The sequence below is a fragment of the Shewanella sp. 1180_01 genome (assembly GCF_052850535.1).
Genome location: NZ_VXCT01000008.1, coordinates 1 through 57,671, shown reverse-complemented (window position 1 = coordinate 57,671; position 57,671 = coordinate 1). Strand labels below are relative to the sequence as shown.

At 47.1% G+C, this 57,671-nt stretch carries 47 protein-coding genes and 1 pseudogene (1 of these 48 running past the window's edge); 40 read left to right on the top strand and 8 right to left on the bottom strand.

Annotation, left to right across the window (positions count from 1 at the left end):
- The 28 genes from FW758_RS06820 to FW758_RS06685 form a co-directional block, all read left to right on the top strand.
- Positions 1–298 carry the 3' end of a fimbrial assembly protein gene (locus FW758_RS06820; RefSeq protein WP_446444985.1) on the top strand. The gene continues 305 nt to the left of window position 1, outside the view, so only the last 298 of its 603 coding nucleotides appear in the window; its start codon lies off the left edge, out of view; it ends in the stop codon at positions 296–298.
- Positions 295–945 carry an MSHA biogenesis protein MshJ gene (locus tag FW758_RS06815; RefSeq protein ID WP_259511413.1) on the top strand — a complete coding sequence of 217 codons (651 nt, stop codon included), beginning with the start codon at positions 295–297 and terminating at the stop codon, positions 943–945. The genes FW758_RS06820 and FW758_RS06815 overlap by 4 nt, the downstream gene beginning before the upstream one ends.
- A complete protein-coding gene (locus FW758_RS06810) occupies positions 932–1,252 on the top strand; it encodes an MSHA biogenesis protein MshK (RefSeq protein WP_446444984.1) in 321 nt (106 codons plus the stop codon). Before FW758_RS06815 ends, FW758_RS06810 begins: the two co-directional genes overlap by 14 nt.
- A 14-nt stretch (positions 1,253–1,266) precedes the next feature.
- Positions 1,267–2,946 carry a pilus (MSHA type) biogenesis protein MshL gene (gene mshL / locus FW758_RS06805; RefSeq protein ID WP_006083270.1) on the top strand — a complete coding sequence of 560 codons (1,680 nt, stop codon included), beginning with the start codon at positions 1,267–1,269 and terminating at the stop codon, positions 2,944–2,946.
- A gap of 6 nt (positions 2,947–2,952) precedes the next feature.
- A complete protein-coding gene (locus FW758_RS06800) occupies positions 2,953–3,861 on the top strand; it encodes an ExeA family protein (RefSeq protein WP_011847945.1) in 909 nt (302 codons plus the stop codon).
- Positions 3,858–5,204, top strand: coding sequence for a tetratricopeptide repeat protein (locus FW758_RS06795; protein WP_446444983.1), 1,347 nt, complete (start codon positions 3,858–3,860; stop codon positions 5,202–5,204). Before FW758_RS06800 ends, FW758_RS06795 begins: the two co-directional genes overlap by 4 nt.
- Positions 5,201–6,961 (top strand): GspE/PulE family protein, encoded by a 1,761-nt coding sequence (locus tag FW758_RS06790; RefSeq protein ID WP_220591875.1) that lies wholly within the window; start codon positions 5,201–5,203, stop codon positions 6,959–6,961. Before FW758_RS06795 ends, FW758_RS06790 begins: the two co-directional genes overlap by 4 nt.
- A gap of 2 nt (positions 6,962–6,963) precedes the next feature.
- Entirely contained in the window at positions 6,964–8,184 is a 1,221-nt protein-coding gene (locus FW758_RS06785; protein ID WP_012586663.1) for a type II secretion system F family protein, read from the top strand.
- A 50-nt stretch (positions 8,185–8,234) separates the two neighbouring features.
- Positions 8,235–8,729: an MSHA biogenesis protein MshF gene (locus tag FW758_RS06780; protein WP_446444982.1), complete on the top strand. Its 495-nt coding sequence runs from the start codon at positions 8,235–8,237 to the stop codon at positions 8,727–8,729.
- Positions 8,730–8,804: 75 nt separating this feature from the next.
- Complete coding sequence (locus FW758_RS06775) at positions 8,805–9,422, top strand: prepilin-type N-terminal cleavage/methylation domain-containing protein (protein ID WP_311989109.1); 618 nt, start codon at positions 8,805–8,807, stop codon at positions 9,420–9,422.
- Positions 9,423–9,533: 111 nt separating this feature from the next.
- Positions 9,534–10,052 carry a prepilin-type N-terminal cleavage/methylation domain-containing protein gene (locus FW758_RS06770; protein WP_011847939.1) on the top strand — a complete coding sequence of 173 codons (519 nt, stop codon included), beginning with the start codon at positions 9,534–9,536 and terminating at the stop codon, positions 10,050–10,052.
- Between the two features lie 170 nt (positions 10,053–10,222).
- Entirely contained in the window at positions 10,223–10,720 is a 498-nt protein-coding gene (locus FW758_RS06765) for a type II secretion system protein (protein ID WP_446444981.1), read from the top strand.
- Positions 10,710–11,264 (top strand): type IV pilus modification PilV family protein, encoded by a 555-nt coding sequence (locus FW758_RS06760; protein WP_427614749.1) that lies wholly within the window; start codon positions 10,710–10,712, stop codon positions 11,262–11,264. The genes FW758_RS06765 and FW758_RS06760 overlap by 11 nt, the downstream gene beginning before the upstream one ends.
- Complete coding sequence (locus FW758_RS06755; RefSeq protein WP_446444980.1) at positions 11,264–12,112, top strand: PilW family protein; 849 nt, start codon at positions 11,264–11,266, stop codon at positions 12,110–12,112. Before FW758_RS06760 ends, FW758_RS06755 begins: the two co-directional genes overlap by 1 nt.
- Positions 12,102–12,581 carry an MSHA biogenesis protein MshP gene (locus FW758_RS06750; protein ID WP_446444979.1) on the top strand — a complete coding sequence of 160 codons (480 nt, stop codon included), beginning with the start codon at positions 12,102–12,104 and terminating at the stop codon, positions 12,579–12,581. Before FW758_RS06755 ends, FW758_RS06750 begins: the two co-directional genes overlap by 11 nt.
- Positions 12,571–17,202: a DUF6701 domain-containing protein gene (locus tag FW758_RS06745; RefSeq protein WP_446444978.1), complete on the top strand. Its 4,632-nt coding sequence runs from the start codon at positions 12,571–12,573 to the stop codon at positions 17,200–17,202. The genes FW758_RS06750 and FW758_RS06745 overlap by 11 nt, the downstream gene beginning before the upstream one ends.
- A gap of 340 nt (positions 17,203–17,542) precedes the next feature.
- On the top strand, positions 17,543–18,592 hold the full coding sequence (locus FW758_RS06740) for a rod shape-determining protein (protein ID WP_006083256.1): 1,050 nt from the start codon (positions 17,543–17,545) through the stop codon (positions 18,590–18,592).
- Positions 18,593–18,636: 44 nt separating this feature from the next.
- On the top strand, positions 18,637–19,647 hold the full coding sequence (gene mreC, locus FW758_RS06735; protein WP_006087041.1) for a rod shape-determining protein MreC: 1,011 nt from the start codon (positions 18,637–18,639) through the stop codon (positions 19,645–19,647).
- Positions 19,644–20,132: a rod shape-determining protein MreD gene (gene mreD, locus FW758_RS06730; RefSeq protein WP_006083254.1), complete on the top strand. Its 489-nt coding sequence runs from the start codon at positions 19,644–19,646 to the stop codon at positions 20,130–20,132. The genes mreC and mreD overlap by 4 nt, the downstream gene beginning before the upstream one ends.
- Before the next feature lie 2 nt (positions 20,133–20,134).
- Entirely contained in the window at positions 20,135–20,737 is a 603-nt protein-coding gene (locus FW758_RS06725) for a Maf family protein (RefSeq protein WP_115335620.1), read from the top strand.
- 249 nt (positions 20,738–20,986) lie between these two features.
- Entirely contained in the window at positions 20,987–22,453 is a 1,467-nt protein-coding gene (gene rng, locus FW758_RS06720; RefSeq protein ID WP_006087039.1) for a ribonuclease G, read from the top strand.
- Positions 22,453–26,796 carry a YhdP family protein gene (locus tag FW758_RS06715; RefSeq protein WP_446444977.1) on the top strand — a complete coding sequence of 1,448 codons (4,344 nt, stop codon included), beginning with the start codon at positions 22,453–22,455 and terminating at the stop codon, positions 26,794–26,796. The genes rng and FW758_RS06715 overlap by 1 nt, the downstream gene beginning before the upstream one ends.
- Entirely contained in the window at positions 26,720–27,550 is an 831-nt protein-coding gene (locus tag FW758_RS06710) for a carbon-nitrogen hydrolase family protein (protein ID WP_268650170.1), read from the top strand. Before FW758_RS06715 ends, FW758_RS06710 begins: the two co-directional genes overlap by 77 nt.
- 113 nt (positions 27,551–27,663) lie before the next feature.
- Complete coding sequence (gene tldD / locus FW758_RS06705; protein ID WP_220591886.1) at positions 27,664–29,112, top strand: metalloprotease TldD; 1,449 nt, start codon at positions 27,664–27,666, stop codon at positions 29,110–29,112.
- Between the two features lie 271 nt (positions 29,113–29,383).
- Entirely contained in the window at positions 29,384–30,805 is a 1,422-nt protein-coding gene (locus FW758_RS06700) for a TolC family protein (RefSeq protein WP_107946452.1), read from the top strand.
- Positions 30,795–31,769, top strand: a complete 975-nt coding sequence (locus tag FW758_RS06695; RefSeq protein ID WP_006083247.1) for an HlyD family secretion protein — start codon at positions 30,795–30,797, stop codon at positions 31,767–31,769. The genes FW758_RS06700 and FW758_RS06695 overlap by 11 nt, the downstream gene beginning before the upstream one ends.
- A gap of 80 nt (positions 31,770–31,849) precedes the next feature.
- On the top strand, positions 31,850–33,067 hold the full coding sequence (locus tag FW758_RS06690) for an ABC transporter permease (protein WP_446445016.1): 1,218 nt from the start codon (positions 31,850–31,852) through the stop codon (positions 33,065–33,067).
- A 1-nt stretch (position 33,068) separates the two neighbouring features.
- Positions 33,069–34,220, top strand: coding sequence for an ABC transporter permease (locus tag FW758_RS06685; RefSeq protein WP_446444976.1), 1,152 nt, complete (start codon positions 33,069–33,071; stop codon positions 34,218–34,220).
- 85 nt (positions 34,221–34,305) lie between these two features.
- Here the strand turns inward: FW758_RS06685 and FW758_RS06680 are convergent, their stop codons facing one another.
- Complete coding sequence (locus FW758_RS06680; RefSeq protein ID WP_006083244.1) at positions 34,306–34,707, bottom strand: hypothetical protein; 402 nt, start codon at positions 34,705–34,707, stop codon at positions 34,306–34,308.
- 386 nt (positions 34,708–35,093) lie between these two features.
- Between FW758_RS06680 and FW758_RS06675 the strand changes: the two genes are divergently transcribed.
- The 3 genes and pseudogenes from FW758_RS06675 (at position 35,094) to FW758_RS06665 (ending at position 38,119) form a co-directional block, all read left to right on the top strand.
- Positions 35,094–35,249 carry a hypothetical protein gene (locus FW758_RS06675; RefSeq protein ID WP_446444975.1) on the top strand — a complete coding sequence of 52 codons (156 nt, stop codon included), beginning with the start codon at positions 35,094–35,096 and terminating at the stop codon, positions 35,247–35,249.
- Positions 35,246–36,602 (top strand): annotated as a pseudogene (locus FW758_RS06670) (APC family permease). Before FW758_RS06675 ends, FW758_RS06670 begins: the two are co-directional and overlap by 4 nt.
- 194 nt (positions 36,603–36,796) lie before the next feature.
- The gene (locus tag FW758_RS06665) at positions 36,797–38,119 is read left to right on the top strand and encodes an IS4-like element ISSba6 family transposase (protein ID WP_446444974.1); all 1,323 of its coding nucleotides are present in this window, start codon (positions 36,797–36,799) and stop codon (positions 38,117–38,119) included.
- A gap of 50 nt (positions 38,120–38,169) precedes the next feature.
- Here FW758_RS06665 and FW758_RS06660 read toward each other — a convergent pair whose 3' ends face one another.
- A complete protein-coding gene (locus tag FW758_RS06660; RefSeq protein ID WP_446444973.1) occupies positions 38,170–40,683 on the bottom strand; it encodes an Ig-like domain-containing protein in 2,514 nt (837 codons plus the stop codon).
- Positions 40,684–40,712: 29 nt separating this feature from the next.
- Positions 40,713–41,249 carry a ribosome biogenesis factor YjgA gene (gene yjgA, locus FW758_RS06655; RefSeq protein ID WP_006087030.1) on the bottom strand — a complete coding sequence of 179 codons (537 nt, stop codon included), beginning with the start codon at positions 41,247–41,249 and terminating at the stop codon, positions 40,713–40,715.
- A gap of 437 nt (positions 41,250–41,686) precedes the next feature.
- Between yjgA and pmbA the strand changes: the two genes are divergently transcribed.
- Complete coding sequence (gene pmbA, locus FW758_RS06650; protein WP_006083239.1) at positions 41,687–43,030, top strand: metalloprotease PmbA; 1,344 nt, start codon at positions 41,687–41,689, stop codon at positions 43,028–43,030.
- Positions 43,031–43,242: 212 nt separating this feature from the next.
- Here pmbA and FW758_RS06645 read toward each other — a convergent pair whose 3' ends face one another.
- Both FW758_RS06645 and FW758_RS06640 read right to left on the bottom strand, forming a co-directional pair.
- On the bottom strand, positions 43,243–45,369 hold the full coding sequence (locus FW758_RS06645) for a TonB-dependent receptor (RefSeq protein ID WP_446444972.1): 2,127 nt from the start codon (positions 45,367–45,369) through the stop codon (positions 43,243–43,245).
- Between the two features lie 269 nt (positions 45,370–45,638).
- Positions 45,639–46,487, bottom strand: a complete 849-nt coding sequence (locus tag FW758_RS06640) for a substrate-binding periplasmic protein (RefSeq protein WP_446444971.1) — start codon at positions 46,485–46,487, stop codon at positions 45,639–45,641.
- A 273-nt stretch (positions 46,488–46,760) separates the two neighbouring features.
- On the opposite strand from FW758_RS06640, the gene FW758_RS06635 reads away from it, so the two are divergent.
- Together FW758_RS06635 and fumC are read left to right on the top strand one after the other, a co-directional pair.
- On the top strand, positions 46,761–46,985 hold the full coding sequence (locus FW758_RS06635) for a ribosome alternative rescue factor ArfA (RefSeq protein ID WP_071938697.1): 225 nt from the start codon (positions 46,761–46,763) through the stop codon (positions 46,983–46,985).
- A gap of 216 nt (positions 46,986–47,201) precedes the next feature.
- Positions 47,202–48,605, top strand: a complete 1,404-nt coding sequence (gene fumC / locus FW758_RS06630) for a class II fumarate hydratase (protein ID WP_446444970.1) — start codon at positions 47,202–47,204, stop codon at positions 48,603–48,605.
- 279 nt (positions 48,606–48,884) lie between these two features.
- Here fumC and rimO read toward each other — a convergent pair whose 3' ends face one another.
- Positions 48,885–50,303, bottom strand: coding sequence for a 30S ribosomal protein S12 methylthiotransferase RimO (gene rimO / locus FW758_RS06625; RefSeq protein ID WP_198573078.1), 1,419 nt, complete (start codon positions 50,301–50,303; stop codon positions 48,885–48,887).
- Between the two features lie 417 nt (positions 50,304–50,720).
- On the opposite strand from rimO, the gene FW758_RS06620 reads away from it, so the two are divergent.
- The 6 genes from FW758_RS06620 to FW758_RS06595 all read left to right on the top strand — a co-directional run bounded on the left by FW758_RS06620 (position 50,721) and on the right by FW758_RS06595 (position 56,238).
- Positions 50,721–51,434, top strand: coding sequence for an oxidative stress defense protein (locus tag FW758_RS06620; protein WP_006083233.1), 714 nt, complete (start codon positions 50,721–50,723; stop codon positions 51,432–51,434).
- 203 nt (positions 51,435–51,637) lie between these two features.
- The gene (locus tag FW758_RS06615) at positions 51,638–52,411 is read left to right on the top strand and encodes an EAL domain-containing protein (RefSeq protein WP_446444969.1); all 774 of its coding nucleotides are present in this window, start codon (positions 51,638–51,640) and stop codon (positions 52,409–52,411) included.
- A gap of 278 nt (positions 52,412–52,689) precedes the next feature.
- Positions 52,690–53,151, top strand: a complete 462-nt coding sequence (locus FW758_RS06610) for a hypothetical protein (RefSeq protein ID WP_126491099.1) — start codon at positions 52,690–52,692, stop codon at positions 53,149–53,151.
- Positions 53,152–53,405: 254 nt separating this feature from the next.
- The gene (locus tag FW758_RS06605) at positions 53,406–54,263 is read left to right on the top strand and encodes a class I SAM-dependent DNA methyltransferase (protein ID WP_446444968.1); all 858 of its coding nucleotides are present in this window, start codon (positions 53,406–53,408) and stop codon (positions 54,261–54,263) included.
- 238 nt (positions 54,264–54,501) lie between these two features.
- Positions 54,502–55,194, top strand: a complete 693-nt coding sequence (locus FW758_RS06600; RefSeq protein WP_446444967.1) for a DUF4336 domain-containing protein — start codon at positions 54,502–54,504, stop codon at positions 55,192–55,194.
- Positions 55,195–55,659: 465 nt separating this feature from the next.
- Positions 55,660–56,238 (top strand): porin family protein, encoded by a 579-nt coding sequence (locus tag FW758_RS06595; RefSeq protein ID WP_012088141.1) that lies wholly within the window; start codon positions 55,660–55,662, stop codon positions 56,236–56,238.
- Between the two features lie 451 nt (positions 56,239–56,689).
- Here the strand turns inward: FW758_RS06595 and FW758_RS06590 are convergent, their stop codons facing one another.
- Both FW758_RS06590 and FW758_RS06585 read right to left on the bottom strand, forming a co-directional pair.
- Complete coding sequence (locus FW758_RS06590; protein WP_446444966.1) at positions 56,690–57,046, bottom strand: hypothetical protein; 357 nt, start codon at positions 57,044–57,046, stop codon at positions 56,690–56,692.
- Positions 57,043–57,390 carry a DUF6864 domain-containing function gene (locus tag FW758_RS06585; RefSeq protein WP_446444965.1) on the bottom strand — a complete coding sequence of 116 codons (348 nt, stop codon included), beginning with the start codon at positions 57,388–57,390 and terminating at the stop codon, positions 57,043–57,045. The genes FW758_RS06590 and FW758_RS06585 overlap by 4 nt, the downstream gene beginning before the upstream one ends.
- Between the last annotated feature and the right edge of the window lie 281 nt (positions 57,391–57,671).

Sequence of the window (57,671 nt, the reverse complement as noted above, 5' to 3'; positions counted from 1 at the left end):
GGGTGAATTGAGCCTTAGGGCCTCTCTAACCAGCCGAGGTTTTGCGCCTGTACTTAAAGATTTAGCGGTCGTGTCGGATGCGAGCGTGTGGCTTAGTCATATTGTCATTAATGAGCAAGATTTTATGTTCGAAGGTTTTGCCGACCATCCCCAAAGCATTCCGCAGTGGATTGGCAAACTTAAGACTACGCAGACTTTAAAGGGGCAAGCTTTCTCGTCGATGAGCATGGATCGCGGTGAAGATAAACCTTTGGCCTTTACCTTGAAGAGCGATAACAAGGAGGAGGCCGCGCAATGAAGCAAAAGTTAGCCCAACTAGGACAACAGTTTGATGCGTTAAGTCGCCGTGAGCGAGTGCTGATCTCAGTCGCCATTCTGGCCGTGGTCGGTATGCTGAGTTATTTACCCTTAGAGTCCCTGTGGAAAACCCATGTGGCCTTGTCACAACAGCTAAAAGCCTTAGAGCAAGAAAACGCGATTTCGGCCCAGCAGGTTGACTTGTATCAGCAACGTTTAGCCTTAGATCCCAATCAAGATTACCAACAGCGTTTAGTCTTGTTAGAGCAACAAAATCAAGCCTTAGATGCCCAGCTCAATGAGCAGATGGTGGATATGGTGCCGGCAGACTATATGCCACAGCTGCTGGGTAATTTACTGGGACAAGTGCAAGGGATTAAATTAATTAAGTTTATGTCGATAGCGCCCATTCCCCTGTTAGCTGTGGGTGAAGAGAAGAAACTCAATCTGTATAGCCATGGTATTCGTATGAGCTTAGAGGGCGATTATTTCTCTGTGCTGCGCTTTGTGGAAGCCGTTGAGGCCATGCCTGATAAACTTTATTGGAAGCGTCTCGACTATAAAGTCGCAGAATATCCCCAAGCGACAGTAGAGATTGAACTTTATACCTTGAGCATTAATAAGGACTTTATCAGTGTCTCTAAATAAGTCTTATATTATCAGTGTGTTGTTATTGGTCAGCAGCCCTATGGTGTCTGCTGAATCACTGCGCGACCCTACCTTGCCTGGTAAAGGTTTTGCGGTGGTCGGTCATGCGAGCCAAGCGCAGGCTCAGGCAATGGTACTTAATAGCATAGTGAGTTCAGGCAACACGGCTTATGCTGTGATAAATAACAAGATATTGTCTGTTGGCGACAACATTGAGGGGCTTAGTATCGTCAAGATTACCCCCACTTATGTGTCGCTGTCCGATGGACGGAAATTGACATTGTTTCAAGCAATAACAGAGAGATAGGGAATACACCTCAGATGAAAGCGATTAAATACTTTACACCTCTGCTCTCACTTTGCCTTGTGGCGTGTCAGACCACAAATAGGCCACAGCCGGAGGCGAGTAAGGCGGCACTAGCGGCCTCAATGGCGACGGCGACGGCATCAACGACGCCACCGCCTGCGACTATGCCGGATGCGGTTCAGCGAGAATTGAATTCGGGCGCTTTACTGTCAGGCTTAACCCCTGCGCTGGAGACTGAGCGTCGTTTCGATGTCTCTGCCCATGATGTGGATGCCAAAGTATTTTTTCCAAGCTTAGTCCAAGGTACGCCGCTGAGTGTTGCCGTGCATCCTGATGTGCAAGGTACGATTTCGTTATCCCTTAAAGGTGTAACTTTAAGCGAAGCAATTCAAGTGGTTGAAGATATCTACGGTTACGAAGTGAGCCGTGAAGGGCGTATTCTAAGAGTGTTCCCCGCTGGAATGCGTACTGAGACTTTCCCGCTGAATTATCTTTATATGGAGCGCGACGGCTTATCTGTGACCTCAGTGAGTTCTGGGCGCATTTCCGATAGCAATAATTCCAATAGTAATTCGAACAATAACAACTCAAATAACAGTGGTTCGAGTAATAATAATTCCAACAGCAGTAACGGCAACAACTCCAGCAGCAATGGCAGCAGCGATAGCAGTAACGGTACATTTATCCGCTCGCGCACTAAGACTGATTTTTGGGGCGAGCTGAAAGAAACGTTGACGGCGATTATTGGTGACACAGGAAATGGGCGGCAAGTGGTGGTTACGCCGCAGGCGGGTTTAGTGACCATTCGTGCTTTCCCAAGTGAATTACGCCAAGTTCGCACTTTCTTAAATTCCGCCGAGAGTCATCTGCAGCGCCAAGTAATCTTGGAGGCTAAGATCATCGAAGTCACATTATCTGATGGCTATCAGCAAGGTATCCAATGGGAGAATGTGCTGGGTCATGTCGGCAATACGAATGTGAATTTTGGGACTTCGAAAGGCCCTGGTTTAAGCGATAAAATCACTTCGGCGATTGGTGGTGTGACCTCGCTGAGTATTAAAGGCTCCGACTTTACGACCATGATCAATCTATTAGATACCCAAGGCGATGTGGATGTATTGTCTAGCCCAAGGGTGACTGCATCGAATAACCAAAAAGCTGTGATTAAAGTCGGTACCGATGAGTATTTTGTCACTGACGTTTCATCGACCACAGTAGCGGGCGCAACGCCTGTGACCACTCCACAAGTCGAGCTCACGCCGTTTTTCTCAGGCATTGCCTTAGATGTCACGCCGCAAATTGATAGTGACGGTAATGTGTTATTGCACGTGCATCCATCCGTTATCGATGTGAAAGAGCAGACTAAAGATATCAAAGTGAGTGATGCTTCGTTGGAGCTACCTTTAGCGCAGAGTGAAATTCGCGAGTCTGATACCGTTATCCGCGCCGCTTCCGGTGACGTAGTCATCATAGGTGGCTTGATGAAGAGCGAAAATACCGAAGTCGTCTCGCAAGTGCCTTTGTTGGGTGATATTCCTTTCCTCGGGGAATTGTTTAAAAACCGCAGCAAGCAAAAGAAGAAAACTGAGCTGATTATTCTGTTAAAACCTACGGTAGTTGGCGTCGATACCTGGAAAACTGAGCTACAACGTTCTAAGACCTTATTAGATCGTTGGTATCCGGAGACAAAGTAAGCTTCTATGTATCAGAAGCATTTTGGCTTAAACCAAGCCCCATTTTCATTGACACCCAATACCGGATTTTTTTTCGGCCTATCGCCACACGTAGAAGCCCTGCAAGTGTTGCAAACTGCGCTACAAACGGGTGAAGGTTTTATCAAGGTGACAGGGGAGGTGGGGACAGGTAAAACTCTGATTTGCCGCAAGCTTATCAATGAATTACCGACTAAGTTCCATTGCGCCTATCTACCCAATCCTTACCTTACGCCTGCAGAGTTACGCTGGGCGGTGGCGAGTGAGTTAGGCCTTAAATACGCCAGCAATATCGACCAGCAGCAGCTCACTGGGCTTATCCAGCAGCAGCTTTTAGCTTTGAGCGCCCATGGTCACGCCATCGTATTAGTGCTCGATGAAGCGCAGGCATTGCCGGACGACAGTTTAGAGGCGCTGCGGTTATTCACTAATCTCGAAACCGAGACGCGTAAGTTATTGCAGGTGGTGTTATTTGGGCAACCCGAACTTGATGAAAGACTTAAACGCCAAGAATTCAGGCAATTAAGACAACGTATTACTTTTAGCTACAACCTTCGCCCACTGACATGGGATGAAACCGATGCTTATATTCGTCACAGATTAGCCATAGCAGGGCGTGCGGGCGAACCACTCTTTACATCACGGGAAACACGTCAGATTGCCTATGCGTCCCGAGGGATCCCCAGATTGATCAATATTCTTGCCCACAAAGCCTTGTTACTGAGTTTCGGCGAGGGTGCTACGCGTGTGCAAACCTCCCACGTTAAAGCAGCGATTCAAGACACTGAAGATGCGAGCGTGCGCCGATTATTGTCGTGGAAATGGCTGCCTTTTTTCACTCTGATAACTGTGGTGTTCGGTTTGGGATTACAACACGTTTTGAGGAGTGTTGTATGAGCGTGATCAACAAGATGTTGCAGGATCTCGACAAACGTCAGCAGGGGCATGAACTCAGCAATGTGGCTCAGCCGCAGGTGCAATATTTAGCTCGCAGGCGTTCATCATCTCACTGGCTGCTGCTCTGTGGTTTGTCACTGCTATTCGGTGGCGGCACGGTTTATGGCTGGCAATTTTTCATGGCAGAGCCTGCAGAAGCGACAGCTTCAGCTCAAGCGCAGGAACAACATACATTAACCGCCCAAACTGAGTCTGTGCGGATGGAGAGTCTTGTCTCAAACGAATCTGCACCTAACGTCGATGCCGCTGCTGAACCATTGAAGCTTGCGACGACACAGAAGATTGCGGCAGCGATGACAGCGAATAGTGAAGAGTTTGAACCAAGTGCCAGCGAAGTGGCATCGAGTCAGGCACCAGAATTGGGAACCGCAAAAGAGGCTGAACCTGAGCAACAAGCTCAGTCTCAGTCTCAGTCGCAACCCCAACAAAAACCACAAGCAGACGTGAGCCTTGCACTCGCAGATGACAAGGTCGATACGGTAAGCGAGCCAAGCCATTCACAGCCAAATCGTGCGACATCGAGTGTGCGTAGCGCCGAGGTCACTGTAGCCGCGCCCTCTGCATTAATGATGTCGGAGCGGGCCAGTGTTGCCGCCGATAATGAAGGTAACGCGAGTAATGGGCTTAACGACGCTGATGCAGGCACTAATCAACTCGCGCCCAAAGAACAAGGGCAAATGGCGATTACTGAGGTGAAGTTAACCCCAAAGCAGCTAGCAAAGAAGCGGTTTACGTTAGCGAGTGAGGCCGAAAGGGATGGCAAGCTCAAAGAGGCCATTAGTTACTATGAGCAAACATTAGGCTTTGATCCCAGTATGCACGAAGCGCGCAAGCAATTGGCTGCGCTGCATTATGGTCAAGGTCAATTAGCCAAAGCCAGCGAAGTGTTGCAGCAAGGTATGCTGTTATTCCCGCAGCAATTAGACTTTGCCTTATTGCTCGCTCGGGTTCAGCAAGCCGCTGGTCAGGCTGATCTCGCATTAGCGACGTTAGCCAACATACCTGATACGCATCCGCTGGCGAGACAAAAGTGGATGGCACAATCGGATCTGGCGCAAAAGCTAGGGCAGTTTTCCGTGTCGGAACAAGCCTACAGGCAGTTATTACAACAAGAACCCCAACAGGCTAAATGGTGGATGGGACTAGCTTATGCGCTTGATTCGCAGCAGCAATTCTCCCAAGCACGCCAAGCCTATCGGACTGCATTAGGCCACAGAGGCTTATCGGCGCAGGCGAGTGCCTTTATCGAACAACGTTTGACTCAGCTAGGAGATAGCCAATGAAACCCAGATTAAAAATGCGTTTGGGCGATCTGTTAGTTCAAGAAGCCATTATTACCGAAGCGCAGTTGCAACAGGCGTTAGGCGAGCAGCGTAATACGGGCAAAAAACTGGGTCGTACCCTCATTGATCTGCAATCGATTACAGAGCATCAGTTGCTGCAGTTCTTGTCGCAACAATTGAATGTGCCTTTGCTCGATATCAGTAAAATGCCAATCCCAGCGGAAGTCGTGCATCTGATTCCTGAGGTGCAAGCCCGACGTTTCCGCGCTTTAGCGGTTGAAGACAGGGGCGATAGCGTACTGGTAGCTATGAGTGATCCTGCCGATTTGCAGGCGCTCGATCACCTCGAAATGCTTATCGCACCTAAGCGTTTGAAGTTAGCGGTAGCGCCCGAGCAGCAACTGCTGCAAGCGTTTGATAACTTATATCGCCGTACAGATCAAATTGCTCAGATCGCCGGTAAGCTCGAAGAAGAATACGCCGCCGATGAGATGTTCGATTTAGCCAGTCTGACTTCTGGCGACAGTGACAACGAAACCACTGTGGTTAAGTTGCTGCAGTCGATTTTTGAGGATGCGGTGCAAATGCGCGCCTCGGATATCCATATAGAACCCGGTGATAAAGCCCTACGTATTCGCCAGCGTATCGATGGTCAGTTACACGAAACGATTCTGAATGAAGTTAATATTGCCGCAGCTTTAGTATTGCGACTTAAGTTGATGGCAGGACTCGATATTTCTGAAAAACGTTTGCCGCAGGATGGCCGTTTCCACATGGAAATCAAAGGTCACCATATCGATGTGCGTATGTCGACTATGCCGATTTACCACGGCGAATCTGTGGTAATGCGGTTACTCGACCAATCGGCGGGTTTATTGACCCTAAACGAAACCGGTATGCCGCCTGCTATTTTGGCGCGTATTCGTAAACAGATTAAACGTCCCCACGGCATGTTGTTGGTTACTGGTCCCACGGGTAGCGGTAAAACCACCACTTTGTACGGTATTTTGAGCGAGCTCAATACCGCCGACCGTAAGATCATTACGGTGGAAGATCCGGTCGAGTATCAATTGCCGCGGATCAACCAAGTTCAAGTTAACCATAAGATTGGCTTAGACTTTTCCAACGTATTGCGCACCACCTTGCGTCAAGATCCCGATATTATCATGGTCGGGGAAATGCGTGACCAAGAAACCGTTGAGATTGGTTTAAGGGGCGCATTAACGGGTCACTTTGTGCTATCGACCTTGCATACCAACGATGCGGTCACCAGTGCACTGCGTTTGCTCGATATGGGCGCCGCCAGTTATTTGGTCGCCAGTGCCTTGAGGGTGATTATTGCCCAGCGTTTAGTGCGCCGCGTTTGCCATAACTGTGGCGTTGAGTATCAGCCGACACCGCAGGAAAAAGCCTGGCTGAGTAGTGTGAGCCATAAAGATTTTAGCCATGCGAACTTTAGAATTGGTACCGGCTGCCAGAGTTGTAACGGCAGCGGTTATCGTGGGCGTATCGGTATTTTTGAAATCCTCGAGTTGGATGAGAAGATGATCGATGCGATGCGTACCGGTAATCCGCAGGATTTTGCCAGAGCCGCGTTGCAGAGCCCTAACTTCACCCCACTCGCCGAGTCAGCGTTGCAATATTTGAGCGAAGGCATGACGACCATTGAAGAGGTAGCTAAGCTGGTAGAGGACGTGAGTGAATCTCAGATACCTTTGTCGAAGGATATTATTAGCCAACAAGGCGTTGAGGCGTAATTATGCCGATTTATCAATACCGTGGACGCAGTGGTCAAGGTCAATCCGTTACGGGGCAGTTGGATGCCGCGTCGGAAAGTGCTGCCGCTGACATGCTATTGGCGCGGGGTATTATTCCCCTCGAAGTCAAAGTCGCTAAAGTGGTTAAGTCATTCTCACTGACCCAGCTGTTTGGTGGAAAAGTTGCGTTAGAAGAATTACAGATCTTTACTCGGCAAATGTATTCTCTGACTCGTTCTGGCATCCCGATTTTACGGGCGATTGCGGGGTTGTCTGAAACGGCACATTCCCAGCGGATGAAAGATGCGCTCAACGATATTTCTGAGCAGCTCACCGCAGGACGGCCCTTGTCATCATCCATGAATCAACATCCCGATGTATTTGATTCCTTGTTTGTTTCTATGGTGCACGTGGGAGAAAACACCGGTAAGTTAGAGGATGCCTTTATTCAGCTTTCGGGTTATATCGAGCGTGAGCAGGAAACGCGGCGACGAATTAAATCGGCCATGCGTTATCCCATGTTTGTCTTGATTTCGATTGCACTCGCTATGGTGATCCTCAATATCATGGTGATCCCTAAGTTCGCCGAGATGTTTTCCCGCTTTGGCGCCGACTTGCCGTGGGCGACAAAAGTGCTGATAGGTACATCGAATCTGTTTGTGAATTATTGGGCGCTGATGTTGGTGGCGCTGATTGGCACTATCATTGGCATCCGTTATTGGCACCATACGGAAAAGGGCGAGAAACAGTGGGATAAGTGGAAGTTACACATCCCTGCCGTAGGATCGATTATCGAGCGCTCGACGTTAGCCCGTTATTGTCGCAGTTTCTCTATGATGCTGAGCGCTGGCGTGCCTATGACACAAGCCCTAAGTTTAGTGGCTGATGCGGTAGATAATGCCTATATGCACGACAAAATAGTCGGTATGCGCCGTGGGATTGAGTCTGGTGACTCTATGTTGAGGGTATCGAATCAGAGTAAGTTATTTACGCCATTAGTGCTGCAAATGGTGGCAGTGGGTGAAGAGACGGGGCAAATCGATCAATTACTCAATGATGCGGCAGACTTCTATGAGGGCGAAGTAGACTATGATTTAAAGAACCTCACCGCTAAATTGGAGCCTATTCTGATCGGTTTTGTGGCCGTGATTGTACTCGTGTTGGCCTTAGGGATATACCTGCCCATGTGGGATATGCTTAATGTGGTCAAGGGCGGTAAATAATCGATATGGATAATGTTTATCTTCTATCTTATGTGTGGGGCTGAGGTTAAATGCAGACTCAGCAAAAGGCAGAAAGCGATCTATTACGCATCTATGGGCGTATGATAACCATAGGGTTAGTGTTGGTTATCATGGCGGTGATTGGTGCTAAGTACTTTTTTACCTTACCGCAAATCGCTGCCCGTGGATTAGAAGTCGATCATGCACGTTTCTTAAATGTGCTGGTGATGGTGCGCTCCCAATGGCTATCTTTGGGCAAGCCGCCGCAGATGCAGTTGAATTGGGAGGCGTTTGACAACATATCCAAAGACACTGAGTTTAGTGTCGTTGATATCAATAGTTTAGGATGGCCACAACCTAAACAGTTAAACGGCCAAGGTTGCCAAGATTTGTGGCAGCAACTTATGGGTGCCGAAGTGGATAACGCAGGGCTGGTTGCTGATTATTTAGTTAAGGATAACAGCTGTCACTATCGGTCGCACAATGGCGATAGTTTAGGCTATCAACTGAACTCTGGCAGGGTCATTTTTTTGACTGCACCCTAAAATATTGTTAACTCAAAGGCTTTTTAAAATTGATTTAGCTGTTAGAATAAAATTTCTTAAGTATGGGGCATATATATGAAAACTAAGCAAACAGGTTTCTCATTAATAGAGCTTGTGATTGTGATTGTGATTTTAGGGCTACTCGCCGCAACCGCGATCCCACGATTCTTAAATGTCACCGATGATGCTGAAGACGCCAGTGTTGACGGCGTGGCCGGTGGTTTATCGACTGCCGTTAGCTTTGTACGTTCGCAGTGGGAAGTCGATGGGCGCCAAAATAGCAGTGTGATCTTAGATGGTACGTCAGTTTCGCTCGATCCTCGTTTTGGTTATCCAACGGGAACTTCAGTGACGGATGTGACTGCTATGACGGATGCGAGTTGCCAACAAGTATTTAATACCGTGCTGCAGAGCGCTCCTCGTAATGTACTCTACACTCAAGATGCGCGTAATCAACGTTATACCGTGCGCGTTATTGATGGCGCAGGTGGTAGCGCTAATTCGATTACAGGTACTGTCGTTGCTGGTTTAGATTTATGTGTTTATCACCAAGTGGCTTCACTGGTGCTAGATCAAACAACTGGCGTACCCACTCCTACACCGGATTTATCAACAGCTGGTGCGAAAGGAATAGTGTATAACCCAGGCACAGGTAAAGTGCTAAGCTTTACCCAAACGCCATTTGTGCCATAGGCTGTAATTAACAGTTTTATTTTGTTCATGTTTTAAGTAACTTAGTTCAGAAGTGACTTAACTTAATTAGTACTCACACGAGTACTCACTGATAAAGAAAGGTAGTTTGATATGAAAAGACAACAAGGTTTTACCTTAATTGAATTAGTCGTAGTGATCATTATCTTAGGTATTCTTGCTGTCACAGCGGCACCTAAGTTTATTAACCTGCAAGGTGATGCGCGTGTTTCTGCTTTGAATGGCCTAAAAGCCTCAATCCAAGGTGCTAATACTTTAGTTTATTCAAAGGCTGCACTGGCTGGAGTAGAAAAATCTACAACGGCTACATTGGTTGACATTGCTGGGACAACCGCTACCACTGATGATGTGTCAACTATTTTGGGTTATATGGATGATACTGCAACTAATTTTCCAAGAGCGTTGGATATTAGTATTGAAACTATAGCTGCGGATATTACTACTGGTAGCGCAGCCTCAACTAATAACTCTGATTGGGTTCTTTTCTCAGATAGCGGTACGGTTAAATTCTGGCAAAATGGTGCTCCATCTGCGTGTTTTATTCAATACACACCTGCTACATCGACCTCTGCACCAGCTTTTACAGCAACACCAAACGCTTCAGCTTGTTAATTTAATTTATGTGAATAGGCCTGCCTAGCAGGCCTTTTTTTTAGGTAAAATGCGGTTCTTACAGGATTTTAAAAATGAGTCCGCCAAGAATTTACCGACATTTATTTGCGTTAATCATACCGTTGGCAGAAACTGAACTTAGCACTTGAAATCAGCAATTAACCCGAGCGATGCTTAACTTATCTATGTCAAAACAGGCCGGATTTACCTTAGTCGAATTAGTGACGACCATCATCTTGATTTCAATTCTTGCTGTGGTTGTACTGCCTCGCCTGTTTACTAAGTCTTCCTACAGTGCCTATAGCTTGCGCAATGAGTTCATTAGCGAGCTGCGTCAAGTACAGCAAAAAGCGCTCAATAATACTGACAGGTGTTTTCGTGTAACTGTTTCTGGCACTGGTTATCAAGTGAGTCAATTCTCTGCCCGAAATGGGGCAGCTTGTTCTGGTACTGAATTATCGCCAAACCCGCTTTATACCCAAGCTTTTCAAGGTGGTGCTCAATTAGTGCTAGTAAGCCCTAACAGTACTAACAGCAGCAACTTCAGCCTAGATTTCGATATCAATGGTAGACCTTCGTTGGCTTGTAATGGGCCATGCATTAATGTGATTGCTAATGACACTGTGATGATTAATGTCTCCTCCGAGGGCTATATTTATGCGAATTAATCCTCGGCTGCTATTGGGCAAAGCATCAATAAAAGCATCCAAAAAAGCCAAACCACAGCAGGGTTTTACCCTTATCGAATTAGTGATTGGCATGCTGGTGATTGCCATTGCGATAGTGATGCTAACCAGTATGTTATTTCCCCAAGCTGATCGTGCGGCCAGCACCTTACATAGAGTACGCAGTGCTGAGCTTGCCCATTCGGTGATGAATGAAATCTGGGGCAAGCGTTACGATCAAAACACTAATGCCAATGGTGGAACGCCGGCCTGTGGTAGTCCGCTAGGAAGCAATTGTTCAACGTCCTTAGGCCCTGAGGTGGGTGAGAGTCGTAACGACTTTAACGATGTGGACGATTACAACGGCTTAAATGAAACAGCGACTATGCTCAACTCAACCCAAACCTATGCCGCTGCTTATCCTAACTATCAATTAAGTGTCACTGTCGCCTATGGGCCTGCGCCCAATACTAAGCTAGTGACCATTAATGTGACGACGCCGGACAATGAAGTGATCACTTACAATCTGGTAAGGAGCAATTACTAATGGGCTCTTTTTCAGCAAAGCGTATGCAAACATCCAAACGGGGTTTTACCTTAGTCGAGATGGTCACAGTTATCTTGATTCTGGGGATTCTTGTGGTCGGGGTGAGTAGTTTTATTATTTTTGGTACGCGGATTTTTGTTGAGTCGAGTTCAGTCGATCAAGTACTAAGCCAGAGTCGTTTTGCCGTTGAGCGAATGACCCGTGAGCTGCGTAATGCTTTGCCTAATAGTGTGCGAGTTAATACCGATTCGCTGACCTATCAATGTATCGAGTTTGTGCCTATCGAAGCCAGCACGACTTATCTCACTATGCCAATTATCCCCGCAGCTGCTGCGAGTACTGGGATAGTTATTCTAGATAATACCGCGAGTGCGATTCGCGTGAATCAATTCGCTTGGATCTATCCCTTGGTTGATGCCGATGTGTATAGTAGCGCGAGACAAAAACGGGCACAGGTTAAAACGATTGCTATCTCGGGTAATCAAGTGACACTGACTTTTACTGCGCCAACACGTTTTGCCGAAGCATCACCACGACAAAGGATCTATTTGGGGTCGAGTCCTGTGAGCTATTGCTTTGAAAAGGGGACAAGCGGTAATGATTTGCAAATAGTGCGTTATGCTGGTTATAACTTTAATGGTGTTCAGCCAAATCCTGCCACTATGGGCACGGGCGTGCTAATGGCGCAAGGTGTGGCGAATCGTCTCGATAATGGTAATGACTTGCCGTTGATCTTAACGCCATCGAGTCTAGTCAATAATGCTATGGTGCACTTGCGGCCAAGATTTAATGTTAATGGTGAGACGTTCCAATATCGACATCAAGTGCAGGTGATCAATGTTCCTTAATTCACATAGTCGCTCGGTAGGGCGTAACTCAGTATCCAGATCATCATTATCAAGATCAAAATTTTACGCTCTGCCTGTGCGGCAGCGTGGCAGTGCGTTAATCATTGGCGTGTTTGTGATTACCGTGATGTTTCTGCTGGCATCGGCACTGATCAATATTGTGGAAGACGGTGATGTTGGGCTCACCCAAGAAGTATGGGGGACGCGTGCTTTTGCCGCTGCAAACAGTGGCGCCGATGCCGCGCTGGCTAAGTTGTTTCCATTGAATGGTAACGTCGGAACGTGTTTAGCATCAGATGTTTGGACGCCGCCCGATGTAACTGGTTTTCATGCCTGTAGTGTGACGTTGACTTGTACAGCATATGCGGTAGACACAGTCATTCAATATCGAATCAGCAGTAAAGCGGTATGTGAAAGCGGTGAGACTCGCGTCAGCCGAAAAGTTGAGGTAGAAGCCCGTGGGAATTAATCTTTTTCATCGTGCCATATTAGCAGTACTTATCTTGAGTTTCCCTTCTGCTGTGATGGCATTCGACCCTATTGACCAGAGTGTTATTTTTGCCAAGGTTGCTCAAGGGCATCATGGCGATAACTCTAACGTGTGCCATCAGATATCATCGCCACAGCTGATGATAAACGGTAATGGCATTATTAATGGTACTGGTGGTGCTGCATTAGATTATTGTTCGAGTAACGATGGTAGCGGGCTTGCTAATAACAGTTGTGATAACGGTTCTGGTGGAGTGCGAAAATGTACTATCGATGGCAGTGATATTCGAGGGTTAAAATTAACTGGGAGCAATGCTTTTTTATCGAGTAGTGGAACTGGTGGCGGTTATGGTTATTGTAATAGTGGCGAGCAATTAACGCTTGGTAGTAATGGCCAAAGTCAGTTTGACAATGTTTCGCTTTATTCTGCTTGTACTCTGACTTTATCGGCTACTCAAAATGAGTATCGATTCAATACTATCGCTATTGGTGGGGGCGCGACGCTCGTTTTACCCGAGGGGGACTATTGGGTAGATAGTTTTACCTTGAACCAAAATGCTAAGGTGATTTTGCAAGGTAATGTCCGCATTTTTACTAAACAGAAATTTGCGTTTAATGGCAGTAAATTTAATGAAAATAATACGGCTTCTGCCCTTATTTTCGGTTATAGCGATATTCAGCTAAATAGTGGCACTTTACTCAATGGACGAGTTTATAGCGATGCAACATTAACTATTAATGATAACTCGATTATCAATGGTCGTGTCACGAGTCGTTATTTAGTTATGAGTAGTGGCAGTATTAATGAAGATTTACCTGTTGCACCGCTGCAATTACAGTTTGGTAAGGCGACCACAACTTCAGTGACATTTGCCAATGCTTTCCCTGTTGGCGTGAAACCACTTATTTTCCTTATGCCGACAATATCAACGGCGAATACTAGCAACGATGGACCTGCATCAACCTTTGTGTCATCTGTGACTAATACCGGATTTACTTGGGTGCAAAGTGAGCCAACGAGTCCTTCAAACCGCTATATTGCTTCGAATAGTATGCCGGAAGTGCATTGGATTGCTGTGACGGCAGGTTCTCATGTTTTATCCGATGGCAGTCAACTTGAGGCAGGTAGAATCTCTACTGTTAATGCATTGAACATGAGTAATTCTGCGTGGACGAGTGTGCCGCTTAATACCTCACTGAATGTCGTATTGAATCAGTTGCAGACGCGTAATAATTCTACCTGTTGGCTGACAAGCGTGGCACAGCTAAATTCGAGTGGTATTCAACTTAATTTAGATACCTCTGAAGTTCGCTCTGGGGGTCAATGTAAACCAGGTAATCTGCAAAGTTTACAATCAGAAACGATTGGTTATTTAGCGGTAAAATCCAGTGTTGGCACAGTCATACTGAATGGTGAGGATGTTCACTATCAATTCGGTACTGCACTTACCCACACTGGCGGGGGGAATACTAAAACGCTGGCTGAGCAATGTGCCTACAACACGAGTTTGACTGGATTTGTTAATCCCCCGACTTTAGTCGCGGGGAAAAATTCTCGTCGAGGTGGCGATGGTGGCTGGTTAAGACGCTGTAATTTGAGTGCAACTCAAGTCAGCATGGTGAACGACGAAGATACCTATGGCGATAATGACCGTAGTCATCTTGCTGAAGACTATGGCTTTGTTGCGCTTGAGAAAGTAGCGCCAGTTGAAGAGTGTTTTACTGATGACTTTTCCCGCAGCAGCTTAGGCAACGATTGGGCAACGAAAGTGCTGGGTTCTTCTACTCCGCCGGCTATCAACGGGGGACGACTAAGAATAACGCCAGCATTGGGTAATCAGGCCACTGCTAGCACTTACCAGCGGTTATTTCCTGCTGAAGGCAATCTAGTCACGATAGAGTTTGATTATTATGCTTGGTCACCTACATCTGGAACGGGAGGTGATGGGGTTGCGGTTATTTTATCGGATGCTTCTGTTACACCGCAACCTGGCAGCTTTGGTGGTTCACTCGGATATGCACAACGTGATGATGGTACGCCGGGCTTTGCGGGAGGTTGGATTGGCGTTGGTTTAGATGAGTATGGTAATTTTTCCAATCCGAATGAGGGGAAGAACGGTGGCCCTGGATTTAGATCACAATCGGTAACATTGCGTGGTTCTGTGTCGGCAAATTATAAATATTTGGCTGGTACCGCCGCGAATTTGAATCCAAGAATTGATGTTCGTAGTACGACAACCGCGGCACCAAATCATAAGTATCGGATTAAAGTTGATTCAACCAGCACGGGTCAAGCTTGGGTATCGTTAGACAGAGATGTGCGTGATGGTAATGGATATCAGGTACTTGTCCCTCGATTTAATGCTAGAGCTATATCAGGTCAAGATTCTGTTCCTGCTGATTTTTATCTGTCTTTTACTGGTTCTACCGGCGGCGCCAATAACAACCACGAAATCGATAATTTTAAAGTTTGTGCAATAAAATCCAAACCTATTGGCTTACAAGTACATCATTTTGAATTTGCTTATTCGTCATCGCCGCTCACATGTAAAGCAGAGCCGATGCAGATCAAAGCGTGTGCTGATGGAAACACTCCTTGTACCCCGTTTACTGACCCAGTTAGTGCGCAATTGTCATTGAGTCCTGCTACTAATGGCGGTTGGTACCAAAGTGGTAGCAGTGTCAGTAATGTCAGTTTCATCAACGGAATCGCCTCTGTTGATTTACGCCATAATGTCACCACCCCAGTAACAATCGGAGTATCGAGTTCAAATCCTGCCACCGTCCCCGGTAGTAATACCTTGTGCCGCAGTGGCGCTGGCGCGTTATCAACCGCGGCTTGTACTCTGTCATTTGCCGATAGCGGCTTTTTAATTGATATGCCGGATAAACTGGCCAATAAAGCGCAAAATGCGACTATATCTGCGGTCAGAAAGTCAAATGACAACCTAGAGTGCGTGCCGACGTTCGCTGGTCAAACTAAAAGGGTCGATTTATGGAGTCAATATATTTCGCCTGTCGCTGCATCTATGTTTACCCCAACAGCCGTTAGCGTTAACTCAACTTCTATCAGTGGTTCGAGTGCGTCACCTTCTTCCCAGAATTTAACCTTTGATGCCAGCGGTAAAGCAACGATAGCGGTCAATTATAGCGACGCTGGTAAAGTTGAGCTAAACGCCAAATATACCGGTGTTGCTGGCACACCCGATGAAGGGCTGGTGATGATAGGTAGCGATCCCTTCGTCAGTTTTCCTGTTGGCCTGTGTATCACGCCCAAAGACAGCGGTGCTTTGTGCCCAGCGGGAGACGTTAGTTGCGCTGTATATAAAAAAGCCGGTGAGAGTTTTAATTTGCAGATTGCTGCAAAAGCCTGGGTTATTGATAACGACAGTAATTATTGCGATAACCCAAGCACGCCCAATTACGTTCAATCCGGTATTGCGTTGTCGAGCCAACTGGTGGCGCCAAGTCCCGGTGCTCAGGGCGAAGTAGGTATTGCCAGTTACGATCAAGTGGCCGCGACAAATAATCTCAATACAGTCGTTCAAAGTATCAGTGAGGTGGGGGTATTTACCTTTAGTGCTGCGCCGCCCGCGAGTTACTTGGGATCAAGTTTTTACTCAATACCACTGGCAAAGAGTACCAACATAGGCCGATTTGTTCCTGACCGCTTTGGGGTGAACGCATCGAGCGTAATGCCTGCATGTAGCAATAGCTTTAGTTATATGGATCAAAATTTTGCAGTGGCATTTAATCTTAAAGCGCTAAATATCGCTGGCGTTGTGACAGAAAATTATCGTGGCAGTTTTGCTAAGGCATCGGGATTGCTGGTGGGGGAAAATAATGATGATGGTAATGATATGCAGGCACGATTAAATGACGTGGTTGTACCTTTGCAATCGAGTTCTTGGGTGATAGGTGAGGCTAACATAGATTATCAACCTCATTTCTCGCGCCTCCCTGCTTTAGTAGGTGGTGAAGTTGATGGTCCCTATGAACAAATGCTGTTGGGGATTAAAGTATTTGATAATGACGGTAATGTGAGTTCAGTAGCAACACCCAATATGAATGCTGCCACCCTTGGCGACTGCAGTGTCGGTAGCAATTGTGATGCAGTTGTATTATCCGCTAACCAACAGAAATATCGTCATGGCCGTGTGGTGATGGATAACACCTATGGTCCTGAAACTGAAATACTGCGTATGCCGACTCGGGCTGAATATTGGAATGGTAGCAGTTGGGTATTGAATACCAACGATAGCTGCACCACCGCAGTGTATGGTTTGGGTTCGCAGGTAGACAATGCTGGCCTTGGCTACAACTTTGATCCCGACTTAGTGGCGGGGCAAAGTGTTACTCGTTCTGGCGGTACATTAACGTTCCAAGCTGGCCAATTTGTGTTGCTCTGGCAAGCGGTCACCTCAAGTGGTGCGCCATACCGCGGTCAAGTGACTGCGCCCTTGGATGTGCCGACATGGCTAGAATGGTACTGGAATTGGAATGGTGTATCACCAACAGATCTTACTGATCCGCGGGCAAGTGCGTATTTTGGTCGCTACCGAGGGCATGACAAAATTATCTATTGGCGTGAGGTAAACTAATCTGAGTTATCTCAGCTATTGAATCGAGCTGAGCCTTTCGTATGAAATGCGCATCAGTTTCATTTATTGAAGGTCGATTGAAACCCTAGCGACAGATTTTAAATGCAATTTCTGAGTTTGACATTTGTTGTTAGTTTGTATGTTTCTTCGTTTTTAGTTGTCGATATTTTCGTCAATAAACAGTATTTTCCGCTTAAATACTGTTTTTTAGAGGACGATTTGAAAAAAAATCACTTCATTAGCGATTGTTAACCTCCTCGGTCTTGTGGAATCAGGGTGGCATTGATAAAGTTAGCTGATTTTTCTTTTCTTCTGACTCCACAGAATACAGGCTAGTTACATGTTTAAGAAGCTACGCGGCATTTTTTCTAATGATCTATCGATCGATTTGGGTACAGCTAACACATTAATTTATGTTCGTGGCGAAGGCATAGTGCTCAATGAGCCTTCTGTTGTTGCTATACGTGGTGAGCGTGGTGGCTCCGGTCAGAAATCTGTTGCCGCGGTCGGCACAGAAGCTAAACAAATGCTCGGCAGAACGCCTGGCAATATCCAAGCTATCCGCCCAATGAAGGACGGAGTAATAGCTGACTTTTATGTGACGGAGAAAATGCTGCAGCACTTTATCAAACAAGTGCACAACAATAGCTTTTTTCGTCCAAGTCCACGGGTTCTAGTGTGTGTGCCAGTTGGCGCCACTCAAGTTGAACGCCGTGCGATCCGTGAATCAGCCATGGGCGCTGGTGCTCGCGAAGTGTATTTGATTGAAGAACCTATGGCTGCTGCGATTGGTGCGGGTTTACCTGTATCTGAAGCGACGGGTTCTATGGTGGTGGACATCGGTGGTGGTACTACTGAAGTCGCGATTATTTCGCTCAATGGCGTAGTGTATTCGTCTTCAGTCCGTATCGGTGGTGATAAGTTTGATGATGCAATCATCAACTATGTTCGCCGTAACTACGGTAGCTTAATTGGTGAGGCCACGGCTGAGCGTATCAAGCACACTATCGGTACAGCTTATCCTGGCGATGAAGTGCTAGAGATTGAAGTCCGCGGCCGTAACTTGGCTGAAGGTGTACCTCGTAGCTTTACACTGAACAGCAACGAAATTTTAGAAGCTTTACAAGAGCCATTATCTGGCATCGTAAGTGCTGTGATGGTGGCGTTAGAACAATCTCCACCGGAATTAGCGTCAGATATTTCTGAGCGCGGTATGGTGTTAACTGGCGGTGGTGCGTTATTGCGTGATTTAGACCGTTTATTAATGCAAGAAACCGGAATTCCAGTAATGGTGGCGGACGATCCATTGACCTGCGTAGCACGTGGCGGTGGTAAAGCCCTCGAAATGATTGATATGCACGGCGGCGATCTGTTCTCCGAAGAAACCTAATTTAACTTCGGTATAGGGCGGTTAATCACCGCCTTAGCTTTCCTATGAAGCCAATTTTTGTTCGTGGTATTTCAAACCAATTCCGTCTGACACTGGCAATTATTTTGTCGGTGGCCTTGCTTGTGGCTAATCATCGCCTCGATCCTGTGCGGCAAAACCTATCCTCTGTCTTTAGTCCATTACAGTATTTAGCCAGCGTGCCCGGTGCGGCGCTTGACTGGTCATCTGAAAGTTTTGCCACCCGCAATATGCTGGCGTTGCAAAATAAAGAGCTGCTGCGGCAACAACTGCTGATGAGTGAACGCTTACAGCGTTTCGAACACTTACGCCAAGAAAATGAGCGTTTGCGTGCACTGTTAGGCTCACCCGCCTATCTGGATTCGCGCAAGATGGTGGCCGAAGTGCTAGAGGTCGCCAGCGATCCTTTCCATCATTACGTGGTGCTGAATCATGGTTCCCGTAGCGGTGTATTTGTCGGTCAGCCCGTGGTGGATGCGCAAGGAGTTGTTGGCCAAGTGGTGCAGGTCAGTGAAATGACCAGCCGAGTGTTATTGCTCTCCGATGTATCACACGGTTTACCTGTGCGTATTACCCGTAATGATGTGCGCCTTGTCGCCAATGGTACGGGTGAGCTTGATGAGATAGAGCTTCGCCATGTGGCCAAGAGTACTGACATTCGTGTCGGCGATTTATTGGTGACTTCAGGCTTAGGCAATCGTTTCCCCGAAGGTTATCCCGTTGCGCGAGTCATGGAGGTTTTGACTGAAGATGGCCAAAGTTACGCTCGAGTCACGGCCCAACCGTTAGCGGCTTTAGATCGTATTCGTTATGTGTTGTTGATTTGGCCGTCTCCCGATTCGGGTGTGACCTTGCCTAATCAGCCTACAGTCCCTGCTGCGGATCATTCGCTTATCGAAAACTCATCAAAAATCGGCAGTGCGAGTCCAGCGGAAGGCACATCTGCAGACACGACTAAGCCTGTGACTACACCCGCAGCCACTGTGGCCAAACCGGCAACGGAAACCACTCCTCCAGCGACTGAGGTGCACCAATGAGTTTTCAAGCCGCCAATGGGCGCTTCATTGTTTGGGTGACATTATTTATCGGCGTGATCAGCCAGATCATGCCTTTGCCGAGTGTGGTCGATGCTTGGCGTCCCGACTGGTTGTTGATGATTGTACTCTACTGGTCTATCGCATTACCCCATAGATACAATATTTTAACTGCTTGGGTCTTAGGCCTAGTGCTAGATATTTTATTGGGTGCCACCTTAGGTGTGCGCTCTTTAGCGATGTCTTTGGTAATTTATGTCGCCATCTTGCATTGCCAGCGATTGCGAAATTTCCCTAAGTGGCAACAGTCGTTGGTGATCATGCTGCTCATTTGTATGTATCACTTAGTGATTTACTGGGTCGAGTTTGTTATGCAAGAGGCGGTGTTCGATACGGATCTATTCTTACCTGCGATTTCAGGATTGGTGATCTGGCCTTGGATATTTTGGATTCTACGTCGGGTTCGACGTCATTATAAGGTTCGCTAACTGTGGATTTAGTTTTAGCTTCAACTTCGCCACGTCGCAAAGAATTATTGGCACACATTGGACTCGGTCGTCCTGAGTTTTGTTTCACGCAAGTGGCGCCGGATATCGATGAAACCGTGCAGCAAGGTGAAGCGCCAAGGGATTATGTACGACGTTTAGCCGCCGAAAAAGCCCATGCTGGACTGGCATTATGCGCAGATATGTCACAGCCTGCTGTATTAGGTTCTGATACTATCGTTGTGCTTGAAAACCAAATATTAGGCAAACCGCTGGATGTGGCCGATGCTAAGCGTACGCTCAGTGAATTATCTGGCCGAACGCATACAGTAATGACCGCTGTGGCGCTGACTTACCAAGCAGATGCAGATTTAAGCTTCAAAACCTCAGTGCGCTTAGTCGAAACACAAGTGCGTTTTTGCGCCTTATCGGCCGCCGATATTGACGCTTATGTCGCTTCACAAGAACCAATGGATAAAGCCGGCAGTTACGGTATCCAAGGGCTTGGCGGTTGCTTTGTGGCTGCGATTGAAGGCAGTTATTCTGGCGTCGTGGGTTTACCTTTGGTTGAAACACGTGAGTTGTTAGCCGAGGTTGGGCTGATTTAACGCCTTGTTACTGGTATTGCGGCTTGGGCTTGAGGTTAGAATGAACCTTGTGGAGGTTTTAGGCTCTTAATCGAGTATCTCCATGAAGTTACCCTTAGCCTTTATCCCTTATTCGGTTTTCATGCTTAGATAGTGGGTAACTTCTAGTTTGTAGCATCTAGTTTGTAACTTCGATTAATTAATCTAGTTTCCCGAATGGGGTGAGTCGTGAATACCAGTCGCTTAAATCCAAATAAAATACAGCGCAAGATGGGTTCAGAATTACTGATCAACGTAACCCCCTCTGAGGCGCGCGTAGCCTTAGTTGAGCATGGCGTGCTGCAAGAAGTACACATTGAACGCCGCATGAAACGGGGTTTAGTTGGCAATATTTACAAAGGTAAAATCAGCCGTGTGTTGCCCGGTATGCAAGCCGCCTTTGTCGATATTGGCTTAGATAAAGCCGCTTTTCTACATGCTTCCGACATAGTGCCGCACACTGAATGCGTTGCCGATGTTGAGAAAGGTCATTTTGTTGTCCGTGATATCGCCGAATTAGTCCGTCAAGGACAAGACATTATGGTGCAAGTGGTTAAAGATCCGCTGGGCACTAAGGGCGCGCGCCTGACTACCGATATCACTTTGCCTTCCCGCTATTTAGTCTTTATGCCTGGCTCTAGCCACGTTGGCGTTTCCCAGCGTATCGAGCTTGAAGAAGAACGCAGTCGCCTTAAGCAAATCACTTTGCCCTATGTCGATGATGACGGTGGTTTTATTATCCGCACCGCCGCCGAAGGCGTGGGTGAAGACGAATTATCTCAAGATGCGGCGTTTTTAAGGCGTGTCTGGTCAAAGGTGAGTGAGCGACGTAAGCGCAGCGGCGTGTCTTTGTTATATCAAGATTTAGCCTTACCCGTGCGGATTGTGCGTGACTTTGTCGGTACTGAACTTGACCGTATTCAGGTCGATTCTCGCCGTACCTTTGCCGAGTTACAGTCCTTTGCCCAAGAGTTTATGCCTGAAATTGCCGAGAAGATTGAGCATTATTCAGGGCCTGCGCCAATTTTCGATCTCTACGATGTGGAGAACGAAATTCAACGCGCGCTTGGTCGTAAGGTTGAGCTCAAGTCTGGCGGCTATTTGATTATCGATCAGACCGAAGCCATGACGACTGTGGATATCAATACCGGCGCCTTTGTTGGGCACAGAAATCTTGAAGAAACCATTTTCAATACCAATCTCGAAGCGACCCAAGCGATAGCAAGGCAGTTACGTCTGCGTAATCTCGGCGGCATCATTATTATCGATTTTATCGACATGATGACGGCGGATCATAAGGCTCGGGTGCTCAGCAGCTTAACCAGTGCCTTATCTAAAGACAGAGTGAAAACCAATGTGAGCGGTTTCTCTGGCTTAGGTTTAGTTGAAATGACCCGTAAACGAACTCGTGAGAGCTTAGAGCACGTGGTTTGCGGCGAATGCCCCGCCTGCCATGGCACGGGCAGCATGAAGACTGTTGAGACCGTTTCCTATGAAGTGTTTCGCGAAATCATCCGATTAAACCGCGCCTATGATGCCGATGAATTCCTGTTGTACTGTTCGCCAGCCGTGTATCAAAGCCTGCATACCGATGAAAATCATCTGATTGCTGAACTTGAGGTTTACATAGGTAAGCGTATCCGTTTACAAAATGAGCCTATGTACTCACAGCACAAATACGATGTGGTGATGATGTAGTGGCGGCACCTTTTACTGCAAAAAAACTAAGTCGTTTTTGTTGGCAATTTATCGCGCTAATCATAGTGCTATTTGCGCTTGCAGTGAGTTTGATCCGTGGCTTATTGCCGCAGGTTGATGGGGTGCGTCAGCAACTGGTTGATTACGTAAAAAGCGAATATAAGGTTGATGTGCAAGTGGGGGAATTATCCGCCCACTGGCAAGCGTTTGGTCCGGCAATTAACATAGATAATCTAGTGATCCCGCCGCAGGAACAACTGCCCGTCACTTTGATTATCAAGAATGTGCAAGTGAAGTTAGATTTTTGGCAATCGCTGCTGACCTTCACGCCGCGTATCGAAGATGTCAATTTTGATGGTGTCCATATCGCGTTAAACATGGACAAGCTGACCGAAAATAATCCTGCCGCAACCAATAAAGCGCCGCAAGTTGATTGGCTCTATGCATTATTGCTCAAGCAACTCGACAGATTTTCGTTAACCCATGCCACAGTGCAGCTGCTCAGCTTGCGCCAAGAGTTTCGCCCGATCCATATTCGCCAGCTAAATTGGCGCAATAACGGCGAGCGTCACCGCGGTGCAGGGGAACTGTATCTTGATGATAATGCCTCTGAGCATGAATCTCTGGGATTACAGTTAGATCTCAATGGTGATGGCGCGAATCCCGACAGCTTAACGGGGCAGATTTATCTGGCGGCTAACTCATTAGACTTAGGTGAGTGGGCATCGCGTCAGCCTAATCCCTATGATGCGAGCAAAAAATTACCCTTAGAAGGGGTCGTTAATCTTAAGGCTTGGCTTACGTTTGCCGATCGCAGTATCAGTTCTGCCATGGTGCATTTTGAGCCGAGCTGGTTGCAATGGACCTTAAAGGAAGTGCCACAACGATTTGAAATCCAAGCGGGTGATATCGTTTGGCAGCCAAAGGACTCAGGCTGGGAAGTACAGAGCTCAGGGCTCGACTTTGTCACTAACGGTGAGCATTGGCCGCAGTTAACGCTGGCGGCTAAGCGTCAACATGACGAATTCTTTGCCTATGTGAATCAAGTTAACACTCAAAACCTGTTACCCCTGTTACCGCTATTCCCCGGAGTCGATAAAGCCGTATTACATCAATGGCATGCTTTAGCGCCTGAAGCCAGTATTGGGCCCATTCGACTGTACCAAAAGGCCGATCAGCCATTGCTCGCCACTACTGAAGTGAAACAGTTACATTGGCAGAAGGTCGATGGTATCCCCAATACCCACCCTTTGGATCTGAACTTACATTGGCAAGACAAGACGCTGTATTTCTCTTTGCCTGCACAAGTTTATACCGTGGATTTTGGGGATGAATTTTCGGCGCCACTCGTCTTTAACGGTGCGGCAATTGATGGTCAGTTCAATACTGCAGAGTTGAGTTTAAACGTGCCGCAGTTGCAGCTTGAGAACGATGAGATAGGCTTAGATGCTGCGCTTAAATTGGATTTCAGTGCTGCGGCGCATATGGCGCTGGCTGCTAATGTTCATATCAATAATGTCGCCAATGCCGACAAGTATTTCCCCAATAAGGCGATGGGCGAATCGCTGGCTGAATATTTGGATACAGGACTTAAAGCGGGTCAGACCCAAGATGCACAGGTCGTTTGGCGTGGTCAGTTAAACGGGTTCCCCTTCGATGACAATAGCGGCGTGTTTCAAGCGGCATTTACTTTAACGGATGCCCAATTCCAGTTTCAACCCGATTGGCCTGCTGTCACAGACTTATCCCTTAATGCTTTGTTTGAAAATGCTCGTATGGATCTTTGGCTCAACCAAGGCAAGCTAATGAACGTGGATGCCACGGGTGCCCATGTATTTATTCCCGCGATTGGCGAACACACGCTGCTGAGGATTGAAGCCGAACTTGCTACCCAAGGCCGCGCGGCGACTAAAGTGTTACAAGCCTCGCCTTTGGCGGGTTCAGTGGGTAAAACCTTAGATGTCGTGCAAGTACAAGGCGCTGTAACTGGCAATTTAGATATCAGTATTCCGCTGTATGAGGGAGGCGCTGAAGATATTCGTGGTCAAATTAGTTTTGATAACACGCCCGTGTATATTGCCCAGCCCGGACTGCAGCTTAATGGCGTAACGGGTATCGTCGACTTTGCGAATGAGGTGGTGACAGGTAAAGGTATTAAAGCGCGTTTGTTCGAACAGCCGCTCAACTTAACCTTTGATACTCAGCCTAAAGGCAAAGATTTTGGCCTTAATCTTTTACTCAAAAGTCGTTGGGATCTGAATCGTCTCCCCGAAGAATTGCATAATCCTTTGAGTGATTTCTATCAGGGTAAAATCAGTTGGGACGGCGCTATGACTATGCTGTTTACTGAAAAAGGTTATCAAATTCAAGCCAAAGTAACTTCGGATATGCTTGGCACTCAACTGTCATTCCCGGGATATTTTGCCAAACCCGAAGATGAGCCGCGGCCCTTAGTCGCTGAGTTTATTGGCGATCAAAATGATGCAACCTTAGATGTAAAGCTCGCGAGTCATGCCGAGTTTATCGGTGGTTTCGATACTGAAAAAGGCGCTAACTTTAGTTATTTTGATTTGTTATTGGGGCGTTTATTCGATCAGGATGAAGCCCGAAATACTGAAAAAGGTCATATTCAAATTGACCTTGGCAAGGCGAAACTAGCCGACTGGTTACCTGTGATTAATGCCTTTGTTGGCCAAGAGAAATTACCTAAAACCGGCATCCTTGTCGACGATATTGCCCATGACAGTTTATTCCCTGCCGTGGCGAGTATCGATTCCCATATTGGCCGCCTCGACCTTTTAGGGCAACAGCTGACCGAGCTTAGGCTCAATGCGAAACCTAATGAAACGGGCTGGCGTTTTAATACCGTTGCCAACGAATTTGACGGCTGGGTAGATTTCTATCCCAACTGGCGAACCCAAGGCCTCAAAGTTGTGGCGAGCAAATTCTATTTTTCACCTGAGGTTAAGCAGGATACTGATGCCGATTTTGCCAGCGATCAAGTGCTCACTAACCTGCCACCCGTGGCCGTGAATGTGGAAGATTTTCGTTTCTTCGATAAACCTTTTGGCAAGCTAGTCTTGCAGGCGAGCCCTCAAGCGGCGGGCTATAAAATCCAAACTCTGTCGTTGACTACGCCCAATGTGACCTTGCAGGGCAGTGGTATTTGGCAGCAACAGGCAGGGCAGAATAAAACTGATCTGAGTGTTGAATTGAACGCCACTCAGTTTAATTATCTCTCGGCTCAGTTGGGCATAGATCCCGGCGTCAATGAAGCGCCATTAAAGGTTAATGCGGATTTGTCTTGGCAAGGTGCGCCTTATGCTTTCTCCCTTGAAACCTTAAATGGCAAGGTGAAGTTCGACTTAGGCAAAGGGCATTTATCTCAGGTGAGTGATAAGGGCGCGCGCATTTTCTCCCTGTTCAGCTTAGATTCTCTGGTACGCAAACTTTCGCTGGATTTCACCGATGTCTTCGGTCAGGGGATGTATTTCAACTCCTTCAATGGCAATCTGCAAATTGATAACGGTGTGGTGAAAACCACTGATACCGAAATGGATGCGATTGCGGGCAATATGAAGGTCCGTGGCTATACGGATCTCACCACAGAAAGTTTGAATTACGATATCCGCTTTGTGCCGCAATTGGCCTCGAGTGTGCCGACGGTGGTATTGCTCAGTACCAGTGCGTGGACTCTCGGTCTGGGCGCATTTGCCCTGACAAAAGTGCTTGAGCCTGTGATTGAAGTGATTTCAGAAATTCGTTTTCGGGTGACCGGCACTATGGCTGAACCTGTGGTTGAAGAGCTGGAGCGTAAGAGTAAAGAGATTGAAATTCCCGAGGCTATTTTACCTGTTGTTGGAGTTGAACGCCCAGCGGCGCCAACCGAAGCTGCAAGTCATAACGCCGATATCACTCAGCCGGTAGAAGCGAAATCGACCGAAGCTCAATCAACAGAAGCTAAGCCAACTGAAACTAAGTTAACTGAAGCTCAGTCAACTGAAGTCAAACCGAGCAACGCTAAATCTGAGCCAACTCAAGCGCCAATTTCTCAAATATCAGAGCCACAAGCAGTTAAGCCTCATGAGGCCAGATCTGAAGAATCAGAGTCAGAAGAGCCAAAGCCAGCCACAGATCAAATTAAAGCGCCCGATTTAAAGTTGGTGCAACCTCAAGCAACGCCTTCGTCTGAAGCCCCAGTTTTACCCGCCACACCAGAGAATCAGCCAGCAGTAGAACCGATTAAGCAAATTCAGGGAGATCAGAATGCACATCAGCCTGTTGCAATGTCAGAGCAGTCGCGACGTCAGCGCCAATCTGCTGTTTATCGAATCGCAGCTTAACGAACTCAAACGGGATGCCGATGCGCCCCATTTAGTCGTGTTGCCCGAATGCAGTTTACTGTTTGGTGGCCACGAAAGTCAGCAACTCGCCTATGCGGGTGATGCTCATCAGAGCCCGCTCAAGTCGGCCTTAAGTGCACTGGCAGCCAAATTTCAGGTCTTTATGGTGGCAGGCACTATTCCGGCGCTGGCTGAGGATGGCCGCGTGTATAGCCGCAGTTATCTGTTTGATGATAAAGGTGATACTTTAGGGCACTACGATAAGCTGCATCTTTTTGATGTGGATGTTGCCGATGGTACAAAACAATATCGTGAGAGCGAAACCTTCTGCCCCGGTGATCACATTAGCGTTATCGATACACCTTTTGGCAAAATTGGCCTAGCCATCTGTTATGATTTACGCTTTCCCGACTTATTTAGGGCGATGCGTCTTGCGGGGGCCGAGATCATTACCTTGCCATCGGCCTTTACCAAAGTGACCGGTGAAGCCCATTGGCAAGTATTGCTACAGGCAAGAGCCATTGAAACCCAATGCGTTATTCTTGCTGCAGCTCAGTGGGGACAACATAACGAAGGCAGTCGTGAAACTTGGGGGCAGAGCATGATAGTCGGTCCTTGGGGCAATATTTTGGCTGAACGTAAAACGGGTACGGGTTGGGTGCAGGCTGAGGTCGATTTAACCGAACTGCACAGTATTCGCCGTAAAATGCCCGTGATGCAGCATAATCGTTTCCTTGAGCCAAGCTTGAAATAACCGCTCGCACTGGCGAGCGGCAATACCGAATTAGACAGCGATTTACGTACAGAATTAGTACAGCGAATTTACACTCAGAATATCAAGATCCCTTGGGGTCAAAGAGAGCATAGATGCCATTTTTAGCACAAGTAGAGCAAAGTTTATTGAAGAATGGGTTAGCGTTAGAGGGTCTGCAAACCTATCTAAACACCATACATCAGCACAAAATCGATTATTCCGATCTCTATTTTCAAGGTAGTCGCCACGAGTCTTGGGTGCTGGAAGACGGCATCATTAAAGACGGTAGTTTCCATATCGAACGCGGTGTGGGCGTGCGGGCGATCAGCGGTGAAAAAACTGGTTTCGCCTATGCCGATGATATTACGCCAGCAGCCCTAAGCGCTGCCGCTCAGGCCGCACGCGGTATTGCCAGTGCCGGTGAGCAAACTCAGGTTCAAGCCTTTAAACGTCAAAAAGCCTTGGCATTATACGACAGCTTAGATCCGATTGCGGCGATGGAAGAAGTCAAAAAAATCAATCTGCTGAAAGAAGCCGATGCCTTTATTCGCAGTTTAGATAGCCGCATTATTCAAGTCGTTGTTAGTCTTGCGGGCGTGCACGAAGAAATCCTTATCGCTGCCAGCGATGGCACTTTAGCGGCCGATATTCGTCCTTTAGTGCGCTTTAACTGTAGCGTGATCTTAGAAGAAAACGGTAAACGTGAACGTGGCGGCGCCGGTGGCGGTGGTCGTCATGACTACGGTGTATTAATGGCAAGCGATGACACGGGTTTACCTATGTGTTTTGCCTTTGCCCGCGAAGCCGTGCGTCAAGCGCAGGTCAATCTTAATGCTATCGATGCGCCAGCGGGTGAAATGCCCGTGGTGTTAGGCAATGGCTGGCCGGGCGTATTGCTCCACGAAGCGGTTGGACATGGTTTAGAGGGTGACTTTAACCGTAAAGGCAGCAGTGCTTTCAGCGGTAAGGTGGGTCAGTTAGTCGCCTCCAAGTTAGTGACTGTGGTCGATGATGGCACCTTGCCTAATCGTCGTGGTTCACTCAGCATCGACGATGAAGGTGTGCCGACTCAAAGAACCGTGTTGATTGAAGACGGTATTTTAAAGGGTTACATCCAAGACAAACTCAATGCTCGTTTGATGGGCGTTGCGCCAACGGGTAACGGTCGTCGCGAATCTTACGCGCATTTACCTATGCCACGTATGACCAACACCTATATGACGGCGGGTGAGTCGGATCCAAGTGAGATCATCAAGTCAGTGAAGAAGGGCATTTACGCCCCGAACTTTGGCGGTGGCCAAGTGGATATCACTTCGGGTAAGTTTGTGTTTTCCGCATCCGAAGCCTATTTGATTGAAAATGGTGAAGTTACACAAGCCATTAAAGGCGCCACTTTAATCGGTAACGGCCCTGAGGCAATGAGCCAGATTTCTATGGTCGGTAACGATATGGCTTTAGATCAAGGTGTTGGCGTTTGCGGTAAAGACGGTCAAAGTGTCCCTGTAGGCGTAGGCCAACCCACCTTGAAGTTAGATCGCTTAACTGTGGGTGGTACGGCTTAGTATTCGTTCAGCTTGTAGATGCGCGATGGCGATAAGCGTGGTAATAGGTAAGGCTCGATTCGGCTTCGGGCTCATACGGAAAGGTATGCTCATGGCTATGTTACAGTGCATGAGCATGTTGAGCTCCAAGGAGCAAAACTGAGATAAATCGCCTTAGTCGCTCGGTCGAAGAGTACTAGGTTCGATCCTCTGTGATCGTCCTTCTAGCCGCTTACCATGATGGATGTTATCATTCGCAAAGGAAATTAGAGTAACTACTCTAGAGGTGTTAATGAAACTATCACGTGTGGCTTGGCTGTGTTTACTGCCCTTGCCTTGTTTATTGCCTTTGGCTGGCCATGCCCAGCCCACGAGCTTCACCGACGCTTGGCAACAAGTGCTGAAGGTGAGCGATAAGTTGCAAGCGCAATCCCAGGAAGTTAATCGCGCTAAAGGTGAAGAAGAGGCGGGCGAGAGCTTAAATCTGCCCTCCTTGAGCCTTAATGGCAGTTATACCCACCTCGAAAAACCGATTGAACTGGATCTTCGGGATCTCAATCCCTTAGCCTCCCTTGATCCCGCGACTTTGCCACCCGCCCTTGGCGGAGCTCTGGCGAGTATTCCGGGATCAATGTTTGTCACGCCTTTTACCGAGCAAGATATTTTCCGTGCGAGCTTACAAGCTATGTGGCCGATTTATACGGGTGGGCAGATCACCGCAGCCCAAGGTATACACGCGGCTATGGTGGCTGAGAAGCAACAAGAGTTACAGCTTGCCACCCGTGATTTATTTACCCTGCTGGTGGACCGATATTACGCTGTCGATGTCACGCTGGCGCTGGTGAATACCCAAACCGATCTTGTCGGCTCTTTAACTAAGCATGTCGACCATGCGCTAGCATTAGAGCGAGAAGGTCAAATCGCTAAGGTTGAACGCCTCAATGCGCAGGTCGCCTTAGACAATGCCAAAGTCAATTTAGGCAGCGCTCGCCGTCAACATGAAATGGCGGTTATCGCCCTGTCGCGTATGTTGCAGCAAAGCGATGTCGGCACAGAGTCACCTTTATTTGTCTTGCCGCATGCGCCGTCTTTAGGTCAGCTCACTCAAGTGACATTGAGCCAACATCCAGCGCTTAAATTGCTCGAAGCCAAGGAAGCTCAGGCCAATGGCTTGGTTTCATTAGAACAGGGTAAGTATTACCCCACAGTATTCCTCTTTGGTAATTACACACTTTACGAAGATGACAGCCTGTTTTCTCAGGTAGAGCCCGATTGGATGGTCGGTGTCGGCGTTAAAGTGCCCATCCTCAGCCGCGACGGTCGCAGTGGTAAGGTCGAGGCCGCCAAGAGTGCACTCTTGCAGGCCCGTTACACCAAGGCGCAAACGCGGCAAGACTTGAGTCTGTTACTGGACCAAAGCTATCGCCAATTATTACAGGCCGAAGAAGAAGTGAAGGCGCTCGATACCTCACTTGAACTCGCCACCGAAAACCTGCGCCTGCGGGAAATCGCCTTTAATCAAGGGCTTTCAACTTCTATCGACAGAGTCGATGCCGAGCTGAAACTCAGCGCAGTTAAAACTCAACAACTGGCCGCCCGTTATCGTTATGTGCAAGCCTATGCCAGATTAATGGCCATCAGTGGTCAATTAGATGAATTTATCGGTCGTACCATAGCCCTTACCCAAGTGCAGGAGACAAACAATGCGCGCTAACAGAATACTTGCCCTTGTGGCGTTGGTCGCATTAGGCCTTATCTTGGCCTATGGCCTCAAGCTGGCTTACAGTCCGCAGCCGAGCCTGTTGCAGGGCCAGATTGAAGCCCGCGAATACAATGTCTCCTCTAAGGTGCCAGGCCGCGTCGAGCAAGTGCTGGTGCGCCGTGGTGACAGTGTGGCCGAAGGGGATTTGCTGTTCGCCATCAACAGCCCTGAGTTGGATGCTAAGTTGATGCAAGCCGAAGGTGGCCGCGATGCCGCTAAAGCGATGCAGCTTGAAGCTAACAACGGTGCCCGTAGCCAAGAAGTGATGGCGGCCAAAGAGCAATGGCTCAAGGCACAGGCAGCGGCAACGCTGGCTAAAACTACTTATACTCGCGTCGAAAATCTCTTCAACGAAGGCGTGGCCGCGAGACAAAAACGCGATGAAGCCTTTACCCAATGGCAAGCGGCGAAATACACAGAGCAAGCCGCATTAGCCATGTATCAAATGGCACAAGAAGGCGCGCGGGTCGAAACCAAAGCCGCTGCCGCCGGTAACGCTCGTATGGCCGAAGGTGCGGTAAAAGAAGTCAACGCCATTATGCAAGATAGCCAAATGCGTGCGCCTAAGTCGGGCGAAATCAGCGACGTGCTATTGCAGGCGGGTGAATTAGCGCCTAGCGGTTTTCCGATTGTGAGCCTGATTGACATGCAGGATTCATGGGCCGTGTTCCAAGTGCGTGAAGATCAACTTAAGCGCTTCAAGCAAGGCCAAAAAGTTCAGCTGAATATTCCGGCACTCGGGCAGGATGTGGAATTTACAGTGTCCCATATCAGCGTGATGGGCGACTTTGCCACCTGGCGCTCGACCGAAAGCGGCCACGATTTTGATATGCGCACTTTCGAGATGGAATTGCGTCCAAGCCAGCCGATTGCTGATCTGCGTGTCGGCATGTCTGTGCTGCTGCGCAGTGAGTAAAAGCCGTGACTGAACGCACGCCCAACGCCAATACGGTCGACAAGACTAAGAGTGACTCACAGCCATCAAGCAGAAGCTTTATGGCCTTGCTCATTGCTTTAATTCGCCGTGAGCTCAGTGCGCTGTGGCGCGATCCTTGGCAGTTGGCGCTGATCAGTTATATTCCGCTGATCGGGATTTTCTGCCTGTGGTGGCTGTTCAGTGCCGGCTTACCAAGGCAACTGCCGGTGGCGATTGTCGATCAAGACCACAGTCAATTAAGCCGTATGCTGACCCGTCAGCTGAAGGCAAATCCTGTGACTGATCCACAAAACTTCACCGATTTAGCCGCGGCGGTGTCGGCGATGCAGCAGGCGAAAGTCTACGCTATCGTGGTCTTTCCCTATGATATGAAAAAAGATTTGCTTACTGGCCACAAGCCCACCATAGATGTGCGCTACAACAGCCAATTTTTGCTGGTGGGCAAGTTACTCTCAAGCCAAATTCAGCTGAGTCTGGGTAATGGTTTGTTGCAAGTCGCGGGTTTAAAACAGCTCGCCAACGGTACACCTAAATCTCAAGTGGCAGTCAATTTAAGCCCAATCAAAAGCCAAACAACGGCTTTGTTTAACCGAAATAACAACTATATAGGCTTCTTAGTGCCGCCAGTGCTCGTTGCGCTGTGGCAGTTATTATCTATGTTGGTCATGGCCAACAGCTTAAATCGAGAGCTGCATTTAGCGCCCACGACTCAGGTCAATGGCATATCGAATACCTTAACCGAGCATTTTTGGCCTAAGGTGCTGGCGAAAGTGGCATTGTTTACGCCGATATTGATGCTGCAGGGCGGCTTTATTTTAGCTTGGCTGTACTTGTATCTCGCGCTGCCGATGGCCGGCAGTTTAGCCCTATTGCTGTTAGCGCAATTATTGATGTTGCTGGCGGTCTGGAGTGTGGTGTTATTAATCTTTGTGGTAATGCGTGACAGTGCGCGGGTTATCAGTTTTTGCACAGCCTTATTTGCGCCCGCCTTTGCCTTTATGGGGATCACTTTCCCCACCCATGATATGCCGCAATTGGCGCAGTGGTGGCGACAGATAATGCCGTCGAGTCACTATATTGAGTCCCATGTGAGCGTCGTCAGTTACGGCGCCGCTTGGCCGAATGTGGCGAGCCAGCTCAGCAGTTATTGGGGCTTTATCTGTTTACTGCCTTTGATATATTTGTTATCGCGTAAATTACTGCCCATCACGATCACCGCCAATACTATCGTGACTGCATATGACTCGGACGCAGTCTTACCTGCGAAGGGGCAATAGGATGAATATGTGGCGACTGATATTAACTGAACTTAAGGCCATTATTAGCGATAAAGCGATCGCAGTGACCTTGTTTGGTGGCGTGCTGTTTTATTCGATTTTGTATCCTTTACCCTATTTAAACCAAGTACCGACCGAGCAACAACTGATCGTGGTGGACTTAGACCATTCTTCCTTAAGCCGTCAGTTGATCCGCCATGCTGACGCCAGTGCAAAAATCCAAGTCATAGGCCAAGTAGGTTCGATTACCGAGGCGAAGCGTTTTATTGAGACGCGCAAGGCCCACGGCTTACTGGTGATCCCAGAAGGTTTCCGCCGCGACTTAATGCTGGGTAAGGGAGTGACGTTAAGTTATGGCGGCGATGCCAGTTATTTCCTGATTTACTCCGCGGTTGTCGAAGGTTTAGTGAGCGCGGGTATGGACGCGGGTAAGCAAGTGCAATTGATTGGCATGTTGGCCCAAGGCACAAATCCTAAACAGGCCGAGCAGAACCTGAACTCGATGCACTTAAATAGCGTGCCCGCCTTTAACCCAAGCCTAGGTTATACGCCCTATGTAGTGCCCGGACTGTTCTTGCTGATCTTGCATCAAACCTTGCTCATAGGCACAGGTATTTTAGGGGCAGGGCAATGGCGCCAGAAAGGCTATTGGCAGCAGGTCTCGCCCGTACAACTCTTATGTGGGCGAATACTCGCCTTTATGTTGATTTATCTCTTCTTTACTAGTTTTTACGTCGGCTATTGTTATCACTGGTATCACGTCAGCATTCAGGCGAGTCTGGGTGTTGTCGCGTTATGGTTGTTACCTTTTTTATTGGCTACCGCCGCTGCTGGGGTCGCCATGAGCACTTTGTTTACCCGTCGTGATTTACCAACCCAAGTATTGTTGTTGATTTCAATGCCGATTCTATTCGTGTCTGGTTTTGTCTGGCCGATAGCGCTCATTCCTGAACCACTGGTTTTAGGTTCGCAGTTTATTCCTGCCGTTCCCGCAATTATGGGCATGCTAGAGCTCAATCAAATGGGCGCAAGTTGGGCGAGTGTGATGCCGAAGTGGCTACAACTCTGGGGCTTATTTGCCGTCTTTTTTGGCTTAGCGATCTTGGGTATTAAGCGCAGAGCGAGATTGTTGGCTGAAGCTAATCAGCTTTGATGGGACTCGCGGGACAGAGCATCTCGCGAGTGTTTACAGGTCTTGTACTTTACAGGGGCAGTTTAGGTACTTCTGGAATTAATCTTTAGAAGTAGAGACTTTCTACAATTTTACCATCCACGAGCATATCGCACTTATCGCCTGAGCTCGATTTAGTCGCTTGAATGACGCCGGCAATCGCGCCAAATGCGCCGCCTTGACTGCTGAGCACTGAGCCGAAATAGCATTGGCTAGAAATCTTGAAATCCTTGTATTTGCCGCTCAAATGTTGAGTCGGAGTATAAGGAGGGAAAGTGCCTTTCATAACAGAGTCGCCATTCACTGAGAGTGAAATGTTTTTGCGTTCTGTATCAAAACTGCCACCAAAAACTAAGTTAATACCATCGATTTCAACGGTTTTTTCTTGAGCGATAATAGGTGGTTTTGCGGCGCAGGCGGCGAGAAAACAGCTGCCAATGGCCAGAGAGATTAAAGTAATTTTACGCATGTCATCTTCCTTTTGATGCGATAAAACAAATGAAGCAGTCGCTTCGCAAATTAAACGGCCCCTGTTTAGTTTTGCCGAACGATTATATCTATATCTGCTTCATTTCCAATAACAAATTTAATACAAATGAAAAATTATCCTGTCTTGAGCTTATCCCTGCTTATTTCGTTAAGTTAACTCTCATCGCGCAGATAGCCAGCAAAGTGCCCTTGTTGGGTTGTCTTCTTGCGGGTTTTGGGGGAGAATGCGCGCCGAAAAAATGGCCGAGGTACTCAGTATCTCGGTTATTTTTATTTAGAGAGTATGCGTTTTAAAACAATTGAGGCCGGTAAACATCCGGAAATGATATGAGGTTCGACTGAACCTATTTTAATGAGGACAAATCAATGGGGCTGTTGTGCGCCGAATTTTCGGTCATTGCCGTAAATAAAGTTGTTGAGTTAGCCATTAAGCCTAAAGTGCTGATGGTGAGTGACATGCCAAAACCAATTGCAGATGCATGGTTAGCTGTTCAACCCTGTGTGATGGGGGCGTGCTCATGAGTCAACACAAACCGGGTTTGAAGCAGACCCTCAATTTATGGCAAGTGGTAGTGATGGGGCTCGCCTATCTCACGCCTATGGCTGTTTTTGACACCTTTGGTATTGTTTCCGAGATTACCTCTGGTCATGTGGCTACGTCTTATCTATTCGCGCTGGCGGGAATTTTGTTTACCGCGTTCAGTTATGGCCACTTAGTGCGTAAATATCCCTACGCGGGATCAGCCTACACCTACGCCCAGAAAACCTTTAGTCCGAATGTCGGCTTTATGGTGGGCTGGTCGTCACTGCTTTATGGTGGGCTGGTCGTCACTGCTTGATTATATGTTTATGCCAATGATCAACATGTTGTTGGCAAAAATCTATTTAACCGCCATGTTCCCCACTGTCGAACCTTGGATCTTCATTTTCGCACTCGTGACCATAATGACCCTGCTCAATCTTAAAGGGATTGATTTGGTGGCTAACTTTAATGGGGTGATAGTGTTTGTGCAGATCGCCATTATCCTCGTGTTTATTGCATTAATGGCCTATAGCATTTCCCTTGGTGAAGGCGAAGGTGCGATTGCGAGCGTGCGACCATTTTATGCCGATAATATGGCGATTGTGCCGTTATTTACTGGCGCCACTATTCTGTGTTTTTCCTTCCTCGGCTTCGACGGTTTGAGTTCGCTGACCGAAGAAACGAAGGATGCGCAGCGTGTTATTCCGCGCTCGATTGTGTTGACCGCCTTGATTGGTGGGGTGATTTTTGTCGGCGTGTCTTATTTTCTTCAGCTTTATTTCCCCGATATTTCCCGCTTCCAGGAGCTTGATGCGGTATTGCCCGAAATCGCACTCTACGTTGGAGGAAACCTATTCCAGTCCATCGTATTAGTGGCGACTACAGTGGCGGTGCTGGCATCCGGTATGGCTGCCCATGCTGGGGTAGCACGGATTTTGTATGTGATGGGACGGGACAACATGCTGCCACGTAAAGGGTTTGCTTATATCCACCCTAAGTGGCGCACCCCTGCATTTAATGTTTTGTTGGTGGGGGCATTGGCGCTGTCTGCCGTATCATTTGATTTGGAAATGGCCTTAGCCTTAGTTAATTTTGGCGCCTTAGTGGCATTCACCTTCGTGAATTTAGCCGTCATAGTGCAGTTTTATGTGAGGGAGCGACGTAATCAATCCTTTAAAGATCACCTGCAATACTTAGTGCTGCCCCTGTGTGGCGCGGGCACTATTGGCGTGCTTTGGGCAAACTTAGAGCCACAGTCATTAGAGTTGGGATTGATTTGGGCTGCCGTGGGAGCTTTATATTTGGCCCTGCGTAGCATACGTTTACGCCGAGCAGTAGAGTTACAAAATTAGTTGCTGCATAGGATCATAGCGTCGCAGCTATTGCTAACAACTGACAAGGGTTTGATTGAGGCAGCATAGCCTTCTAATCAAACGTCCAATTGAAAAGACCCGCATTCGCGTAATGCCGATCAGTTAAGACAGATCGCTTGACGATCTCGCTGAAAAGATCAAAATCCGATGACCTCATATCATCGGATTTTTTTATGCAACTCTCAGAAGCACTCGCCCGCACTCATATTACCCGCCTAACCGAATTCACCTGCTTAGCTGATGTGTTAGAACCTGAGTTAATTCAATCTTGTTTGGACTCTCAAGGCGTTGCGACATTAAGACGGCGTAAATTGCCGATGGACGCGATGATTTGGGCCGTTATCGGAATGGCTTTGTTCCGAGGGGAGTCTGTTCGGTCACTCATCAACAAACTCGACATTGTTTTGCCGCAAGAGATTGATTATGTTGCACGCAGCGCCGTGACTCAGGCGCGTAAACGATTGGGCAGTGAGGTTATTCGAGAAGTGTTTAGTCGCAGCGCCAATACCTGGCACGCGAGAGCTGAACATCCTCATTGGTGCGGTCTTAACTTGTATGGTGTTGACGGTGTAGTGTGGCGGACACCCGATAGTGTCCAAAATCAAGCCGCCTTTGCGCGAACCGCAAACGCTTCAGGCGAAGCGGCTTATCCGCAAATTCGCATGGTTTGCTTGATGGAGTTAAGCAGCCATTTGTTGGTCAACAGCGCCTTTGATTCGGTTGCCGAAAATGAAATGAACTTAGCATCTCAGCTCATTCCTAGCATTCCCAATCACAGCCTAACCCTATTTGACCGAGGATTTTACTCGCTCGGCCTGTTACATGCTTGGCAGCAAGCGCAACCTGATAGCCACTGGTTGTTGCCATTGAAGAAAGGCACTCAATATGAGGTGGTGCGAACATTGGGAAAACATGACCAGTGGGTGAAACTCACCACCACGCCTCAAGCCAGAAAGAAATGGCCACAGCTCCCTGATACCCTTGAAGCGCGTTTACTCACTAAGACAGTGAAAGGTAAGTCAGTTGCCATTTTGACCTCGTTGACTGACCCGATGCGTTACCCCAGCGAAGACATCGTCGACTTATATGCCCATCGATGGGAAATCGAACTGGGCTACAGAGAGATGAAACAACATCTGTTGGAGAGTCGTTTTACGCTACGCAGTCAACTACCGGAGCTGGTGATTCAAGAGTTGTGGGGCGTGCTACTGGCCTATAATCTCATTAGATATAAGATGTTGCTGATGGCTAAAAGCTTGTCATCGGTCCATCCTAATCAACTGAGTTTTAGGGATGCGGCGAGTTATATCATCTTCAAGTTGACACAACTACCATCACAAACACCGGGGAATGTCCCGAGAGACGTATTGGATATAGAACGAAATGCACGGCAATTTAAGTTGGATGGTAAACGGGAAAGGGCTTATCCAAGAGTCCTTAAAATGAGTAAAAACAAGTATCCGGTTAGACCAAAGAAAAATGCCGTTCACTCTTAAGTGAACGGCATTACGCATTCGCGGGTCTTTTCAGTTTGCTTAATCGAGTTTTAAAGCGATGGCACTGTGAAACCTAAGTTGTCAGTGACCACATTTTTAGGGGTTGTGACTTTCAGCGATACACTGGCATTGGCCGATGCCGTAAATTTCAGCGGCGAACCTAGACTGCCTTTCGCGTACACAGTATTGGGCACTTCGAAGGTTTTAGGCGCTCCAGCACAATCGACGCAAAGTTCGATACTTGTGTTAGCAGGCAAGATTTGATTCGCGCTGTCGTGGACAAATACTACAAACTCAGAACTCGCACCAACGGCTACAGGTTTTATGTCATTCACACTCGGCAATAACACACCGTCTTGCATCACACTGATATAAGCCTGTGAGCCTGACATGCTCATTACTAAGGCTTTGCGGATATAGGTTTTATTGGCTTGGCCTGTGCCGCAGAGTGTGCTTTCGCATTGTGGACCGTTAAATTTGCCATCGGCAGAAAGATAGGTGTCACTATTTTTAGTATTTAAATACTTTTCACCTAAATTCCAAATACCATCTTCATTGTCATCCCTAAACGCATCACCTAGATCACTAAAACCACTCGGAAGATAGGCTTCGATGTCCATGCCATTGCCTGTACATTCTTTCGCAACGCCTGACCGAGTTAAACAAGCCAAGTCAGTCACTGCCATGCCATTGATGTCTTTACTGATATCGGCATCATCGAAGATGTTATTGCCATTGGTATCGAAGAAGGTTTCGTGACCTAAGGCATAAGCCAGAATCGTAATGCGGTGATCGGGTACGCGTGCTGATTGTGATGTCCAAACGACGCTACACGTGCCATTTTTAGTGACACATGATGTTGGGATCTGGCCACCTTCTGTGGTGAAGTTGACTGCAGTATCATCGGGCGCTGGATTGCCAAAACTATCTGAGGCTCGAATGGTGATCGTTGCGGTTTCACCATTAAAGTCAGCTGCTTCTGGATTGAATACTGTCGTTGATAGACTAAATCCAAGCTGCTGCGGCAAGCCAGTACCCACGATTAACTGTTCTGATTGGCTAGTGATGACTTCTTTAGTATCAGTATCAACGGCGGTAGCGACTACGCGCACGGGTGTGGGAACTGTACCGGATGATACCCGCACACTGGCGATACCTTGGGAGTTAGTCAGGCTTTGCGCATTCGCAGTGCCATTAGCAAAACTTAAACCACCAACCACAGTGTCTAAGGTAAAGCTGACTTCTTGCTGCGCTGCGGGTTGGCCATTAGCGCTGGTGACTTTGAAGCTGACTAAAGAGGATTCGCTTGCACCTGTGCCGCCCGCACCTTTGATGCGAATTTGTGCTGGCTCTGCTGATTCAAAACTTAAGCTGGCAAGGGTTTGGCGTTGTAGAGTAAATGGGAAATTTGCCGTTAGCGTCTGATTGCCTGCTACTGTGGTGGCGATGATTTGGTCGCTACGTTCACTGTTGCCACTGCAACTTGTGTCTTGGAAGGTTGAGCTCGCATTACCCGATAAGGTCGTAACCGGGGTATCGAGTGTCGCACTATTGCTGTTGGTGCAATCTGAGCTAAAGCTGATGGAAGAGGGCGTTTGCACTCGGGTAATAGTACCGTCATTGGCCTCTAAGACTAAACTTGCGGTCACCCCAAAGCTGCCACCTGCGCTGATCTTATATGCGCCATTGGCATCGGCCGTTAAGGTACTCGCCAGTTTACCTTCAGTAAAGACAGCGCCATTGAATGAGCCGAGTTTTAGCGTACCTTCTTGATTGACCGCATCTTTACTCAAGACTTCATACAGACTGCTGGTTTGCAGCGATTGACCTTGATAGTCCACTGTAACTATGAGGGAGTTTGCCCCTAATTCAGTTGCACTTGGCGTATAAGGCACCTGGGCAATACCTTGATTGTCGGTTAATGCACTTGCAGGATTCAGCGCTGCAGAGCCTGCGGTGAACGTCACTTTCGCGCCTTCGATACCGTTGCTTTCGCTATCGAGCAATATGGCTTGCAGTTGCACCGACTCATCGACTTTGAAGCGAGTCACTAAGGCTGAGCTATTTAAAATACTGGCGCTGAGTTTAGGAACGGCAGGAGAGGTACCATCGCTAACACCTAAAAACTCAAAATTGCGGGTAGCTGTTAGCGCCGTTGTGGAATCATTTGGGGTTGTCGTTGCAGTAATTATCCCTGCATTGACAAGTAAATCAGGATTACTAACGATAATAATGGCTTCACCGTTATTGTCTGTTAGTTTGCTATTAGGTGTTAATACACCAAGGTCTGTCGTAAAGTCGACTTTCTGATTGCTCACTGTAGCTGAGCCTTTCTTTAACTTCGCGACTGCGCAAAAACCTGTGTCTTTAGGGAAACTTTGGAGTGAAGTAACACTGCCGCATTCAGAACCCGATAAGGTCTTAAAGTCGATAGACAGTTTATAGATACCGTCAGTGGCATCTGTGCCACCGTTATCTTCGTCCGCAGGGCCGTTACAGGCCCCGAGTCCAAATAGTCCAATAAAAAGCAAAGCTAGGCTACATAACGTTTTGCTAAGTCGCATAAGCAACATCCTTGTGGGGCTGAAGTTAATTAGTCTTGGATTTCGCTGCGTAGATATTTAAACAGCTCTTTAGATGATTTTGATTCTGGACCTTTGGCCAGTTCTTTGGTCGCTTGACGCACCAAAGTACGCAGTTTCTGTCTGTCTAATTGCGGATAATGCTCAACTAAAGTTTGAATTTCAGCATCACCTTGGGTGAGTAAGCGTTCACGCATTTTTTCGAACATCTGCAACTTCGCTGTTTCGTTGTTGTTTTTATTCAACACGATAGCGAGTGAAGCCTTAATAGGCTCGATATCAAAATTACGCATCAATTTGCCGATATACTGCATGTGGCGACGATACGCCTCAGTATTAACCTTGATTTTGCGTGTTTGCAGGATAGCGTCGTACAAAAACTCATCCAGCTCGATTTTATCTAGCTGAGTCTTGCTCAGTGAAACAAGCTCCATACCGACTTTTTGCACGGCTTCGCTATCACGCTTGTCCGTTGTTTTACTGCTGACATAATCTTCATCTATGTCGTAGGGCTGTTTAAAATGTTCTGAATCACCAACAATCTTCATATAGATAAAACCTCAAGTAATTTACTGGCTAATAATAACATCTCCAGCCAAAAATCGCCTAGGTGAATGTGTTTATACCCAAGCTACCTGAAGATACGAGTTTCAGAGCGCCTAGGGTGCTTCAATTTAAGGCGCATCAATGACAGAATGTCGGCCACCTTTTGAATTGATGCAACACGGAAGTGGAGTGCCCTAGGCGCTCCGTCCCGGCGGGTTTTAACGCACTTTATGCTGTGTTGGTTATTTTTAACTTAGACCGCTAGGTCTGCAAATAACCGCCTTGCCTAAAGTGCGTTAAACTCCCGCTGAATCCTGCATCTTCAGGTTGTTTGGGTATAGGATACGCTCTCAAGCCTAAGTCGGCCGCGAATAATTAATGTGAATGGGATTTGTGTTTGTTATGCTAGAGTCATTGCCGACAACGAAAGAGTAGCTTTGTGTCTTTGAACAGAATCGATAGTGAATTGGGCGCGCTGAAAGATGCGGTGGCCGTGGCGCTGGAATATGCCAACAAATTAGGAACGAACGCTGCCGAAGTGGCGATCAGTAAACAACAAGGTTTGTCGGTTTCTACCCGTTTAAAAGAAGTTGAAACCGTTGAATTTAATAAAGATGGTGCCTTAGGGATTACGGTTTACCGCGATGGTTGCAAGGGCAGTTCATCGACGTCGGATTTAAGTCCAGAGGCCATCGCCTTAGCGGTGAAAGCGGCCGACGATATCGCCCGTTATACTTCTCCGGATCCATTCAGTGGTCTTGCCGATAAAGCCTTGATGGCAACTCAGATCCGCGATCTTCAGCTGTATTATCCAGAAGATATTTCCCCCGATGAGTTAGCCCAACTGGCGATCCGCGCCGAAACTGCGGCACTCGATGCCGATCCGCGCATTAATAATTCCGACGGCGCCAGTGCCAATGCTCACACTGCGGTTAAAGTGTATGGCAACAGCCACGGTTTCTTAAACGGGTATTGCAGCTCGCGTTATAGCTTAAGTTGCAGCGTGATCGGTGAAGATAGTGAAGGCAATATGCAACGGGATTACGATTACACTATCGCCCGTAAATTCAGCGAGATGCTTGCACCTGAAACGGTCGGTTTAAAGACTGCCGAGAAGACAGTAAGCCGCCTCGGTGCGCGTAAGATTGCGACAACGCGTTTACCTATTTTATTGGCTCCAGATATCGCCACAGGGTTAATCGGCCACTTCATCGGTGCGATCAGCGGTGGCAGTTTATACCGTAAATCCAGTTTCTTATTGGATTCGATCAACACTCAAATCTTCCCCGATTGGTTCAATATCGAAGAACAGCCGCATTTACTGGGCGCACTGGCGAGCGCGAACTACGACAGCGAAGGCGTGTCGACCCAAGATAGACGGATTATCGACCGCGGCATGTTAGAAACCTATTTGCTGACCAGCTACTCGGCGCGCAAGTTAGGCTTAACCAACACGGGTCACGCGGGTGGTATTTATAACTGGACGCTCGGCCACACAGGCCAAACCTTCGACGAATTGGTAAAAGACATGGGCACAGGTTTGATTGTGACCGAAGTTATGGGCCAAGGCGTGAACATGGTTACGGGCGATTATTCCCGTGGTGCGGCAGGCTTCTACGTTGAAAACGGTGAGATCCAATATCCAGTGGAAGAAATCACTATCGCGGGTAACTTGAAAGAGATGTTCCGTGGCGTGCAAGCCGTGAGTAAGGATTTTGATCTGCGCTCATCGATTCGTACCGGCGGCATCTTGTTATCTGAAATGAAGATTGCGGGTAACTAATCCATAGTTTTACTCTTTGTGCATAGCGCTTAAGTCGTCTCAGCGTTTTAGTGCCTGTACTTTAGCGCTAGTAGCATGAATGTGGTTTGAGCATAAAAAAGGGCAAGCGATTAATCACTTAATCTGCTTGCCCTTTTTGTTTAACGTTTGGATTTAGAGCTGCTCGACCTAAAAAGCCGTGTCGTTAAAAACGATGTGGTTAAAATCAGTCGTTAGAACGCATAGCTTGCGCTGAGTTCAAACGAGCGACCTGCACCGGCAATCTGGTTAAAGCCATTGGTATTATCGGCCTTAAATTCCGCCACACTCACACCGCCCAGTGGCAGCTCATAGTAGCTGTCGAATAGGTTATTCACGGCGAAGGTGACAGTCAGATCCTGCCATTTCATACTGCTGTTCAAGTTAAGCAAGGAGTAGCTATCGGTTTCATTTTCAAGGCGGCGGTCATCCACGCGATCTTTGGTCGCAACCCATTGCCATGAAAGACTGTTTTCCCAGTTACCTAGTTGATGTTGCAGTGCCAGCTCAGTTTGCAGCGGCTTGATTTGATATAAAGGCTCATTGCCTTCATCTCGCTCACCACGGGTCACATTCACTTTACCTAACACTTGCCATTTACCTGTGCTGGTTTCGGCAAACTGATAGAGCGCATTAAAGCGTGCGCCATAGAGATTGGCATCTAAGTTAGTGAATTGAAGAATATTGCGTTTGCCATCAGCTGAGCTAGTGCGATTGAAACTGCCAATCACTTCGGCATCGATATAGTCAGTCACCGCTGTGTACCAAGCTGTGGTCGAGACTTGCCAGCTATCACCGTTATATTTGTAGGCTGCGCTCAGGGTGTGGGCAGTTTCTGGCTTTAGATCCGGATTACCCACATAACCATTACCATCGCCATACCAACCTATCATAGTGGTTGCCATAGTGCCGCGACCCCAGCTGTAACGCTCGTACAGATTGGGGGCACGATTCTTGCGGGCAAGGCCAAACTCAAGTTGTTGATTGGCCGATAACTGATAGCGAGCCAGTAAGGTGGCGTCAATCAGATCATCATTACGCTCTCTGTCCATCTCGTTAAAGGCCTGCGCCGCAGCGGCATCCATATTCGGCATGCCCATCATTGGCATATCACTATAAGCTTGGACTTCACCGGTATTGGTGGTGACATACTCAAAGCGAACACCCGCCGATAACCACCAGCTAGAGCTCAAATCTTGCTGCCATTCGCCATAAACGGCGGCGCGGCGACGTTCGCCATCGTTGATGTTGATGTAATCATTCGGCGCCATCATAGTGCCTGGCACTGCAGGCCACACATCGTCGAGGTGGTAGCTATAGAATTCTTGGCCGACCAGTAAGGTGCTGTCATCGCCCATTGGCAAGCGCCAGTGCAGTTGATAGCTGTAGTCGTCACCTTCAGTGTTCATCGGCATCTTGCCGGTTTTTTCTGGGGTGAAAAAGCCCATCTCGTGCTTCACGCCGTGCCAATTGAATTGGGCGCTGAACTCACCGTCATCGTCGAGTTTGAGTTGATAACGGGCGAGGGCACCGTAACTCTTGTTATCCGTCATATCCATGTATTGGTTAGCAAAACCTTGGAATGGAATATTTTGGTGGGTCAATTTGATGGCAACTTCTTGAGTCTCATCGCGCCATGCGGCGGTCAGTGCATGGTTTTGTGCGCGGTACAGGGTATCGATGACTTTATCGCCATTGCCATCTTTATAGCTGTTGGCATCTTCATAGGCGCCTTGATAGCTAAGACTGACATTTTTGCTGGCGACAGTGGCGTTGGTGCCGAGTAATAAAGTGTCACTCACGCTGCGGTATCCCGTTGAAATATCGCCACTATTCCACTTGATAGCCTCGCTTTCGCCAAATTTAGGATTAAGGCTGCTGACTTTGATCACACCCGCGATATTGTCGCCACCCGCGCTGACTGGCGATACACCCGCAATCACTTCGGCTGTGGTGACTTGATTGGCGGAAATATAGGACAGCGGTGGATTCATTTGATTGGCGCAGGAAGCGGTAATGTCCGCACCATCAACTAACACTTTAATGCGATCGCCCATCATGCCATTGAGAATAGGCAGAGCTGATACGCCACCCGCTTCGGAGAAATCTACTCCTTGTCCTTTCAGCAGGTTTTCAGCCGAACCTAGCGTGTTGCGGTTTTCGGTCTGTTGGCCGTGGACTTCTAAGCGTTCAATATTGGCTAATTCGCTGTCATCGGCCATTGCCTGTGGCGCTAGCGATAAGCCCATGGCGATTGCGAGGGATGAGGAAATTACTGAAGTTTTAAACGGGTGAGATAAATACGCAGAATTTGCAGCCATCTTATTGTCTTCCATTCACTTGGATTAATTGCGCTGCATTATAAAGAGCATCTATGAGTGACAGGTGCGGCATATTGTCGCAGAGGGCAACAAAGCGGGTTAAAAACAGAATTGAGCTTGAGCAGAAGGTAAATTCCTCGCACTTGAATCACTTAGGCCATGATTTTCTTTGACTCTTTAAACATTGTGCTCATCAATCATCGATAAGCACATCAATGGAATCCTGCTTTATCGGCCGTTAGAGGAGGCGTGAGTTTTTAAGACTTGAGCTAACCAAAATACTTGCTATACAGTCGCTGAGTTTCGCCTTGGGAATCCATGGCGGCGAGTGCTTTGGCAAACTGGAAAGCTTTAGAATCAGGCGCTAACACTGTGGGGCTATTGTCTGGGCTGATGGGTTTTTCGGCGCGATAGTTAGGGTTGTGTCTACCGCGGTAGTGACGGCTTTTTTTCGAGAAGCCGAGGTACATTTCCTGCGCTGATTGGCAGCAGTTATAGTGGAGTTTGAACTGAGTGGGGTCGCGATCGTTAAGGTAATAATGCAGCGTGGTTTGATCGTAGATGAAAAAATCCCCTTGGTTTGAAAGCAAATAATCCAAGGCTTTAGACACATTGAGTTCAGGCGGTTTACGTACCTGTATTTTGTCGGGCAGGCCGCCAAAGTCGTAGCTGCCGGGGGCGATTAAGAGGGTCATCTTATTGTTGACTAACTGCTCAATCGAGCGAATATCGGCGGCCCCCGCACGGCTAATGCCTATGGCGCGTTCTGAAAGTCCATTAGGGATAAAATGCGCGTATTTAGCCCGATCTTCGGTGAAGTTAAGCCCGGGATAAAAGTCGATATTGCCGAGCTTGAGATCCCGCAGTATGCGTAATTTAGGTGCGCGCACCACATTGAGTTTGCAGCCAATCTTGTCCGCCGCCGCTTGGTAAAGGTCGTGATAAAATCCCGTGTTATTGGGCTCATCTCCAATAAAAGGTAAGCGTTCGCTGGTGCGATACCCCATGGTAATTACGCAGGCGTCTGAACTGGAAAAGGCATTGGCGAGCGGGGCTTGAAGCGTCATCAGCAAGAGCAGTGCGCCGAGCCAAGGTTGAGCGACTAACGTGGATTTCAAATTGATCTCCTTATCTGTCGATTACAAAGTGTAACCTGAGTGCCAATAAAGGTTATGGCAAAATCCGTAAACTAATCTTAAAATTCATTAACTAAATCTTATTGATTATTAAGCTTAATATATTATTTTGTTTGAATAATCTATCATACTTTCCTACTAGTCAACGCCATTTTTTATGTTGGAGTGCACAAACTCTGTACATCTGATTTGATTGCGTTATAGTTTGCGCTGTTAGGCCATGGGCTTAACTTTCATTAAGCAGTGAGGCATAAAATGACTAAGCAAAAACCGCAAAATATGACCTTAGAACACGAAAGTGGCCGAGGCACCATTACCGACAACGCACTTAAAGCGTTAGTGACGAGTCCCCTGTTTAGGACCCGTACCGAGAAAGCGAAAAAGGGCAAAGGGTCGTACGACCGTAATGCACAAAACCGAAAGGGGCATCAGCATAAGGGCGATGCCCCTTTTGACTTTTTAGGTCTAAGCTTTTGTTAATCTGTTGCTCTCCCTGTTTTAGCCCGCTTGCTTTAATCCCTCGTTAATCCTGCCCGTTCCTGCTATTTCGCCAGCCTCAACATCCGTCTTTACGCTTAAATCAGCCTTATTGTCGATAGTCGCTTTCCTTCTGAGAGCTTAGCTTGGAATGAATTGGTACTTTTATCCTGAGCGAGTATGGTGAAGGCTTAGAGGGTTTTAGCGAAGGAGATACGCATGGCACAGCAATATCGAATTGAACACGACACTATGGGCGAGGTAAAAGTCCCCGCAGACTGTTATTGGGGCGCGCAAACCGAGCGTTCACGGCAGCACTTTCGTATCGGTGTCGAAGCGTCAATGCCGATTGAAGTGATCCATGCATTTGGTTATCTCAAAAAGGCCGCCGCCATCACCAATCAACAACTCGGCACTTTGACTCAAGCTAAAGCCCAACTGATTGCCCAAGTGTGCGATGAGCTGATTGCGGGCGAACTCGATACGCAATTTCCCTTGGTGATTTGGCAAACGGGCTCGGGCACGCAAACCAATATGAACGTCAATGAGGTGATCGCCTATCGCGGCCATGTGCTCTCCGGTGGGCAACTCACCGATGCGGTTAAATGTTTACATCCCAATGACGATGTTAATCGCTCGCAATCTTCCAACGATACTTTCCCTACCGCCATGCACATTGCTGCCTATCGTCAAGCCGTTGAGCTGGTTTTGCCCGGCATGAAGTTATTGCAGCAGAGCTTGCAGCACAAGGCCGAGGAATTTGTGCACCTAGTTAAAATCGGCCGCACGCATTTTATGGATGCGACACCGTTAACCTTAGGCCAAGAGTTTTCGGGTTACGCCGCGCAATTAAGTCATGGTATCGAAGGCATTGAGCACAGTCTCAAGCGGGTGGCCGAGTTAGCCTTAGGTGCGACTGCCGTGGGCACTGGGCTGAATACGCATAAGGATTACGCCGTTAAGGTGGCGGACAATATCGCAAAGCTCACAGGCTTGCCCTTAGTGACTGCGCCGAATAAGTTTGCCGCCCTTGCTGCCCACGATGAATTAGTCGCGCTATCGGCGGCCTATAAAGTGGCGGCGGTCAGTTTAATGAAGATCGCAAATGATATTAGGATGTTAGGTTCTGGCCCGCGCTGCGGCATCGCTGAGTTATTCCTGCCTGAAAATGAACCGGGTTCGTCCATCATGCCGGGAAAAGTCAACCCGACTCAGGTTGAGGCCATGACTATGGTGTGCGCGCAAGTCATGGGCAATGATGTCGCCGTTAGCATTGGCGGCAGCAATGGTCAGTTTGAGCTCAATGTATTTAAGCCAATGATTATCGCCAATGTGCTGCAATCGGGGCGCTTATTGGGGGATGCTTGTCAGTCGTTTAATGACCATTGCGTGGTCGGCATAGTGGCAAATGAACCACAGATTGCTAAGCATGTGGAAAACTCACTCATGCTAGTGACGGCGCTGAATCAACATATCGGTTATGAAAAGGCCGCTAAGATCGCCAAAAAAGCCCATAGCGAACACAAGACACTGCGCCAAGCGGCATTAGAACTTGAGTTTGTCACGGCAGAAGAGTTCGAGCTTTGGGTCGATGCCAATAAGATGTTAGGGCCAGATGCTTAATATCTATTGCTTAATACATAATGTCTCAGCCTAGCTGCTGATAAATCAGCGGAAGTGAGGCTGGCAATGAATCAAGATCGTGAGCCGAGATAATGAAAAGAAATAGTGTGATGAGATAGCGAGAAGAAATAGTGTGATGAGTTAGTGAGGCGAAACAGTGGAGTAAGGAGGCTGAAGCATTCGCAGTGTTAATGTTTACGGTGCATCGAATGATAAAAAAACAAAAAGCGAACCAGAGGTTCGCTTTTTGAGTCATAGCCTGTCCTGTATCAGAACGGCTTAGTCTTGGGTGTCAGCGTCTACCACTTCAGCCCACAGATCGTGTTCATCTGAATGGGTGATGCGGGCACGAACCAACATACCTGGCTCAAGTTCAGTTTCACCATTGATAAACACCATACCGTCGATTTCAGGTGCATCGGCGAAGCTGCGGCCAATAGCGCCTTCTTCGTCTACATCATCAATCAGAATATCTAAAGTACGGCCAACGAAACGGGCTAAACGCTCGGCGCTGATCTCGGCTTGGAGTTCCATAAATCTGTGGTATCTGTCTTCTTTAACTTCTTCGCTGATAAGCTCGGCGATAGTGTTGGCGACAGCGCCATCGACTTCAGAATACTTAAAGCAACCTACGCGATCAAGACGTGCTTCTTTTAAGAAATCGAGCAGGATTTGGAAATCCTCTTCGGTTTCACCAGGGAAGCCGACGATGAAGGTCGAGCGGATCACTAGATCTGGGCAGATTTCACGCCAGCGTTGAATCGCTTCTAACTGACGGTCAACACGGCCTGGACGCTTCATCATCTTCAGGATGCGCGGGCTAGCATGCTGCATTGGAATATCCAAATACGGCAGGATTAAACCTTCGGCCATCAAGGGGATCAAATCGTCAACCCATGGGTAGGGATAGATGTAATGCAGACGCACCCAAGCGCCCATTTTACCCAGTTGGCGCGCTAGGCTAGTAATGTCTTGCTTGACTGGCATACCGTTCCAAAAATCGGTACGACCGCCTTTGTCTTTGCCGTAGGCCGAGGTGTCTTGGCTCACAACTAGAATTTCTTGTACGCCTGATTCCACTAAACGCTTAGCTTCATCTAAGATGCTGCCCGCTGGGCGGCTGTCGAGATCGCCACGTAGCGAAGGGATGATGCAGAAAGTACAACGGTTGTCGCAACCTTCTGAAATCTTTAAATAAGCGTAATGCTTAGGCGTTAACTTAACCCCAGTTTGTGGGATTAACGAGGTGAAAGGGTTGTGCTCTGGCTTAGGCACATATTTATGAACGTGCTTCAACACCGCTTCGTAGCTGTGTGGGCCAGTGATTTCTAACACATCTGGGTGCACTTCGCGGATTTGGTTTTCTTTGGCGCCAAGGCAGCCAGTGACGATCACTTTGCCGTTTTCTTCTAAGGCTTCACGCACAGCATCCAGAGATTCTTCCACCGCAGCATCGATAAAGCCGCAGGTGTTGACGATAACTAAGTCGGCATTGTCGTAGCTGTTAGTGACTTCGTAGCCGTCGATGCGTAACTGAGTCAGAATACGCTCTGAATCCACGAGGTTTTTTGGGCAGCCCAAAGACACGAAACCGATGCGATTCCCAGTGGTAACAGCATTAGTGCTTGCTGCTTCTAATGTTTTGACTGGGATATCAAGCGTGGTCGTTTGCTTGGGTTTAAAAGTTTCAACTGTCATGGTTTCTCGCTGAGGTATAAGCCGCCTTAAAAAAGTTGGCGGATTATACCTGAAGTGATTAAAAGGTACAGTAGCTTTGGCTGAAAAGTGTACAACTGGGGCGCTGAATATGCCAGTTAACCCTAAGGCCTATTTTGGGTGTGGGTATAGAGATATCCGCTAGAGATCCGCAGTCGAACTCATAGGGATAAAAATAGCTAAACATTTTTCAGAAAAATTAACCCTTTTTAAAATTGGCCGCGTTTATAGGGGCAAGAGACAATTTCTTGATGCTGTTACATATTGGCACAAGTATTGGCACTTTTTACTGATAGCCTAAGCGCTAAATAAGCGACACAGTCGTTTTAGCCGTCTCGTTTTGAATATGCGTTCTATTTGAAGTGGTTTAGCTATAAGCACATTATTTTGGAGTAAGTTATGAAAAATTCTCTTTTAGCGGTATTGGTGGCGGGTGGTCTTTTTTCTAGCGCGTTTATGGCGCCAGCGGTACTCGCCGCTGAGGTCGATTTCCCCCACATTGAAACCATGGGTGTGAGCCAAATCCAAGTCGAGCCTGATATGGCGGATGTGAATGTGGAAGTGGCCGTGACCGAAAAAACCGCTAAAGCCGCCAAAGATAATTCCGATGCCGCCGTGGCTAAGTTTATCGCCCGTCTCACCGCAGCGGGTGTGACTAAAGATCAGATCCAGAGCGCGAATTTAAATCTTCAACCGCAATACGTCTATGTGCAGGATAAAGCGCCAGAGCTGACGGGTTATACTGCCAGTCGCCAAATTACCGTGACGGTAACAGACTTAAGCCGCTTGAATGCTATTTTAGATTCTGCCTTAGAAGAGGGCATGAATCGGGTCAATAACATCGCCCTTAAGTCGAGCAAAGAAGCTGAATACGTCGCCAAAGCACGTCAAGCCGCGATTGTGGATGCCAAACAAAAAGCCGAATCTTTGGCTAAAGGCTTTGGTGAAAATCTCGGTAAGATTTGGCAGATCCGTTATTACGATCAACGCCCTGTGCAACCTGTCATGTTGCGTATGAGCGCTAAAGCCGATGCCATGGGCGCCGCCGAGAGTTATCAATATGGTCAAGTGAGCATAGAAGATAGAGTTGAAGTGATTTATAAACTGAAGTAAATCAGTCAGAGGCATATGGTGATGGATGAAGCTCCTATTGGGATTCATCCATTTTTTTATGCCGTTTACAATCGTTTTATATTTTTGGAAATAGCATTCTTCACTCTATATGTGATGGATTTTATTAGGATGATGAACAGTAAAAACTGGCAAATTTAAACATTTATCCTCACACTAGTAAGGTGATATTAAGGAGGCCGTTTATGGATTTCCCCGCTCGAATAAAGCAACAAACTTGCATGGATTGCTTAAGTGGTAAGTCATTAGGATTTGAAATTCGAATGGCATTTCAACCTATTATCCATTGGCCTAGTCGTGAGATTAGCGGTTATGAAGCTTTGGTCCGAGGCCCTGATGGTGAAGGAGCTGCGTGGGTGTTTGAGCGGATTAATGAAAATAATAAATACTATTTTGATCAGGCTTGCCGTGTTAAAGCGATAGAAACCGCTTCAAAGCTGGGACTCGATAAGATGCTCAGTATCAACTTTTTACCTAATGCCGTATATAACCCTGAGACCTGTATCCGCGCGACGATTGAAGCCGCCGACATGTATGGGTTTGATATTCACAAAATCATGTTCGAAGTGACTGAGGGCGAGCAAATTGTTGATCGGGCAAAATTAGTCCGTATCTTCGAGAGCTATGCTAAGCGTGGTTTTATCACTGCAATCGATGATTTTGGCAGTGGTTTTGCTGATTTAAGTTGGTTAGATGCCCTGCGTCCCCAAGTGCTAAAACTCGATATGACTTTGATCCGTGATATCGATGTCGATAAAGAAAAACAGCTGGCGGTGGATGAAATACTGCGTATTTGTCTAGAACTTAATACAAGAGTCTTGGCCGAAGGCGTTGAGAGCGAAGCCGAACTGAATTATCTCGCTGGAATCGGGATTGAGTATTTTCAGGGTTACTACTTTGCTAAACCTAAGCTCGAACATTTAACTACCTACGAAGAGCTAAACTTTCATGCATCATAGCCGCGCTCGTTCGACGTCTTAAACTATCTGGTTATTCTTCTGCTTTGTGTGTTTACCATCGAATCTAAAATATTTAATTAACAGACACTTGCCAGCACGTTAAGTACGGTGAGTGTGTCTGTACCTGTCAGCCAAAACGAAAAAGCAATGGCGGCTTAGTTTCAATTGGGGCAGATATTTGAATCGCCGCTCTTACCCTTGCGGGGTTAGCGCCGCTAAAAGGTGGCGATATCGACACATCTGACTAAGCTTACTCTGACTCAAACAAAGGAGGTGTTATGAAACAATTTACAGTTTTAACCCTATTGGTATCCTGTTCCCTGCTGCTTGCTAGCCCAGTATTTGCCCACGGTGAAATCGGTGAACCCTCGGATGGCGCCAAGGGAATGGCGGGTGCCATGGGCACCATAGAATTTAAACCCTCAGATTGGCAAGAGAATAAACAGAGCTGGTGGAAGGACAGTGATGGTGTTGCGCCCGGTGTTGCCGGTTGCCATGTCGGTACCGATGCACAAGGTGTGCCTAATGGCAGAATGTTTGGTGAGGCGTGTTTGCCCGATGGCTTGTTAGTCGAATCCAATCCCGGCAAAGATGTGATACACGGTCACAGTGACGACTTAGGTCATCCTGATACCTTTGACTGTAATGCTTGGTGTGTTGGCGAAGGTAAAACTGCGGGAATGTGTGAAGTGGCCGCTGCGCCGCCTTGCGAGCAATCCGCGAGATGCGCCTGCAAGTAGTTAATCGCGAGTGTGAGCTCGATGTGTGTTGTGAGTTCACTGCGATTTCATTTCTTTGGCTAACATATTCTTCTGCTGGTGATTATCGCGCTTAGCGCCTCTCCTACCCAACATACTTATTTGAATCCTTGAGTGCACAATTGGCCGCTTTAGCTTTAGCCGTACTGAGCTGCGGGGCAATTGCTTGTTTATGATATCGGCTAACTGATATATCATGCGCCACCTAAAATTGCCCTTGTAACCTATTCGCTACTATGTCTTCCAACGCGCTCTATACCGATTTATCCGGCTATTACGATTTAATGTGTTCTGATATTAACTACCAGCAACAGAGTGCGAGCATTCATCGTCTGCATCAGTTCCTTGGCAATAACGGTAAACAACACCTTGATTTAGCTTGTGGTACGGGTCCGCATGTGCGGCATTTTATCGATCTTGGTTATCAATGCAGTGGCCTCGATATCAATCAGCCAATGCTTGACATGGCCATGCGCCGTTGTCCCGAAGCCCAGTTTAACCTCCAAGATATGACAGCTTTTTATTTAGAAGAGCGCGTCGACTTGATTACCTGTTTTTTATATTCCATCCATTACAGTGCTTGTATCGAACGGCTTAAAAGCTGTATCGCCAGCGTGCACAGTGCGCTCAATGACGGCGGACTGTTTTGTTTTAATACTGTCGATAAACACAGAATTGATAACACTACCTCGGTTAAGCATTTTGCCGAGTTTGATGGTAGTCATTTCGCCTTCGAATCCGGCTGGCATTACAGTGGTCAAGGCGAGAAACAGTCCTTAAAGTTGAGTATTGCCAAAAGCAGTCTGCCGTTTACTGAGGTGCCAGCTTCGCCTTTACCAGTCTCTGACATGAAAGGTTTAGGCTCGCTGGAAGCGGGGTTACACGCCGCAGGTTTACAGGAAGTTGGCTTACAAGAACTACACAGCATTGAGCAATGGCAAGATCAACATGCCATGGTCGCTACTAGCTTCACAGAGCTTCAAGAACTGTTAGCCCCCTATTTTGAAGTGCATGTTTTCGAACACGATTATGAAAGAATCGTCCCGTGGGATTTAGCATCCGGCAACGCGCTGTTTGTCTGCGTGAAGATTTGACCTTCTGTTGAAGGTTCGGCAACTCAAATGACTCTTCGCAACGTCGAAGAGCAAGGGCGATTCATTGGGTTTAAGTAAGGTTTGTTAGCCCTTAAAACAAAATGAGTCTTGGGTGCTCTGTCTTTTCAATTCTCTTTTCATACTTTTGTGATGATGGCTGGCGGCTGATTTCGTGCTTCAATGTATGGTAAAGCGAACGTTATTATTGATGGAATGACTGGCAGCATGGAGAGTTGATATGAAGCAACTAGCAGAAAACCTGTGGATTTTTGATGGTGAAGCCGTACCATTTTTTACCTTGCCCTATACCACACGGATGACAGTGATCCGCTTAAATAATGGCGCTTTGTGGGTACATAGCCCAATCAAGCTCACCTCTGAACTTCAAGCACTGGTCGAGGCGTTAGGCGAAGTTCGTTATCTTATTGCACCTAATCATTTGCACCACCTGTTTTTAAAGGACTGGCAGCAACGTTATCCACAGGCCCAAAGCTTTGGCACCTCGGAAGTTCAAACAAAGCGGCCAGATCTCCATTTTGATGGCCTGTTCACCGCTCAATTTCATGCCATGTGGGCGGCTGATATTGACCAACTTTTATTTACGGGCTCTCATTTTATGCAGGAATGTGTGTTCTTTCATAAAGCATCGCGTACTTTGATTGTGACGGACCTTATCGAAAACTTTTCACCCGAATCTTTTAATGCCTTACAGCGATTATTGGCTCGCGGAGCGGGAATACTCGCTCCAAACGGTAAAATGCCCTTAGATTGGCGTTTAAGTTTTATGTTTGCTAAGACACAAGCACGTAATCATATTAATAAAATATTAGCTTGGGAGCCAAAAGTTATCATCATGGCCCATGGTCTTATCATAGAGAATGATGCAACGGCATTTCTGGAAAAATCATTTTCTTGGGTAAAGGGGGAATAATAGTTTTATGATATTTTCCCAATATCATTTTAGCGTTTAAACCGCTATACATTATCAGCGAATAAAAGGTGGACACTTTATAGTTGAATTCGGGAGTTAACTATCTGCAATATTATTTACAATTAACCAGTACGACATGAGTGATGACTAATTTATAAGAGGCAGTAGGTTGATGGGATGTAGCGGGCTTGTGAATTTACTCCTTATCTATGAAATAGTTACAATGCAATAGGCAATAAATACATTCGCCAGAGTGAGTGCAACTTACAGCTATTAATATATAAGTGATTTTAGCTGTTATTTTAGACGGGCTTTCTTCATTTTAAATTATCTTAGTTAAGGTATAGCATTGATAGTAATGTTTTTTTATTAATTTTCTTAAACCTATTTAGCTTGAGCTCGGTAAGTCTGGCATTACTTTTGTAATGTACTTAGCGTATTTAAATAATTAACTAGGAGTACATTATGAAAAATACCATTCTTACTTTGGCCGCCATTATTTCTTTAGCCTCTGTTAGTGTTTACTCTCATGCGGAGAACATGAAAAATAATGATGTCGCAGAAAATGGCATTTATGTTGGTGCTAACTATGGTTATTTAAAAGTTGATGGTAAAGATGACTTCGATGACAATAGCGATGTTATTCAAGGGCTTGTTGGTTATCGCTTTAACCAGTATTTAGCTATCGAGGGCGGATACGTTAACTTCGGTGATTATGGCAATAGCCTTTCTAATGCAGAAACAGATGGTTATACCGCTGCGCTAAAAGTCTCATATCCCATTGTCGATCGCGTTGAGTTGTACGCTAAAGGTGGGCAACTATGGTATTCCACTGATTATGATGTGTTAGGTTTTTCTGGAAATAAAGATGATGAAGGTGTGTTCGCCGGTGCCGGTGTTGCATTCAAAGTCACAGATCGATTCTTAATTAATGCCGAGTACACTTGGTATGATGCAGGAATTACCGTTGAGAATGTTAGTAACGGTGCAGATACAGACACAGACTTTAAACAAGCCAGTTTAGGTGTTGAATATCGATTCTAATTATTCGTTTTTGATATTTATAATTTAAAAATTGATTATCTAGGTGTGACACGCTAAGTGTCACACCTTTTTTATATGATTAATATGTCCCTCATAGTTTTTTAAAGCAAAGTCAAAATCAAGGTCGTGGGGTTTCACCCCACACCCGACCAAAAGGGGAAAAGCGCCTGTTCCCCTTTTGGAAATCCCCCGGCGTCCCTAGCGAAGTTAGATGCATTGGTTAGTGGCTTCGTGCTTATTCGAAAATCGCTAACGCTTCCGATGGTACATCCTGTACCCCGAAAGCTAGCGAGGCATCAATGCCTCGCTCACGCGATTTTCTTCAACGCCCTTCAGCAACTTCGCAGGGGAAGGTGAACTTCTGTGATCTTGATGTTAGCTGTTAATCCCAAAGGAGTTATACCTATACAACTTTTTATTTTTTAACCGATAGGCGGATTGTTTGTTGTCTTTATTTCCCCTGCTTTATTTTTCCAATGAGGCAGCTCACGGATTCAGATTGATAGAGAAGGTACAGAGATCTAATGAGCCATACTACAGTTAATAACGTAGTAATGATAAATATTGCCTTCCAAGTGTCAGCAGTTAAGTATGCTGCCTTGAATTCTGTAGTTGCAAACACAATAATCAGTGTAATTAGAATTCCAAGCGGAGCTACCCACTGACCTTTTTTCTCTATATTCTGTACATGCTCATTAAGAATTAACTTTAATTTATCCTCTGTAATCTGAATAAGCCTTTGCTCTATGTTAGTATGCACTTCCGTTACATCAATCGTCTTTCTTGTGTAAAATCCATTACTATTCATGCAGCAGCCTCCAGTAATATTTGGAGGTCTAATTTAATTGCATTTCCAACCCTCTGACCAAAAGCCATTAGATAAACCTTTCGGTCTTCCGTAATACCAAAAGATGCTGGTTCACGAAAGCTCATTCCCTCTCCATCCCAATTGTTAAAAATCAGTTTTGCATAATCTTCCTGAGGTTCAATATCAAAACTACTCTCGCTTGGATTATCATATTTTTTATGAAAAACTAGATTTAGCTTAACATCCCAATTTAAAACCTTAAACTCAACCCATGAGTCTAAATCATCCTGAATAATAAGTGTCTGTGTTAAAATAACTTCTAAATTCCCAATTTTTGCTTTCATTTATTCTATAAATTCCAAATTGTAAATCAGTTAAATTAATGTCTTCATTGGTAAATGTCGAGCGTTTTAGAGTTTTAATAAAAATTATCTGAGATAACATGTTTTAATGCTGTTCAAATCAATCGAATTTAAAGAGCCTCCCATTGTTAAATTTTCTAAAGGAGATGGTAGGCGTTATTCAGGTTGCTTTAGATGGCATGTAAACAGCACTAAAGCTACAGGAGTTCACCTTCCCCTGCGAAGTTGCCGCGGGGCGTTGGAATAAATTGCGTGAGTCCGGT

What these genes read in the sequence shown, in the direction of transcription:
- FW758_RS06795 (WP_446444983.1), top strand. Translation starts at nt 3,858, where the DNA reads ATGAGCGTGATCAACAAGATGTTGCAGGATCTCGACAAACGTCAGCAG.
- FW758_RS06645 (WP_446444972.1), bottom strand. Translation starts at nt 45,369, where the DNA reads ATGGCTGCAAATTCTGCGTATTTATCTCACCCGTTTAAAACTTCAGTA.
- FW758_RS06700 (WP_107946452.1), top strand. Translation starts at nt 29,384, where the DNA reads ATGAAACTATCACGTGTGGCTTGGCTGTGTTTACTGCCCTTGCCTTGT.
- FW758_RS06610 (WP_126491099.1), top strand. Translation starts at nt 52,690, where the DNA reads ATGAAACAATTTACAGTTTTAACCCTATTGGTATCCTGTTCCCTGCTG.
- FW758_RS06755 (WP_446444980.1), top strand. Translation starts at nt 11,264, where the DNA reads ATGGGCTCTTTTTCAGCAAAGCGTATGCAAACATCCAAACGGGGTTTT.
- FW758_RS06600 (WP_446444967.1), top strand. Translation starts at nt 54,502, where the DNA reads ATGAAGCAACTAGCAGAAAACCTGTGGATTTTTGATGGTGAAGCCGTA.
- tldD (WP_220591886.1), top strand. Translation starts at nt 27,664, where the DNA reads ATGCCATTTTTAGCACAAGTAGAGCAAAGTTTATTGAAGAATGGGTTA.
- FW758_RS06685 (WP_446444976.1), top strand. Translation starts at nt 33,069, where the DNA reads ATGAATATGTGGCGACTGATATTAACTGAACTTAAGGCCATTATTAGC.
- FW758_RS06765 (WP_446444981.1), top strand. Translation starts at nt 10,223, where the DNA reads ATGCTTAACTTATCTATGTCAAAACAGGCCGGATTTACCTTAGTCGAA.
- rimO (WP_198573078.1), bottom strand. Translation starts at nt 50,303, where the DNA reads ATGACAGTTGAAACTTTTAAACCCAAGCAAACGACCACGCTTGATATC.
- FW758_RS06635 (WP_071938697.1), top strand. Translation starts at nt 46,761, where the DNA reads ATGACTAAGCAAAAACCGCAAAATATGACCTTAGAACACGAAAGTGGC.
- FW758_RS06690 (WP_446445016.1), top strand. Translation starts at nt 31,850, where the DNA reads ATGGCCTTGCTCATTGCTTTAATTCGCCGTGAGCTCAGTGCGCTGTGG.
- FW758_RS06760 (WP_427614749.1), top strand. Translation starts at nt 10,710, where the DNA reads ATGCGAATTAATCCTCGGCTGCTATTGGGCAAAGCATCAATAAAAGCA.
- mreD (WP_006083254.1), top strand. Translation starts at nt 19,644, where the DNA reads ATGAGTTTTCAAGCCGCCAATGGGCGCTTCATTGTTTGGGTGACATTA.
- FW758_RS06710 (WP_268650170.1), top strand. Translation starts at nt 26,720, where the DNA reads ATGCACATCAGCCTGTTGCAATGTCAGAGCAGTCGCGACGTCAGCGCC.
- FW758_RS06770 (WP_011847939.1), top strand. Translation starts at nt 9,534, where the DNA reads ATGAAAAGACAACAAGGTTTTACCTTAATTGAATTAGTCGTAGTGATC.
- FW758_RS06665 (WP_446444974.1), top strand. Translation starts at nt 36,797, where the DNA reads ATGCAACTCTCAGAAGCACTCGCCCGCACTCATATTACCCGCCTAACC.
- FW758_RS06585 (WP_446444965.1), bottom strand. Translation starts at nt 57,390, where the DNA reads ATGAAAGCAAAAATTGGGAATTTAGAAGTTATTTTAACACAGACACTT.
- FW758_RS06620 (WP_006083233.1), top strand. Translation starts at nt 50,721, where the DNA reads ATGAAAAATTCTCTTTTAGCGGTATTGGTGGCGGGTGGTCTTTTTTCT.
- FW758_RS06780 (WP_446444982.1), top strand. Translation starts at nt 8,235, where the DNA reads ATGCAGACTCAGCAAAAGGCAGAAAGCGATCTATTACGCATCTATGGG.
- fumC (WP_446444970.1), top strand. Translation starts at nt 47,202, where the DNA reads ATGGCACAGCAATATCGAATTGAACACGACACTATGGGCGAGGTAAAA.
- FW758_RS06775 (WP_311989109.1), top strand. Translation starts at nt 8,805, where the DNA reads ATGAAAACTAAGCAAACAGGTTTCTCATTAATAGAGCTTGTGATTGTG.
- yjgA (WP_006087030.1), bottom strand. Translation starts at nt 41,249, where the DNA reads ATGAAGATTGTTGGTGATTCAGAACATTTTAAACAGCCCTACGACATA.
- FW758_RS06605 (WP_446444968.1), top strand. Translation starts at nt 53,406, where the DNA reads ATGTCTTCCAACGCGCTCTATACCGATTTATCCGGCTATTACGATTTA.
- FW758_RS06800 (WP_011847945.1), top strand. Translation starts at nt 2,953, where the DNA reads ATGTATCAGAAGCATTTTGGCTTAAACCAAGCCCCATTTTCATTGACA.
- FW758_RS06590 (WP_446444966.1), bottom strand. Translation starts at nt 57,046, where the DNA reads ATGAATAGTAATGGATTTTACACAAGAAAGACGATTGATGTAACGGAA.
- FW758_RS06750 (WP_446444979.1), top strand. Translation starts at nt 12,102, where the DNA reads ATGTTCCTTAATTCACATAGTCGCTCGGTAGGGCGTAACTCAGTATCC.
- FW758_RS06785 (WP_012586663.1), top strand. Translation starts at nt 6,964, where the DNA reads ATGCCGATTTATCAATACCGTGGACGCAGTGGTCAAGGTCAATCCGTT.
- mreC (WP_006087041.1), top strand. Translation starts at nt 18,637, where the DNA reads ATGAAGCCAATTTTTGTTCGTGGTATTTCAAACCAATTCCGTCTGACA.
- rng (WP_006087039.1), top strand. Translation starts at nt 20,987, where the DNA reads ATGGGTTCAGAATTACTGATCAACGTAACCCCCTCTGAGGCGCGCGTA.
- FW758_RS06695 (WP_006083247.1), top strand. Translation starts at nt 30,795, where the DNA reads ATGCGCGCTAACAGAATACTTGCCCTTGTGGCGTTGGTCGCATTAGGC.
- FW758_RS06815 (WP_259511413.1), top strand. Translation starts at nt 295, where the DNA reads ATGAAGCAAAAGTTAGCCCAACTAGGACAACAGTTTGATGCGTTAAGT.
- FW758_RS06615 (WP_446444969.1), top strand. Translation starts at nt 51,638, where the DNA reads ATGGATTTCCCCGCTCGAATAAAGCAACAAACTTGCATGGATTGCTTA.
- FW758_RS06740 (WP_006083256.1), top strand. Translation starts at nt 17,543, where the DNA reads ATGTTTAAGAAGCTACGCGGCATTTTTTCTAATGATCTATCGATCGAT.
- FW758_RS06790 (WP_220591875.1), top strand. Translation starts at nt 5,201, where the DNA reads ATGAAACCCAGATTAAAAATGCGTTTGGGCGATCTGTTAGTTCAAGAA.
- FW758_RS06660 (WP_446444973.1), bottom strand. Translation starts at nt 40,683, where the DNA reads ATGCGACTTAGCAAAACGTTATGTAGCCTAGCTTTGCTTTTTATTGGA.
- FW758_RS06595 (WP_012088141.1), top strand. Translation starts at nt 55,660, where the DNA reads ATGAAAAATACCATTCTTACTTTGGCCGCCATTATTTCTTTAGCCTCT.
- FW758_RS06675 (WP_446444975.1), top strand. Translation starts at nt 35,094, where the DNA reads ATGGGGCTGTTGTGCGCCGAATTTTCGGTCATTGCCGTAAATAAAGTT.
- mshL (WP_006083270.1), top strand. Translation starts at nt 1,267, where the DNA reads ATGAAAGCGATTAAATACTTTACACCTCTGCTCTCACTTTGCCTTGTG.
- FW758_RS06680 (WP_006083244.1), bottom strand. Translation starts at nt 34,707, where the DNA reads ATGCGTAAAATTACTTTAATCTCTCTGGCCATTGGCAGCTGTTTTCTC.